At 60.5% G+C, this 55,832-nt stretch carries 52 protein-coding genes and 4 pseudogenes; 24 read left to right on the top strand and 32 right to left on the bottom strand.

Annotation, left to right across the window (positions count from 1 at the left end; genetic code table 11):
* Positions 1-32: 32 nt before the first annotated feature.
* The 5 genes and pseudogenes from LPJGGPFB_RS26020 to LPJGGPFB_RS26000 all read right to left on the bottom strand — a co-directional run bounded on the left by LPJGGPFB_RS26020 (position 33) and on the right by LPJGGPFB_RS26000 (position 4,650).
* Positions 33-302: a hypothetical protein gene (locus LPJGGPFB_RS26020; protein ID WP_234903089.1), complete on the bottom strand. Its 270-nt coding sequence runs from the start codon at positions 300-302 to the stop codon at positions 33-35.
* Positions 303-355: 53 nt separating this feature from the next.
* Positions 356-1,156, bottom strand: coding sequence for a DUF2092 domain-containing protein (locus LPJGGPFB_RS26015; protein ID WP_234903050.1), 801 nt, complete (start codon positions 1,154-1,156; stop codon positions 356-358).
* A 157-nt stretch (positions 1,157-1,313) separates the two neighbouring features.
* The gene (locus tag LPJGGPFB_RS26010) at positions 1,314-2,075 is read right to left on the bottom strand and encodes a TniQ family protein (RefSeq protein ID WP_234903049.1); all 762 of its coding nucleotides are present in this window, start codon (positions 2,073-2,075) and stop codon (positions 1,314-1,316) included.
* Between the two features lie 20 nt (positions 2,076-2,095).
* Positions 2,096-2,970, bottom strand: a pseudogene (locus LPJGGPFB_RS26005) (TniB family NTP-binding protein).
* A 6-nt stretch (positions 2,971-2,976) separates the two neighbouring features.
* Positions 2,977-4,650, bottom strand: a pseudogene (locus tag LPJGGPFB_RS26000) (transposase).
* A gap of 508 nt (positions 4,651-5,158) precedes the next feature.
* On the opposite strand from LPJGGPFB_RS26000, the gene LPJGGPFB_RS25995 reads away from it, so the two are divergent.
* The gene (locus LPJGGPFB_RS25995) at positions 5,159-5,686 is read left to right on the top strand and encodes an NUDIX hydrolase (RefSeq protein WP_173422796.1); all 528 of its coding nucleotides are present in this window, start codon (positions 5,159-5,161) and stop codon (positions 5,684-5,686) included.
* 757 nt (positions 5,687-6,443) lie between these two features.
* Here LPJGGPFB_RS25995 and LPJGGPFB_RS25990 read toward each other — a convergent pair.
* Together LPJGGPFB_RS25990 and LPJGGPFB_RS25985 are read right to left on the bottom strand one after the other, a co-directional pair.
* A complete protein-coding gene (locus LPJGGPFB_RS25990; RefSeq protein ID WP_173422795.1) occupies positions 6,444-7,802 on the bottom strand; it encodes an ISKra4 family transposase in 1,359 nt (452 codons plus the stop codon).
* A 160-nt stretch (positions 7,803-7,962) separates the two neighbouring features.
* Entirely contained in the window at positions 7,963-8,301 is a 339-nt protein-coding gene (locus tag LPJGGPFB_RS25985; RefSeq protein WP_173422794.1) for a helix-turn-helix domain-containing protein, read from the bottom strand.
* Positions 8,302-8,382: 81 nt separating this feature from the next.
* On the opposite strand from LPJGGPFB_RS25985, the pseudogene LPJGGPFB_RS33330 reads away from it, so the two are divergent.
* Both LPJGGPFB_RS33330 and LPJGGPFB_RS25980 read left to right on the top strand, forming a co-directional pair.
* Positions 8,383-8,472: pseudogene (locus LPJGGPFB_RS33330) on the top strand (LysR family transcriptional regulator); the annotation flags it as partial.
* Positions 8,473-8,914: 442 nt separating this feature from the next.
* Positions 8,915-10,588 (top strand): annotated as a pseudogene (locus LPJGGPFB_RS25980) (methyl-accepting chemotaxis protein); the annotation flags it as partial.
* A gap of 136 nt (positions 10,589-10,724) precedes the next feature.
* Here the strand turns inward: LPJGGPFB_RS25980 and LPJGGPFB_RS25975 are convergent.
* The 3 genes from LPJGGPFB_RS25975 to LPJGGPFB_RS25965 form a co-directional block, all read right to left on the bottom strand.
* Positions 10,725-11,741, bottom strand: coding sequence for an amidohydrolase family protein (locus LPJGGPFB_RS25975; RefSeq protein WP_173422792.1), 1,017 nt, complete (start codon positions 11,739-11,741; stop codon positions 10,725-10,727).
* Positions 11,742-11,773: 32 nt separating this feature from the next.
* Positions 11,774-12,466, bottom strand: coding sequence for a class II aldolase/adducin family protein (locus LPJGGPFB_RS25970; protein WP_173422791.1), 693 nt, complete (start codon positions 12,464-12,466; stop codon positions 11,774-11,776).
* Positions 12,467-12,560: 94 nt separating this feature from the next.
* A complete protein-coding gene (locus tag LPJGGPFB_RS25965) occupies positions 12,561-13,550 on the bottom strand; it encodes a substrate-binding domain-containing protein (protein ID WP_173422790.1) in 990 nt (329 codons plus the stop codon).
* A 211-nt stretch (positions 13,551-13,761) separates the two neighbouring features.
* Here LPJGGPFB_RS25965 and LPJGGPFB_RS25960 point away from each other — a divergent pair, with 211 nt between their 5' ends.
* The gene (locus tag LPJGGPFB_RS25960) at positions 13,762-15,375 is read left to right on the top strand and encodes an FAD-dependent monooxygenase (RefSeq protein WP_173422789.1); all 1,614 of its coding nucleotides are present in this window, start codon (positions 13,762-13,764) and stop codon (positions 15,373-15,375) included.
* Between the two features lie 49 nt (positions 15,376-15,424).
* Here LPJGGPFB_RS25960 and LPJGGPFB_RS25955 read toward each other — a convergent pair whose 3' ends face one another.
* From LPJGGPFB_RS25955 to LPJGGPFB_RS25935, 5 genes are all read right to left on the bottom strand, one after another.
* Positions 15,425-16,939, bottom strand: a complete 1,515-nt coding sequence (locus LPJGGPFB_RS25955; protein ID WP_173422788.1) for an ethanolamine ammonia-lyase reactivating factor EutA — start codon at positions 16,937-16,939, stop codon at positions 15,425-15,427.
* 3 nt (positions 16,940-16,942) lie between these two features.
* Positions 16,943-18,181 (bottom strand): cupin domain-containing protein, encoded by a 1,239-nt coding sequence (locus LPJGGPFB_RS25950; protein WP_173422787.1) that lies wholly within the window; start codon positions 18,179-18,181, stop codon positions 16,943-16,945.
* Positions 18,182-18,345: 164 nt separating this feature from the next.
* Positions 18,346-19,095 carry an IclR family transcriptional regulator gene (locus LPJGGPFB_RS25945; RefSeq protein ID WP_173422786.1) on the bottom strand — a complete coding sequence of 250 codons (750 nt, stop codon included), beginning with the start codon at positions 19,093-19,095 and terminating at the stop codon, positions 18,346-18,348.
* A 207-nt stretch (positions 19,096-19,302) separates the two neighbouring features.
* Entirely contained in the window at positions 19,303-20,064 is a 762-nt protein-coding gene (locus LPJGGPFB_RS25940; RefSeq protein WP_173422785.1) for a class II aldolase/adducin family protein, read from the bottom strand.
* 75 nt (positions 20,065-20,139) lie between these two features.
* A complete protein-coding gene (locus tag LPJGGPFB_RS25935; protein WP_173422784.1) occupies positions 20,140-20,457 on the bottom strand; it encodes a non-heme iron oxygenase ferredoxin subunit in 318 nt (105 codons plus the stop codon).
* 208 nt (positions 20,458-20,665) lie between these two features.
* Between LPJGGPFB_RS25935 and LPJGGPFB_RS25930 the strand changes: the two genes are divergently transcribed.
* From LPJGGPFB_RS25930 to LPJGGPFB_RS25900, 7 genes are all read left to right on the top strand, one after another.
* Complete coding sequence (locus LPJGGPFB_RS25930) at positions 20,666-21,952, top strand: aromatic ring-hydroxylating dioxygenase subunit alpha (protein WP_173422783.1); 1,287 nt, start codon at positions 20,666-20,668, stop codon at positions 21,950-21,952.
* Between the two features lie 81 nt (positions 21,953-22,033).
* Positions 22,034-22,555, top strand: coding sequence for a hypothetical protein (locus tag LPJGGPFB_RS25925; protein ID WP_173422782.1), 522 nt, complete (start codon positions 22,034-22,036; stop codon positions 22,553-22,555).
* Between the two features lie 51 nt (positions 22,556-22,606).
* Positions 22,607-23,455, top strand: coding sequence for an IclR family transcriptional regulator (locus LPJGGPFB_RS25920; protein ID WP_234903048.1), 849 nt, complete (start codon positions 22,607-22,609; stop codon positions 23,453-23,455).
* Positions 23,456-23,457: 2 nt separating this feature from the next.
* A complete protein-coding gene (locus tag LPJGGPFB_RS25915) occupies positions 23,458-24,456 on the top strand; it encodes a 2Fe-2S iron-sulfur cluster-binding protein (RefSeq protein WP_173422781.1) in 999 nt (332 codons plus the stop codon).
* A 7-nt stretch (positions 24,457-24,463) separates the two neighbouring features.
* Positions 24,464-25,429 carry a LysR family transcriptional regulator gene (locus tag LPJGGPFB_RS25910; protein WP_173422780.1) on the top strand — a complete coding sequence of 322 codons (966 nt, stop codon included), beginning with the start codon at positions 24,464-24,466 and terminating at the stop codon, positions 25,427-25,429.
* A gap of 222 nt (positions 25,430-25,651) precedes the next feature.
* Positions 25,652-26,593 carry a substrate-binding domain-containing protein gene (locus tag LPJGGPFB_RS25905; protein ID WP_210264602.1) on the top strand — a complete coding sequence of 314 codons (942 nt, stop codon included), beginning with the start codon at positions 25,652-25,654 and terminating at the stop codon, positions 26,591-26,593.
* Between the two features lie 179 nt (positions 26,594-26,772).
* Positions 26,773-26,973, top strand: a complete 201-nt coding sequence (locus LPJGGPFB_RS25900) for a hypothetical protein (RefSeq protein ID WP_173422779.1) — start codon at positions 26,773-26,775, stop codon at positions 26,971-26,973.
* A 105-nt stretch (positions 26,974-27,078) separates the two neighbouring features.
* Here the strand turns inward: LPJGGPFB_RS25900 and LPJGGPFB_RS25895 are convergent, their stop codons facing one another.
* Entirely contained in the window at positions 27,079-27,675 is a 597-nt protein-coding gene (locus tag LPJGGPFB_RS25895; protein ID WP_173422778.1) for a HupE/UreJ family protein, read from the bottom strand.
* Positions 27,676-27,842: 167 nt separating this feature from the next.
* Here LPJGGPFB_RS25895 and LPJGGPFB_RS25890 point away from each other — a divergent pair, with 167 nt between their 5' ends.
* Complete coding sequence (locus LPJGGPFB_RS25890) at positions 27,843-28,778, top strand: LysR family transcriptional regulator (protein WP_173422777.1); 936 nt, start codon at positions 27,843-27,845, stop codon at positions 28,776-28,778.
* A 21-nt stretch (positions 28,779-28,799) separates the two neighbouring features.
* Here LPJGGPFB_RS25890 and LPJGGPFB_RS25885 read toward each other — a convergent pair whose 3' ends face one another.
* The 3 genes from LPJGGPFB_RS25885 to LPJGGPFB_RS25875 all read right to left on the bottom strand — a co-directional run bounded on the left by LPJGGPFB_RS25885 (position 28,800) and on the right by LPJGGPFB_RS25875 (position 31,561).
* Entirely contained in the window at positions 28,800-29,660 is an 861-nt protein-coding gene (locus LPJGGPFB_RS25885) for an alpha/beta fold hydrolase (RefSeq protein WP_173422776.1), read from the bottom strand.
* Between the two features lie 96 nt (positions 29,661-29,756).
* Positions 29,757-30,434 (bottom strand): RraA family protein, encoded by a 678-nt coding sequence (locus tag LPJGGPFB_RS25880; RefSeq protein WP_173422775.1) that lies wholly within the window; start codon positions 30,432-30,434, stop codon positions 29,757-29,759.
* Positions 30,435-30,451: 17 nt separating this feature from the next.
* Positions 30,452-31,561: a zinc-dependent alcohol dehydrogenase gene (locus LPJGGPFB_RS25875; protein WP_173422774.1), complete on the bottom strand. Its 1,110-nt coding sequence runs from the start codon at positions 31,559-31,561 to the stop codon at positions 30,452-30,454.
* Positions 31,562-31,712: 151 nt separating this feature from the next.
* On the opposite strand from LPJGGPFB_RS25875, the gene LPJGGPFB_RS25870 reads away from it, so the two are divergent.
* The gene (locus LPJGGPFB_RS25870; protein ID WP_173422773.1) at positions 31,713-32,006 is read left to right on the top strand and encodes a hypothetical protein; all 294 of its coding nucleotides are present in this window, start codon (positions 31,713-31,715) and stop codon (positions 32,004-32,006) included.
* A gap of 11 nt (positions 32,007-32,017) precedes the next feature.
* On the opposite strand, the gene LPJGGPFB_RS25865 is transcribed toward LPJGGPFB_RS25870, so the two are convergent.
* The 4 genes from LPJGGPFB_RS25865 to LPJGGPFB_RS25850 all read right to left on the bottom strand — a co-directional run bounded on the left by LPJGGPFB_RS25865 (position 32,018) and on the right by LPJGGPFB_RS25850 (position 35,215).
* Positions 32,018-33,061 (bottom strand): amidohydrolase family protein, encoded by a 1,044-nt coding sequence (locus LPJGGPFB_RS25865; protein WP_173422772.1) that lies wholly within the window; start codon positions 33,059-33,061, stop codon positions 32,018-32,020.
* A 29-nt stretch (positions 33,062-33,090) separates the two neighbouring features.
* On the bottom strand, positions 33,091-33,960 hold the full coding sequence (locus LPJGGPFB_RS25860) for a substrate-binding domain-containing protein (protein WP_173422771.1): 870 nt from the start codon (positions 33,958-33,960) through the stop codon (positions 33,091-33,093).
* A gap of 135 nt (positions 33,961-34,095) precedes the next feature.
* Positions 34,096-34,635 carry a chromate transporter gene (locus LPJGGPFB_RS25855; protein ID WP_173422770.1) on the bottom strand — a complete coding sequence of 180 codons (540 nt, stop codon included), beginning with the start codon at positions 34,633-34,635 and terminating at the stop codon, positions 34,096-34,098.
* Entirely contained in the window at positions 34,628-35,215 is a 588-nt protein-coding gene (locus LPJGGPFB_RS25850; protein WP_173422769.1) for a chromate transporter, read from the bottom strand. Before LPJGGPFB_RS25850 ends, LPJGGPFB_RS25855 begins: the two co-directional genes overlap by 8 nt.
* 561 nt (positions 35,216-35,776) lie before the next feature.
* On the opposite strand from LPJGGPFB_RS25850, the gene LPJGGPFB_RS25845 reads away from it, so the two are divergent.
* From LPJGGPFB_RS25845 to LPJGGPFB_RS25800, 10 genes are all read left to right on the top strand, one after another.
* On the top strand, positions 35,777-37,288 hold the full coding sequence (locus LPJGGPFB_RS25845) for a tripartite tricarboxylate transporter permease (RefSeq protein WP_173422768.1): 1,512 nt from the start codon (positions 35,777-35,779) through the stop codon (positions 37,286-37,288).
* On the top strand, positions 37,285-37,815 hold the full coding sequence (locus LPJGGPFB_RS25840) for a tripartite tricarboxylate transporter TctB family protein (protein ID WP_173422767.1): 531 nt from the start codon (positions 37,285-37,287) through the stop codon (positions 37,813-37,815). The genes LPJGGPFB_RS25845 and LPJGGPFB_RS25840 overlap by 4 nt, the downstream gene beginning before the upstream one ends.
* Positions 37,816-37,984: 169 nt before the next feature.
* Entirely contained in the window at positions 37,985-38,983 is a 999-nt protein-coding gene (locus LPJGGPFB_RS25835; protein ID WP_173422766.1) for a Bug family tripartite tricarboxylate transporter substrate binding protein, read from the top strand.
* Between the two features lie 40 nt (positions 38,984-39,023).
* On the top strand, positions 39,024-40,031 hold the full coding sequence (locus tag LPJGGPFB_RS25830) for a Bug family tripartite tricarboxylate transporter substrate binding protein (protein ID WP_173422765.1): 1,008 nt from the start codon (positions 39,024-39,026) through the stop codon (positions 40,029-40,031).
* 127 nt (positions 40,032-40,158) lie between these two features.
* Positions 40,159-41,016: an NAD(P)-dependent oxidoreductase gene (locus LPJGGPFB_RS25825; RefSeq protein ID WP_173422764.1), complete on the top strand. Its 858-nt coding sequence runs from the start codon at positions 40,159-40,161 to the stop codon at positions 41,014-41,016.
* 143 nt (positions 41,017-41,159) lie between these two features.
* The gene (locus LPJGGPFB_RS25820; protein ID WP_209792949.1) at positions 41,160-42,380 is read left to right on the top strand and encodes a cupin domain-containing protein; all 1,221 of its coding nucleotides are present in this window, start codon (positions 41,160-41,162) and stop codon (positions 42,378-42,380) included.
* Between the two features lie 42 nt (positions 42,381-42,422).
* Positions 42,423-43,928 (top strand): ethanolamine ammonia-lyase reactivating factor EutA, encoded by a 1,506-nt coding sequence (locus tag LPJGGPFB_RS25815; protein ID WP_209792947.1) that lies wholly within the window; start codon positions 42,423-42,425, stop codon positions 43,926-43,928.
* Entirely contained in the window at positions 43,900-44,919 is a 1,020-nt protein-coding gene (locus tag LPJGGPFB_RS25810; RefSeq protein WP_173422763.1) for a LysR family transcriptional regulator, read from the top strand. Before LPJGGPFB_RS25815 ends, LPJGGPFB_RS25810 begins: the two co-directional genes overlap by 29 nt.
* A complete protein-coding gene (gene gpmI, locus LPJGGPFB_RS25805; protein ID WP_173422762.1) occupies positions 44,920-46,437 on the top strand; it encodes a 2,3-bisphosphoglycerate-independent phosphoglycerate mutase in 1,518 nt (505 codons plus the stop codon). It begins immediately after the preceding gene.
* Positions 46,438-46,465: 28 nt separating this feature from the next.
* On the top strand, positions 46,466-47,413 hold the full coding sequence (locus LPJGGPFB_RS25800) for a LysR substrate-binding domain-containing protein (protein WP_327795900.1): 948 nt from the start codon (positions 46,466-46,468) through the stop codon (positions 47,411-47,413).
* A 57-nt stretch (positions 47,414-47,470) separates the two neighbouring features.
* On the opposite strand, the gene LPJGGPFB_RS25795 is transcribed toward LPJGGPFB_RS25800, so the two are convergent.
* The 8 genes from LPJGGPFB_RS25795 to LPJGGPFB_RS25760 all read right to left on the bottom strand — a co-directional run bounded on the left by LPJGGPFB_RS25795 (position 47,471) and on the right by LPJGGPFB_RS25760 (position 53,840).
* Complete coding sequence (locus LPJGGPFB_RS25795) at positions 47,471-47,815, bottom strand: RidA family protein (RefSeq protein WP_173422761.1); 345 nt, start codon at positions 47,813-47,815, stop codon at positions 47,471-47,473.
* A 22-nt stretch (positions 47,816-47,837) separates the two neighbouring features.
* Positions 47,838-49,316: an FAD/NAD(P)-dependent oxidoreductase gene (locus LPJGGPFB_RS25790; RefSeq protein ID WP_173422760.1), complete on the bottom strand. Its 1,479-nt coding sequence runs from the start codon at positions 49,314-49,316 to the stop codon at positions 47,838-47,840.
* Positions 49,317-49,318: 2 nt separating this feature from the next.
* Complete coding sequence (locus LPJGGPFB_RS25785) at positions 49,319-49,618, bottom strand: (2Fe-2S)-binding protein (protein ID WP_173422759.1); 300 nt, start codon at positions 49,616-49,618, stop codon at positions 49,319-49,321.
* Entirely contained in the window at positions 49,602-50,723 is a 1,122-nt protein-coding gene (locus LPJGGPFB_RS25780; RefSeq protein WP_173422758.1) for an NAD(P)/FAD-dependent oxidoreductase, read from the bottom strand. The genes LPJGGPFB_RS25785 and LPJGGPFB_RS25780 overlap by 17 nt, the downstream gene beginning before the upstream one ends.
* 64 nt (positions 50,724-50,787) lie before the next feature.
* Positions 50,788-51,615, bottom strand: a complete 828-nt coding sequence (locus LPJGGPFB_RS25775) for a lysine/arginine/ornithine ABC transporter substrate-binding protein (RefSeq protein ID WP_173422757.1) — start codon at positions 51,613-51,615, stop codon at positions 50,788-50,790.
* A 34-nt stretch (positions 51,616-51,649) separates the two neighbouring features.
* Positions 51,650-52,432 (bottom strand): ABC transporter ATP-binding protein, encoded by a 783-nt coding sequence (locus LPJGGPFB_RS25770; protein ID WP_427858435.1) that lies wholly within the window; start codon positions 52,430-52,432, stop codon positions 51,650-51,652.
* Positions 52,429-53,148 carry an ABC transporter permease gene (locus LPJGGPFB_RS25765; protein WP_210264601.1) on the bottom strand — a complete coding sequence of 240 codons (720 nt, stop codon included), beginning with the start codon at positions 53,146-53,148 and terminating at the stop codon, positions 52,429-52,431. The genes LPJGGPFB_RS25770 and LPJGGPFB_RS25765 overlap by 4 nt, the downstream gene beginning before the upstream one ends.
* Positions 53,145-53,840 carry an ABC transporter permease gene (locus tag LPJGGPFB_RS25760; protein WP_173422933.1) on the bottom strand — a complete coding sequence of 232 codons (696 nt, stop codon included), beginning with the start codon at positions 53,838-53,840 and terminating at the stop codon, positions 53,145-53,147. The genes LPJGGPFB_RS25765 and LPJGGPFB_RS25760 overlap by 4 nt, the downstream gene beginning before the upstream one ends.
* A 162-nt stretch (positions 53,841-54,002) precedes the next feature.
* On the opposite strand from LPJGGPFB_RS25760, the gene LPJGGPFB_RS25755 reads away from it, so the two are divergent.
* Positions 54,003-54,929, top strand: coding sequence for a LysR family transcriptional regulator (locus LPJGGPFB_RS25755; protein ID WP_173422756.1), 927 nt, complete (start codon positions 54,003-54,005; stop codon positions 54,927-54,929).
* A 370-nt stretch (positions 54,930-55,299) separates the two neighbouring features.
* On the opposite strand, the gene LPJGGPFB_RS25750 is transcribed toward LPJGGPFB_RS25755, so the two are convergent.
* Complete coding sequence (locus tag LPJGGPFB_RS25750) at positions 55,300-55,458, bottom strand: hypothetical protein (RefSeq protein WP_173422755.1); 159 nt, start codon at positions 55,456-55,458, stop codon at positions 55,300-55,302.
* Between the last annotated feature and the right edge of the window lie 374 nt (positions 55,459-55,832).

Raw genomic sequence — 55,832 nt, 5'->3', positions numbered from 1 at the left:
GAAAAATCGAGTTGTCACGTAATGCTCTGAGTTCAGTCAATGTAAACGACGACGAAACGCCCGCCGTACGGCTGGTAGTAGACCCCGCCGCAGCGCCACACGACCGTGCCATTGACACTCGTGCTAACGCAGCCGGTGGGCAGTGCGGCAACATAAACGGTGGAGCGGCGGATCACTCGGCGCGTGGTGCGGCGAGCGACCCCGGCGACACTTCCAGGTGTCAACGGCCGTCCCACGACCGCATGTGCCTCGGATACGAACAAGCCGAACGGCCAAGGAGCGAGAGCGTCTACCGCGAGCATAACGAAACCGGCGATGGCGACTGAAAGGATCTTTGCGTGCAGCTTGCGCGTCCTCATTGCACTGCCTCCAGCGAAAGCTCGCCGGTGACATCGGCATGGACGTGTTCCAGCTTCTTGGCAGCTGGCGGCGGGGTGAACTTGAGCTGTGCCGCGTCGATGCCATCCGACTTCCAATTGCTGAGCCGCAGCGAATACTGCGGCGCGCCAGTGGTCCATTTGGTTGTGATGACGTATTTGAGCGGCAAAGGTCTACTGCCCCTGCTGATCCAGATTTGCCAGTCGACAATGTCGGTCCTGAACGCGAGATGGTCGCATTCCACCCCGTTGATAAAGGCCGATCCGACAACGGTTCCTTCCGTCACGCCGTCAGTGAGGACCGTATAGGGATCGCCTGCCAGAAAATCCGCTCCCGGAGCGTCAAGTCCGGTGGCGGCGCGAAGCTCCTCGGCCGCGTCTTGAACACTCGGACCGGGGCTCCGAAGCTGCGCGTAAACGTTCCGCACTTTGTCGTGCAGTGATATCGTGTCGCCATCAAATATCACCTCCGCCTGGGCAAAGGGACCCATGCGCTTCATTCGAAAACCTCGCTCGCGATCGACGGCGATGGAGCCGGAGGCGCTGTACTGGATTTTCTGACCTTGCAGATTAACGACTTCCTGATCGACGTCATAGTCGGCACTGAGGGTCGGCGCCGATTTGAGAGCTTCGCTCATTGCAGCCAGTATCCGATGCGCCTCCGGCTCTATTCCTTCTTGCGCCGATACTGGCCAGGCCACCATGCAACCAGCGGCCACCAACATTGCGGTCAACTGGCGCCGCCAAGCTGCGCCGGGTAATCTCAGTCCGTCATCCATTCTCTCTCACCCAGAAAGCTTGTTGAATTGTTTGCCGGCCGGATCTCGCAACTGGCTGCTGCGTAGATCTGGGTCGCAAAGGCATTCCAGCCTAGGGATTACTGCTGTATTAGCCGCGTGTGATCTTACCATTTTACGCCAAGTTACAACTTTAATGTTACATCCGACCGTGGGCGGAAATCCAGTCAAAGATCGAATGCCGGCGCGTCAGAGCCCAATTTTGACCCCCTCTGATGTAGATGAGCGCTTGGCCTGCCCGGCGCTGGCCGGGGTTGCCTCTGGTCAGAGATCCAGTGATCGCTTCCATGCGGCAGATATCATTGATGCAACGATCGAGCCGCCTTGCCGGAGCACGGACAACGATATTCGGCGCACGCCGCAAATCGAAGCCACAGCCAGCGCAGAAATGTTGCGGGACGAGCTCGACCTGATCGAAGGGTGCGATGCGACTGGCGCAGCAAGGGCATCGGTCACGCAATCCGCAGCCGTGGATCAGGCATGAAACCTGGGTCGCAAACCGCCAGCGCTGCCGAAAATACGGCTGTGCATCATCGGCAAGGCATCGCGGGCAGAACTGCAGCCAGGTCGAACTGCCCCGGCGGCCATCGTTGCGAAGCGGCAGCAGGAGCTGCTTCAGCGGCGACGATTTCATTGGCATCACCGAGAGCTTTCGCAGAGAAAGGCCAGTACGTGCGTGGAGCAGGCGGGCGACGTAGACGGGTAGCCGGGGGTCGAGGGTTGCGGACCACATCCCTGGGCTTAAACCGAGCACACGGGCGAAAGCACGAGGCGCAACACCGTTGGCATACGCCAGCCGGTGTACCCAGCTCGACAGCAACTCGTCGTGCTGCGGGGCGACGACGCTGGGCCACCGATCCGAGACAACGTCGCGGTACCGCTCGCCAATCCCGATCGCCAAGCCAGGCCCGTCGCATATCGTCATAGCAGGCTCTCGCGCAGCGCCGAATTTCGCCGGTGCGAGATCGGAACGTAGTGCAACTCGTCGATGCCCGCCCTCGTGATCTGCTCCGCACCGGAGCTGATGGCGGCGATCGCCGCCTTGGTGACGATGGTGACGATCTCGCCGATCAATCCCTCCGAGAGGCTGAATATCCGCCGCGCCAGCCGTTCGTCCGACAGATCCGAGATGCGAGCCAGCGGCAATGCTGCCTCGAGGCTGTCGAGCAGCGTGAGATAATCCTCGTCATAATGCCACCGCGGAACTGCGAGCAGATCGAACCGGCTCGCCATCTCGCTGGTGGCGTTGAGAAAGTCGTAGACGGCCACCTCTCCGATCAGCACCGATGCCACATCGTACTGGCGGCCGATCCGTCGCGGAAACGCAAAGATCGCCTCGATGTCGCGGGTCCGGCCGCGTAGCGCGTTGTGGAACTCATCGAAGATCAGCACCTTCGGTTTGAGGCTGGCCAGCAAGTGATCGACTTGCTCACCTTTCGAGCCACGCTGCGGTCGCCGATCGGCGCCCGTAATGCTTGAAGAATGCTTGCATAGAAATGACCGAGGCCGGCGCCTTCACGGGGCTGAACGATCCATGCCTTCTGTTTCGACGCGGTTCGCAGATGTTCGACTGCAAAGCGCTCGGCGATCATCGTCTTGCCGTTGGCATAGGGCCCAACCAGCATCAGGCCCTGCGTCCGCAACGACGCTGGTCGCGACAGCAAATCCGCCAGCCGGCGATGGGCGTCCTTCGCAACTTGGTGCGCGATCCATCGCGGGGCGCGGACATATGCAATTCGCTCGGCGGGATCTCGGTCGAGATACGACCGGACATGATCAAGCAAATGATCCGACATGCGGAGCTACCAATCCTCCACCGGCAACCGGCGCTTCTGGCGCACGGGGTGTTGCGTGGGACCAGACACTGGTGGCTGCATTGCCTGATAGGGCTTTGCCGCTGCGGTGGCGAGCGCGCTGCGCACGGCATCGCGCAATTGGCGCTTTGACGGTTTCGCCGCTTCGACAATGGCTGCAATCTCACGGCGAGCGCCACTTTCTCTTTGCTTGAGCGGTGATTTGCGGCACGCCGGCCGGCGCGGTTGGCCTCGTGCTCCCATAACGTCAGTGACGTCAACTGGCCATCGCGCCGCTCGACGGGACAAAACTGTCGGGCTTCCGGGTCGTGGACGTAGACATGGCTGATGTCCCGCGGATCGTTTCGCACCTCCAGCTTTCCGAGCCGGTCGCGCTGCGGAATGAGACTACCAAGCCACGGCGCATAGTAGTGCAACGCAAACATGCTGATCCCTTGCGGCGACAATTGCCGCTCAGTTCCCGGCAGAAACGACAACAGGACGTGTTGCGGATCGTCATCGAAGCGGGGCACAGCAGCGCTGTTGCGCTGCCATTCCGTGATCGGCACCTTCAGCGTCTTGGCGTTTTCCTGAAGATTGTGATCGATGACCGCAAGTGCGAGGCATCGCTCCAAGTCCGCGAAACGCAGGCGCGCGCGCCGCTCGGACGGATATTCGTCGCGGTCTGCCACCGAGCGCCCCGAAGAACCGGGATATGCGGCGAGAATAGCGTTGAGCTTGCCCAGCAGGGGCTCGACCACACCGCCCTGATGCACGCGGCCACGATCGCGATAGCGGATACGAATGCCATAGTCATCGCAGCCGCGTTGGAACGCATACCCCTTGAATTCCTTCGCCGAGTCCGTAACGAGCAGTTTTGGCCGGCCGAATACCGGCCAGGCATGGTCGAGGTTGCGGGCCGCAAGCCAAGGCTCTTTCGGGCACAGGGCCTGGGCAAGGCAAAGTGCGACAGACAGGACCGAAGGTTTTTCCAGTGCGAGGCAGACGCCGAGAATGGACCGAGTCGCAACCTCGGTGACGATCGTTAGGTAAGGACGGCCAACGAACAGTCCGCCTCCGTCGACAACCTCGACGAAATTGATATCGGCGTATGGTCGATTTGACAGACGTCGAGCGAGTGCGGCGCATGGATATAGCCTGGTCGCGGCTTCAGCCGCAGCAGGTGCTTTGGATTGGCCGACCGCTTTCTGGCGATCTCTTCGGGTGAAAATAGTGCGGGGATGCGCCGGGCGACGGTGACATAGGACGGCAGGGCAAGGCCGGCTACTTCACAGCGCGCACGGATTTCGGCGACAACGGGTGCGAGTGGAGGCGCCTCGAGCGTAAGCCATTGCTCGCGCAGCGTCGCGCTGATGATTGCCTCGATCCCGTCCGGCAGACGCTTGCGCCGGGTTTCGGCAGCAAAGCAGTGACCGTCCGGTCGCTGCGGTATCGAGCAAGTAGATTGTAAACTTGCCGCACGGACAGCCGTAGCTCGGCCGCAGCCCGGTCAGCGGCAGCTTGTATCGGACCGGTGCCATCGACAATCTTGTCCAGTTCACGGGCTACACGACTCGCCGTCGACCATTGCTCGTCCGAAATCGCGCGAGCCGCCGTCGAGGTTCGGTTGTGCAATCGCTTGCAGAGTTTCACTGAAATCGTTAGTGGAAAAAAAGACCGCATCTACCGGCTAAAGCTAACGGGCATATGACATTTTGCGGTTTGAATCGACAAAGTTAAATCCACAAATTTGGTGGCCATGCCACTTTTGATGGGCGAAGCGCGTCGCGATGCGGATCATACCATGGGCTGAGGAAGTACCAGTACCTGATCGTAGGGGAGGGACGCCTAGGCTCTTGCTGCGCCAGGGCAGCCAGCGGCGGAATAGCCGGCCTTCGAGACCAATGCGGTCGCCGAGATACTGCCAGAACGACAGACCGAGCTTCCGACAGGTCTCAAGCATGGTGTCGCGTGCGAGGCACGCACCGTCCGCGGACGTCGCGGCGCACGCCAGCACGAGTCCTATCTTATTTTTTGGCTGAGGAACGGGTGTTTGAGGCAAAAGCATGAATAGCTTGGCGGTTGATCGCCCATTATACGCTCTCCCTGTGCGTGGATGATTGTCATAGAACTGTCATAAAACAACATGGCCGATTGAGATAGAAAGGGAAATTTGAGACCTTCAATTCTCATGAAGTCAGAGAAGCCACGCAGTCAGCCCACGGCGGGCAATCCAGAGATGCTACTCCAACAGCTTGCTCGAAACCCGGACAAGCTGTTCGGTACAACATTTCGCCAGCAATGCGGTGCTCTGTGCTTCCGCTACAAGGAGGGTGGTTCCGAGATTGAGGTCCTGGTCATCACCTCGCGTGAAAGTCGGCGATGGATCATCCCCAAAGGATGGCCGATGAAGGGCAAGAAGCCCTATGAAGCGGCGGCTATCGAAGCATGGGAAGAAGCCGGCGTGCGCGGTAAGGTGAAAAAGAAGTCCGTGGGCAGTTATACCTACCTGAAAGAACTCGATGATGGCAATGTTGCCCCCTGCATCGTGGAGATGTTTCAGATTGAGGTGACAGAGATCAGCACCGATTTCAAAGAACGAGGGCAACGCGTTTTCGACTGGGTGAGCCCGAGCGAAGCAGCCGGGCGCGTTCGCGAAATTGAGCTGAAATCTCTGCTGGTGAACTTCAATCCGAATGCTAGCAAAGCCCGCGGCTGACACCAAACTAACGTAGTTTCAGATCAGAAGCCCATTCAACGAATTGGGCTCCCGCAATCATGCAAGCGGGTGAACCCGCGCTTAAAGCGCAGGGCGGCGCGGCTTTTCATGTTCAGCTTGCGAATGAAGCGCGCATTCTGGTCCTTCGTATTACGCCGCGAGATTCGGGCGCAAAGGGAGGACCGGGGCTGGCGCTGCCCCTTGACCCTTTCAAGCACCAGACGCCCCTCTTCCTCCACTCCACTGACGTTTCGTTGCGTGCAGCCGGTTCCTCGCTCGTCTGTCGGATGCGGCGAGCCTAGGCAGAGGTATGAACTCGCGCGGAAGTGAGAAAGGACCGGGATTGGGGATGTCACCCGCGGAGAGAATAGGCCCCGGAGAGTTTCGGTTATCCCTTCAAACCAATGTCGCCGATCTATGAGCGAGGTGAAATGTTCCATTGCTGCATGGGGCGAGAGGGCAAGCTTACCACGAAGCAAATGTGCTCGCGCCTGCGCCGGGGCACTCACGCTTCGTTGATGAAAATTGTCCTGGCTGGTCGGTGGGCGGCGGCACTGAAAAAGCTTGAAAGCGAGGGGCCAGTCGGGCATTGTGGATGCAGAGCGGAACAACCAGTGGTATAATGTCGTTTGGCACTTGAAAGTAAGAATGCGGCCGTTCCTTTCTTGGTTGGCATTTAATTTGAGATTCTGTGGGCTGAGAATCTCAGATTAAGTGCAATTGCGAAGACCTCCGGGGAGCGGGAAAAAGCTGGGGGTTAGGCTGCGAGATTGAGCCTTGCCTGTTTGAGACGGCCGTCCGCGACGGCGGCTCGGACTTGAAGAACCCGATGAGCGCCGATCGGTGTCCAACGCATTTGCCGTTTCTTATTCATACGGGCATTGACGAGGCTGTTGGCGGCACTTTCGGCCGGCGAACTGGATATCGGCTGACCGGACCAGTATCGCCGACAGTAGTTGACGATCGAAGCTGCGTTCTGCCCCAGGTAAGTGCCGAGATTGTTTATCAGCTCGTATAGGCGCCTGATTTTGCCGGGGGCGTCGCGAAAACCGCGATGCTGATCCAATTGGGCGAGCATCTGCTTTACGGCTTCGCTTGCCTCTCGGACATATCCGCTCCAGAGGAGATGCCGAAGCCTGGGGACATGGACCGCGACGTTTTGCAGATAGACATCCAGATTTTGCAGATGCCTGATGCCCTCCCAGGCCTGTTCAATATGCCGCAGCCGCATCGATAGATGAAACCAGTCGAGAATATGCGTGATGGGCTGGCGTGTTGCGCTGAGGACGATACTCTGCAGCCCGACCTCACCATCGCTAAAGACAGTGACGTCTCGGCCAGGCAGCCATCCTTGTGCGCGCATCGCTGCGCGAACGATATCGTGTTTGCCGGTAGCTACATTCGGCGCAGCCGCGAATTGACGCGGTGGCCGACCCTGTGAAACAACGCGTCCCATCGCGATCTCGAAATGCCGGCTTTGATATCCGGGAACTGCGCGAATGTAGGCACCATCAATGAAAACGGAAACGGCGGATTCGCTGGCTCGGCTGATGCGATAGGGGCTGGCGACGTCCCACTTTTCGATCTGATCGGCGACCTTGGCGAGCCGGTTGCTGACGGTCCGATGATTATGTGGTCGCGCGGCCGGCACAAAGAGATCAAGCACACGGGCGGCTTCTCGAAACGACAGCCGGGAGCCGAGTTCGGCCTGGATCCGCTCCAACTCCGGGGTAGCTCGGCCATTCAACAGGGTCTCGACGCTTCCCGTGCCCAACCTCGCGGTCGATCCGCATGCACAGCTGCGCCACCGCGGCACACGCACGTGGCAAGATCCAAAGAGCGAATAGATCGTACGGTACCTATTATCATGCACTGAGCGACGGCGGTTACAGTCTTGGCACTTCCGATCTCGCTGGGCGGCTTGATCCGTCTGAAACTGCGTCAGTTCCTGTTGTAGGCGCCGCTGTATCTTCTTGGCTTCTTCGAGGGAGAGGCCAAAATCGTTGAGACGGGCCCCGTCGAGAGACCGGTCGACCTTGGCAATTTCGCAACGCTGCGACAAGCCGTCAATGCCAACAAGGTCGACCAAGATGATCATCTTTAATTGCGACGCCAACGATTGCCCCTTCAGAAAAGGCACCTGCTTACGCGAAACTTCTTACCCCCACCTTTTTCCCGCTCCCCTTATTGAAATCGTTGCGACGCGAGTCTCAGGTTTAAGTGCAAAACGACAGGCTTGTTGCGCGGATAGGCGAAGTGGAAAACTTCCTCGAAGGTCAGGCGCTTGGGAGCGATGATGCTAGTGCTTCGATCATCAGGACAAGTCGCTGAGGGTCTTCGCTTTTCAAAGCCTTGAGCGCGACAGCGATGCGGTATTGGAATTGCTCTTCGACAGTGCGGACCTTGCTTTCGGTAGTATTCACGCCCAGCAGCTCGTCGACGCTGATACCCAGGACTTCGTCTATACGGACCAATCTGGAAAGGTCCGGTTCGCGGACTCCGCTGACGTAGTTTCCATAGCGCCGATCGCTCAACCCGGAGCGTCGAGCGACCTCGGCGTTTGAAATCCCGAGTTGTTCAGCGCGGCGCTTCAGGTTCAGGGCAAAAGTATCCATGCCCTCATTTTGTTCATGGCAAACCACACGGGTCTATGTGCGATGCGTGGTGTTCGATGACAACAAAATGTGGTGGAGACCCTGGAGCTACGCCAAATTTCGCAAGTCATTGCGGTCGCCGAAGAGCTGCACTTCAATCGAGCGGCGGCTCGGATATGCATTGTCCAGCCTGTCCCCGCGGAGAGGTAACCGGCAGAGATGCCGGCCTATGTCGCCGCTTCAATCTGTTTCTGCGGGTCGAAACCGTGCGCTGCCACAGCAGATTTTCGCGCGCTCGGTCGGATTCGAAATGCAAGCGAAAATTGCGCTTGCTGCCCTCAAATAATCGTTTCGCACTCGGCCCATTCGATTAAGGCGCTGTTTACGGGCCATATCTAGCAATCTTCCCGGGCAGCAGGCACTTGCCTGGGTTGTGGCAGATCTGACTGCTGCATGGCACTGGGGGATGCGGATGATGGGGATGAGGGATTTGAAGACTGCACGCAAACTGGGGTTGGCATTTGCCCTTCTGGTCGTTGCAGCCGGATGCATCGGGGCGGTGGTCCATCAGCAGGTGGTAACCGTAGAAAAAGCCGGCCGGGCAAGCGAGGTTCATGGGCGCATCGTCGCGGCGGCGACCGATATCCGACTTTCTATGGCACGCCTTGAAAGCTCGGTTCGTGGCCTTTTGGTCAGCAGGGACAAGCGCTACATCGACAGCATCGAGAAGCACTATGCAAGCCTGCTGAAGAACGTCGACATCACCAGGAAGACAGCTGAGAGCGACAGCGAAGTTGCAGCGAAGATGAAGATCATGCTCGACCACGTCGGCACGTGGCGGCTGAAGGTCCTTGAGCCGGTCATGGGCAAAGCGCTCAAGGAAAAAACCTTTGCGCAGGCCGTGGACATCGCGATGTCGGATACGGCCGACAGCTACATAGACCCTGCGCAGACGATCATCGAGGAGCTGCGTGCGGCTGAACACACGGCAATGGACAACGCTGCCGACGAGGTGGCCAAGGCGAACTTCGCGACCAAAGTCACACTTGGTGCTGGTATAGGTTTCCTGATCTTTGCCTCGGTGCTATTGGGCTGGCTATTGAACAGGCTGATCGGCAAACCGATCTTAGCGATGACCAATTTGATGCTGAAGCTTGCCGGCGGCGACACCGATATCGCGCTCGATCGCTACAACCGGAGCGACGAGATCGGCGCCATGGCACGGGCCGTCGGGGTCTTTCGCGATGCAGTCGACGAAAACCGCCGCTTGGAAGCCGATGCGGTATCGGCGCGGCGCGTGCAGGAAGAGCAACGTACACGCCAGCTCGCCGTCGACAATGTTCGGCAACAGGGCCTGCGCGGCTTCGTCGATGCGGTCCAGTTTTGCTTTACCGAACTGTCGAATGGCGATCTCACCATCCGCATGAAAGAACACGTGGCGCCGGAGTTCGAGACCATTCGCGACAAATTCAACGATACTGTCGCTGCAATGGAGCAGGCGATCGGTTCGGTCGTGGCCTCGGTCGGCACGATCCGTGCTGGGCTAGCCCAGATCTCCGATGCATCGAACGATCTTGCAAAGCGTACGGAGGAGCAGGCAGCGAACCTGGAAGAGACAGTGGCGGCCCTATCAGACGCCTCCCGTGGGGTTGACGATGCGGCCATCGGCGCGGGTCGTGCGCAGGAGTTTGCGACCACCGCACAGGAGAACGCCCGCAGGGGTGGTGAGATCGTCACTATGGCCGTCGAGGCGATGACGGCGATCGAATCCTCTTCCAACCAGATCGGGATGATCATTGGCGTTATTGATGAAATTGCCTTTCAAACCAACCTTCTGGCGCTGAATGCCGGTGTCGAAGCGGCGCGTGCGGGCGATGCCGGGCGCGGATTTGCCGTGGTCGCACAGGAAGTTCGCGGTCTTGCTCAGAGGTCGGCCGAAGCGGCCAAGGAGATCAAGGATCTGATCTCGACTTCGAGCCGACAGGTCGACGAGGGCGTCAAGCTGGTAAGGGCTTCGGGCACGTCGTTGTGCGAGATCGTGGTGCAGGTTTCCGATGTGAACGGCGTTGTCTCGCAGATTGCCCGCACGTCACGGGAACAGGCGACGAGCCTCAAGGAGGTCTCCGTCGCCGCCGATCTTATGGACAAGGTGACCCAGCAGAATGCTGCGATGGTTGAGGAAACCACGGCGGCCGCCCGATCGCTGGCGCGGGAGACCGATGACCTGGCGCGGCAGGTCCAGCGGTTCCGCACCGGATCAACAGCTTCGCCTGGCGAGATGGCTCAGGAAATGAGGCGGGTTGCCTGAAGCAATGCGGAGCGCGTAGTCCAATGACGATCTAAACGCTCCGAGTTTGATTGAGCCGCAAATCGACATCAGAACGCCCGGCAATCTCAAGAGTTGTCGGGCTACCAAGGCGCTAGCGTATTATTTGTGTGCGATTTTACTTCGTCTTCAGACCAAAGAGGCGTTCTGCGTTCCTGAAGCAGATCTTTTCCATGTCCTCATTCGGCAGGTCCAGGCTGTTCAGAATCTTCAGGGTGTCCCGGATGTAACCTGGGCCCTTTTCGGGGTCGAAAGGCGAGTCGGAAGCAAAGAGAATGCGGTCGCTACCGTAGAACTCCAGTCCGCAAAGCGTGGCTGCGCGGGACCCGAAGACCGCGGTGTCGGCATAGAAATCCTTGAAGTAATCGAGCGGGCGTTTTTTTAGTCGTTTCAGTACGAGAGTGAGATCTTCATCTGTCGTGCGCTTGCCGAGTTGATCCCACCCGGGGCCGACGCGCCCTTCAAAATAGGGCACCATCGCGCCCATGTGGTGGGCGAGAACGCGAAGGTCCGGCAGCCGGTCCATAATGCCCGAGAACACGAGGCGGGCCATGGCGGCACTGGTCTCATAAGGCCAGCCGAAGGTCCACCAGATCTCATACTTCGATTTGTCCTCGGTCGCGTAGTCCGGCATCGAGGCGCCGCGCGAGGGATGTAGGAGAACCGGTTTGCCGTGGCGCGCGGCGACTTCGAAGATCGGAAAGAAACGCTCCTCGTCAAGCGGTGCGCCGTTGACGTTGGTGTGGATCTGCAGGCCGTTGGCGCCAAGCTCGGTGAAAGCGCGTTCGGCTTCCCTGGCGGCATTTTCCGGCGCGTTCATCGGCAGGGCAGCGACGAAGCCTGCGAACCGTTCGGGATGTTTCTCCACCAGTTCGGCGAGTCCCTCATTGGCGATGCGGGCAAACTCTGTCGAAAGCTCCGGGCCGCCCATCGCCTCCAGCGGCGGCATGCCGAGCGACAGGATCTGGGTATAGTCGCGGAATTCGTCCATAACGCGGAAGCGGACATCGAGATCGTAAATGCAGGGAACGCCCTGCATGCGCCGGCCGATATCCTTGCCTGCGCCCTCCAGCTTCTGGATGCGATCCCAAAGGGCCTTCGGGAAAAAGTGGTTGAATGCATCGACATAGTGCATGCGGTCTCCTCCATAGCTTTGCGATGATGCGATCAGCCGCGCTTCAGGCGGCGCACGAGATAGGCGAAGGTCGCCTTGAACATTTCTTCGCGAAACATGTGCTTGCGCTTGGCCCTGATGTCCTCGGGATTGCCGAGCGCCTTGGCGCCGCCGGCGGCCTCCACCCAGAGCTGCATCATGCAGGCGGTTTCAAGCGACAAAGCCAAATAGATCGCCTGCTCGATCGTGGCGGCGGCGGTAACAAGGCCGTGGTTTTGCAGTAGCATGGCGTCGTGCGTGCCGAGCGTCGCGGCAACCGCGCGCCCACGCTCGGCGGTGGTGATCAGTTGGGTCGTTTCCGAAAACACCGGAAGCCCTTCGGCGAAGATCGAGCCTGGGTGGCCGACGGCCTGCAACGGCTTGCCGAGTGCGGAAAAGCTCACGGCATAGGGTGCGTGGGTGTGGACGACCGCATTGACGTCGGGGCGGACGCGCAGCACTTCGGAATGAATGTAGACTTCGTTGTGGCGGCCGTGGTCGCCTGCAATCTTTTCGCCATCGAGGCCGACAGTGATGATGTTGTCGAGGGTGATTTCCTCAAGTCCGATCTTCGATGCCTTCATGTAGAAGCGGTCCGCGCAATCGGGAACGCGAACGGAGATGTGACCGCGGGTCCAGTCGCCCTGGCCTGCCTGTTCAAGGATGCGGCCCGCCTCGATCATGCGCTGTTTCAGGTCTTCATGCATGGCTGTTGCCTCTGATTGGTCCGGCTGCATGTTACAATCCGCCGCCTGCCAGGCAGGCTTGAAGCGATTGACCCCAGCGGGCGTGCCGCAGGCGCTACACACGGTGTTTGTCACCGCGTTTGCGGCCCTGCGAGAGGTCGAGGAAGAGATCTGAAAGGTCGAGCTTGCGATCGATCAGGCCCTGTTGGTGGGCGTAGTCGACGGCCGTTTCCAGCGTCTTACGGTTTTGCTCACCAAGGCCATAGGCCCAGGGGTCGTCGCCGAGGATTGCCTGTTGTTCCTCCCAGGCTTCGCGATACCAGGCGAGCGGCACGATGCGCGGGTTCTCCATGCGTTCCATGGCGATGCGCTTGGCCTCGGTGAAAGCCTGATAAAGGTTGATCGGTACCCAGGGGTGGCGCTCGACGATCTCAGGGCGGATGCCGAGCACATGCATGATCGGGAAGATGCCGGTGCGCTCGAAGTAGCCGATTTCATCGCGTTTGTAGTCGGGAAACAAGCGACCCACACGGGGGTCCTTTCGCAGGACGGGTTCGATCAGGTCGGGGTGGAGAAGGGCGTCGATCTCGCCATCGACCAGCATTTGCTCGACTGATTTATCGTCTGCAAGGCGATGGAGCCGCAAACCGGTGGGGGGGATAAAATCGACGTCCTCGTCCAGCTCCGCATACCAATCCATCGAGGTGTGGGGTACGCCATACTCGCTCTCCAAGAGGCCGCGCTGCCAGAGAGTTGCGGTGACGAGGTAGTTCTTTACGCCGACTTTGCGACCGATCAGATCCGTCGGTTCGCGAATGCCGCTTGCCGTGTTGGTGAAGATGAAGCCGTGGCGAAAGCGCCGGTGCAGGAAGACCGGGATCGCCGCGAAAGGGAGGTTGCGCCCCTTGGCGGCGATGTAGGAGGAGAGCGATACCTCCGCCACGTCGAATTCCCGGTTGCGTAGAAAACGCCAGTGCCGGGTGGTGGAATCCATCTCCGTCAGGATAGTGAGGTCGATACCATCAGGACTGATCTCGCCCTCCTTGAGGGCGCGGACGATTTCGTAATCGCCGCAAGCCAGCGTTATTTGCACCTTTTTCGTCATGCTTCCTCCTGCGTTGTGCCTCCTCGGGGCCGTGTCAGCACCATGCTTCACGTGCTTTTGCTTGTCTAGTAAATTTTACATAATCCTATAATTTGAGATTTTTGCATAGTCACGATTGACGAAGATTTCAGTCGATGACTACTATGTGCACAAAGGTTTGCCGCATTAACTCCGGTCGACAACGATCGCCATAGCTTCATGGAATCCCACAATGAATGAAACTGATGTCATTATCGTTGGAGCAGGTCCTGTCGGGCTGACACTTGCGATCGACCTGGGGCAGAGAGGGGTACGTTGCACCCTGATCGAGAAGAAGGAAGGCCCTGAGTTCTTGCCGAAGATGGAGCGTTGCAACGCACGCACCATGGAAATCTTCCGCCGCATGGGCCTGTCGAAGAAGATACGAGCGGCAGGGCTCAATGCATCGGTGCCGATGGATGTTTATGTGGTGCTGGCGATGAACGAGCCACCACTGCTTCGCCTGCATTACGCCTCCGTGTCGCAGGCGCTTGAGGAGATTGCCTGCAGCGAGGATGCGTCGCTTCCGCTCGAAGCCTACCAGTTGATCTCGCAGTACACGCTCGAGCCGCTGCTGAAGTCGGTTGCCGAGGCGCTGCCCTCGGTTGCGGTGCGCTATGGCTGCGAGTTCCTGTCTTTGGAACAGGACCCGGGCGGCGTGACGACCAGGGTTCTGGATGGCAAGGGCAACAGGAGCGCGATCCGGGCGAAATATCTCGTCGGCTGCGATGGTGGTGCGAGCGCGGTGCGCAAGCAACTCGGCATCAAGCTGCGTGGCGAGGGCAACCTCCTGCATCTGCGTCAGGCGCTCTACCACAGCGACACGCTCTACGACCGCATTCCGCTCGGGGACGGTCCCGGCAAGGGGCGGCACTACCATGTGGCAGATGGGCAGGCGACCTTCCTCATCATGCAGGATTCGACGAAACACTGGACGCTTCATGCTGTGGTCGAACGTGACGAGGACATGGCTGCCCAGTTCGAAAAGGCTGTGGGTGCGCCGGTCGACTACTCGATGCTCTATGTCGGACAGTGGAAGCAGAACCTCCTGCTTGCCGATCAGTATGGCTTGGGTCGGGTGTTTCTTGCCGGCGACGCCGCCCATCTGGTCATACCGACCGGTGGGCTCGGCATGAACACAGGCGTCGGCGATGCGGTTGACCTCGGCTGGAAGCTTGCGGCGGTGCTGCAGGGCTGGGGTGGCCCCAAACTTCTCGGCTCTTACGGGATAGAGCGAAGGCAGGTGGGCGACAGGAACGTCGGGGCGTCGCGTTATGCCTCGCTCGGACGGCGCAGATGGCGCTCGCAATATCGCCCCGATATTCGGGATTCGACACCTGAAGGGCAGGCGACCCGAGACAATCTCGCGCGGATAGCCGACGTCGAGCAGCGCAAGACCAATGAGATGATCGGCGCGGAACTGGGTTACCGCTATGTCGGTTCGCCCGTCATTACCGACGAGCCGGGCGGCCCGGAGCATCTTTTTCGCGAATACCACCCGACGACCTGGCCGGGAGCGCGTCTGCCGCATCTCTGGCTGGAAAACGACATGGCAGTGCAGGACCTGATTGGGTCGGGCTATACCCTGCTGCGGATTGGTGGAACTGGCGCGGACGACGGCAAGCTCGCGGAGGCTTTTCGCGCGCGGGGTGTTCCATTTGCAACGCTCGATATCGCCGGGCAGAAGGCGCGAGACATCTATGGCTTCGACCTGATCCTGCTGCGGCCTGACATGCATGTCGTTTGGCGTGGTCAAAGGGCGCCGGAGGATGCTGCAGCGCTCGCTGCCATGGCCACGGGCCATTGACGGCAAAGGGCCGCGAACTCCTGTCGGGATCGCGGCCCGCGGCGAAGCGCTATTGTTTCTCGAGGGCTTCATGGCCGAGACCAAGGCTCGGAAAGACCAGCGACTTGATCACCACCGGCACGGCGCCGGAGGTTTCGAGGATGGCGCCGATATCGATGAAGTCGAACTCATCAAGCTTGATGCCGTCGATCGAAATGACCTTCGCTACGCCCGTGTCCTGCTGGCAATGCATGCCGATAAGGCCGCCGATATCGCCTTCGCCGACGAGGATCAGCGGATGACCCTTGGCAAGGATCGGCGAAAGCCCCTCGGCGATCCCCCGGCAGAAGCCATCGAGGCGTCCGTAGCTGGCAGAACCCTCCCATTCGTAGCAGAGGCCGACCGGGCTTTCTGCGTTGGCGAGATCGAGGCGGGAAAGCGCATCGCGGACTGTCGCGGCAACGGCTTCGGCGTCGATGTCTTCAGAAAAGACGATCTGCGGCTTGATCACAGGCACGTTGCGGACCGGAAGCAGTCCGAGTGGCTCAACGAAGATCGTGCTGCCGCTGACCTGGACCGTGTATTGCGAGGCCCCGACAACGGTGGCGCGGATGCCCTGCTGCGGCACTTCCAGCGCAGGCGGCCAGCCCGCGAGCTTTTCGCGCAATGCTACGGCAAGCAGAGGGCCAAGATCGCTGAAGCTTTGCTCGTCCTTGGCATAGAAGAATTCCGAGACGCCGCCGGAGATGGTGACGATATCGGGAGGCGAGCCATTCGGCAATGGTGGCAGGCGGTGCAAGGCGACCGTCTGCGGCAGCATCTTCCCACCCTGCATGGCCTCGAACAGGCAATCGATCATGATCTCAGCGATTTTGCGCGCATCGGTCTCGCTGAGGGGCTCTCCGAACGCGATCGGCACCCCTGCGCGGCCGGCGAAGTGATGGCCAGCTTCCTCGATGCGGGTGATGCGGCGGCTTTCATCGAAGGCGATGATGCGTGCGCCGATGTCGATGGCGCTGATGTGGCGGATAGTGCCGCTTTCGCAAAGGGCAAGTTTGGACGTGCCGCCGCCGATATCGACGTTGAGGACCCGGATGTCGTCCTTGGCCGAGCGCGCGACGGCGCCCGAGCCGAAGGCGGCAAGCGTGGTTTCCAGTCCGTCGCCGGCGCTGACGACCACGAACTTTCCGGTCTGGGCCGAAAAGATGTCGCCGATGGCACGGGCATTTTTTCGGCGCACCGCGACGCCTGTCAGGATGAGCGCACCGGTGTCGATGGCTTCGGGCTTCAGATTGGCCGCGGCATATTGCTGGGCGATGAAAGCGCCCAGTGCCTCAGCATCGATCTCATTGTCGCCGCTATAGGGGGTGAGCAACACGTCTGACTGGTGCAGCAGCGTGCGTTCAACCACCATATAGCGGGTGTCGAGCCGCTCCAGCACGATGCGCGAGAAGGCGAGATGGGAGGTGGAGGAACCGATATCGATGCCAACGCTCGTCAGCACGATCTCGTCCTCCAGCTCCATGCTGCGGCCGATGTTTGAAAAGAATATGCGGCCGCCCTGCTGTTCCTCGTCGTCGGCCATGGATCAGACGACGTCGGACATCTTGGTGGAGGTGTCGGCCGGCTTTTCATACCATTCCGGCTTCATGCGCACTTCCACGCCATTTTTCTTCAACAGCGCCTCGTATTCCTGCCGGATATGGGGGTCTTCCATCCAGTAAGGAATGGCGGTGCCGCCCTCGTTCACATTGATGGCGGTGTAGTCCGTGTGCTTTTCGCCCGGCGCGCCCGGATCGCGGCCCGGATTGTGGGGCCCGAACCAGGCGAGGAGCCTGAAGGGTTCCTTCGAGACGCTGAAATGCTGGTGGTACCAGCGCGCGCCGCCAGGAGCGGCCGTCACCATGCCGAACTGGCCGTAATCGAGCCGGCGCACGCGGTGCGCATGGCCGTCCCGCCAAGGGTTGACGCCGCACTCTTCCGGCCAGGTGTAAGTGTAGCCCGAACCGCTCAGGCAGATCAGGATCGCGGCCGATGTATGGGCATGCGCCTTGGAATAGCGACCGTTCTCGTGCTGGCCGATCCAGAAATAGAACTGGTTGTTGGTCATGAACGGTTCGACGCGGCGGTAACCGGGCGAACGGCGGTTGTCGAGTGGCAGGTCGCAATTGACTGCATCCGGCAGAAAGTTGGTGCGGCGCATGGCAAGGCCGCGCACCGGATCGGGCTCGATCTCTTCGCGGTATTTGTAGAAGTCGTCGGCGCCGGAGAAGCGGTCGCGGAAGATGAAGGGGTTGTTGAACACCGCCTCGACATTGTTGATCTGGTTCAGCACGTTCGGCGCGGTGTTGCCGCCCATCAAAAGGGCAGGCTTGTTCGTGGCGTTGACGATACGGTGCATGGCGTTCATCGGGATCGAGAACATCGAGCCCTGTTGCCATTCGAAGACATGCTTCTTGCCTTCGCCTTCCAGCCACACTTCGGTCGAGCCGCGGCCTTCGACCACGATGTAGATTTCCTCATACATATGCTTTTCAGGATTGAGTGCGCCACCAGCGGGCACCTCCACGACATGGTGACCCCACTTGGTCTCGGTGCCGTAAAGCTGGATGTAGGAGCCACGGCCGCCGGTGCGTTTCCAGGGGGCGAGCGGTATGTCGCGGACGTTCGGAATTCCGAGGTCCCGGAAGATCGGAATGCCCTCGTCGACCATGAACTGGTCATAGGGGGTGGGTTGCTTCTTGAACTCCCCCAAACCAGCCTTCTTGTTGCCGGCTGGCTCATGCCAGTGCGTGCCGGTGCCGCCGCCGAGTGGGTCCTGGTGCATCGCTCGTCTCCTCTCAAATCCATCCTGTGCGGGAGTGCATTCGACGCTGCCGGCACGGCCGCGCACCCTCTCTCCCTGTTGGAAAAGACGCTAACAGATGCCCAAAGCGGCGGTAGTGCGATTTCGGAAAGGGCTTGTTTCTGACCGGACGCGACCAGAACGCGTCAGCTGAGCGCGATGGTTTTCGAGATCACCCCGGCGCAAAACGCGACACGTTCGGCGATATCCTCCAGCGATTTCGCCTGCAGTTGCCCGTCGGGTATGGTCAGGCTGAGGCTGCCAAGGATTTCCGAGCGCCCATCCAGGACGGGGGCGGCAATGCCGGTCACGCCGGGGGTGACGTCGCCTGCGGTGCTGACCCAGCCACGCTGGCGTTGCTCGCGAAGGATCGCCTTGGCATCCTTCAAGGTCTCACCGAAACCGGCCGCGGCAAACTGGGCCGCAGCTTCGCCGTGGAATTTGCGAAGCTGGTGATCGGGCAGGTAGGCAAGGATCGAAAGCGAAGCAGCTCCGTGCAGTAGCGAACGGCGACGGCCGCGCTCATAGCCGGAACGGATCGCATCCGTACCGCTTTCCTGATGGACGCAGAGCACCTCGAAGCGATAGCGGCGGCAAAGAAGCGTAATGCCGCGAAACTGTGCGGCCAGCTCTTCCATGACCGGGCGAGCGGCGCGGATCAGCACATCACCGGTGCGGATCTTGTAATCGAGTTCGACGATACGGGGGCCCAACATATAGCCGACCGATGGAAGCGAGGTGAGCAGGCCCGCATCGGTCAGCGTCTTCAGGTATCGATAGAGGGTCGAACGGGTATAACCCAGCCGTTCGTGCATCTCGTCGATGGTGACGGCGACCGCATTCTCCTCGCCGTCGAACAGGTCGAGAAGGCCGAGCATTTTTTCATGGCTGTTCAAGCGGCATGCCTCCTGAAGGCGGAGGATGTTGTGTGAAAGGTCTCGGTGGAACCAGAAAGGGAATAGTCTTGCGGCAACATATGTCTCGGCTCGGATCTGCAAGCGGCGAGAACCGCCGCTGCTTCAGCCATCGGGGGCGAAAGCAGCGGCCATTGTGTGTCAGCAACGCACGGCCATCAAGCGGTTTTGAATGATGGCCGCGCAGTCTCAGGCAGCCCAGGCCTCGGGGAAGACGCCTTCGCGGATCGCACCGAGCGTGTAGTAGCTCCAGAGCTTGCGGATATGATGACCACGGCGGAAGCTGTGTGAGAAGGATTCGATCTCGTCCGCGGTCAGCGGCTTGGCCATTCCAAGCGCGCAGGCACGATAGGCAGCTTCCGCATTCTCGACGAGATGGACAGAATCGATGAACACGCCCCTTACCGTCTCGGCCGTAACGATCTGGCCATGGGCGCGGATCTGCATCGCATGATGCGGTCCGAGCGTGCTTACGATCGCCCGGCCGCGTTCGGCGTCGTCGACGTGGGCCGGATCGGGATGCACCGGAATGCCGCTTTTCCAGCGGATGGCATGGTTCTTGAACGGGAGCAGCGGCACGCCCTCGACGAGGGTAAAGACATTCGTCACGTCGTGATGGAAATGTGCGATCGAATGGATGTCCGTGCGGGCGCGATAAATCTCACAATGGAGGAATATTTCAGACGGTGGCTTCACGCCGGGCGTGCCCGCTACCACCGTGCCGTCGAGGTCGCAAACCAGCAGGTCTTCGGGGCTGACTTCGGCGCGACTTTTGTTCTGGGGCTGGACCAGGAACGTATTCCCTCCCGACAGACGGGCCGAGACATGGCCGCTATACTCCAGGATTTTCATACTGTTGAGCAGCCGTGTGCTCATGGATACGTCGAGCCTTAGCGCTTCTTCAGAAGGGATTGCTTCCGCTTGATGATCCGCGTGTCTATGCAGTGCCATTCCATCCTCCACTTTGAATAAATCCCACATTATACGAATTGTTAAGAGTAGCAAGCGGATCGCCTCTTGGCGGGACTAGACCTCGATCAGCACGTCATTGTTTTCGAGGACAACCCTGTAGGTCTTCACGGGGAGCATGCAGGGTGGGGTAACGACTTCACCGGTGCGCACGTCAAACGCGCCGTTGTGGAAGTCGCATTCGATCGTGTGGCCGTCGAGATAACCTTCCGAGAGCGAGCCGGGCCCGTGCGTGCACAGGTCATCGGTCACGTAGAACGCGCCGTTGACGTTGAACACGGCGAGGATGAGGTCGCCCTCCTCAATGCGGATCGCACTGTCCCAATCCACGTCGTCAGTCGAACACAGCCTGATCCTGGTCATTGCCTCAGCCATTTCCCGGTTCCTCCTTCGAGATTGATGCGGCGCTTGACGGCGCCTCCTTCAGCGAGTACGTTCCTTAAGAAGAAACGATGTTCCGTATAAAGGAACAACAAGAGAATACCCGATCATTCGAGAACGTCAACCCCTGCCCATCGCGGCAGCAGAGACGGCAAGGCAAACGGGAATGCTGCGCAGGCAGCCCCGATCTGGAGGAAAGAGAATGCTGAGGAAGGACCAGAACGATCTATTGACGCAGACAGGCCCCGGCACGCCGATGGGCGAGATGTTTCGCTGTTACTGGATCCCGGCGCTGCTGGCGGAGGAGCTGCCGGACAACGACTGTGCCCCGGTGCGCGTCAAGTTGCTCGGAGAGCGCTTGCTCGCCTTCCGTGATAGCGAAGGGCGCTATGGTCTGATCGATGAGTTTTGCGCCCATCGCGGCGTTTCGCTTTGGTTCGGCCGCAATGAGCAGGGCGGTTTGCGCTGCCCCTATCACGGCTGGAAATACGACCGGACGGGTCAATGCGTCGAAGTTCCGTCCGAGCCGAAAGAAAGCGGCTATTGCGGCAAGATCAAGCTGAAGTCCTATCCGCTGATCAAGATCGGCGACATCCTCTGGACCTACATGGGGCCTGCGGAGAAGGAGCCACCGCACCCGGAATGGGAATTTTCGCTGGTGCCTTCCGAGCAGACCTTCACGTCCAAGCGTTGGCAGGAGTGCAACTGGCTGCAGGCCATGGAGGGCGGCATCGATTCCAGCCACGTTTCCTGGCTGCACAGCGGCAGCCTGAACAGCGACCCGCTCTTCAAAGGTGCGCGTGGCAACAAGTACAATATGTCCGATGCCCGTCCGTTCTTTGAAGTGACCGACAGCGAGGGCGGCCTTTACATCGGCGCGCGCCGCAATGCCGAGGAAGGCCACTACTACTGGCGCGTCACTCCCTGGGTCATGCCCTCCTTCACCATGGTTCCGCCCCGCGGCAACCATCCGGTCCATGGCCACTTCTGGATCCCGATCGATGACGAGAACTGCTGGGCGTGGAGCTTCGATTATCGTCCGGAACGAGCGCTCACGAAGGAAGAGCGTCAGGCGATGATTGATGGTAAGGGCATCCACGTCGCCTATGTGCCCGGTACCTACCGGCCGCTTGCCAACAAGGACAACGATTACCTGATGGACCGAGAGGCCCAACGCAAGGGGACGACTTACTCCGGCGTCGAGGGCATAGCCATGCAGGACGCTTCGCTGCAGGAAAGCATGGGACCGATCGTCGATCGCTCCAAGGAAAACCTCGTCTCGACCGACAACGGCATCATCATGGCCCGGCATCGGCTGATGAAGGCGGCACGTGCGCTGCGCGACAAGGGCACCATGCCTCCCGGGGTCGACCCGGCCCATCACCGCGTCCGCTCGGCTGCGATCGTGCTGCCAGTCGACAAGTCCTATGTCGATGTCGCCGAAGAGGCGCTGGTCGTTATTGAAGGCAAGGCGCCGACGAGCGTCTGACGAAAAGCGATGCCGGCCCTCCTTCCAAAGGGCCGGCCGCTGCGGCGAAAGACAATCGCTTTGATCGGAGGAGATCATCCCATGCAGCTTGGAATGAGTGAAAGCGCCCGTTTCAGTTCCGCGGAGGAAGCTCGCTTCCGCGTCGGCTACCCCAATTCGCGCCCACGTAAATCGCGGATCATCGCGCTCGATGCTGCAAGCTTCGAGGTGTTGGTCGAGTTGGCCGGCCGCGAATGGAGCGACGCGCATTTCCTTGGATTTGTTGAAACCAAACCTGCGAGCGAGACGCTGCATATGTTGCCGGTCGATGCCGTTCTTAAGGGCCTGGATGGCAGCCATGTCAATCTCGCGGACGAAGTCGCAGATGCTGATGTGATCGTTATGGTGGCGACCGCGGGTGCAACGGCCGAGGTGGCTGAAGTTATCGGCAATGCCTGTTTCGTGCGCAACAAGCTGCCGACCGGGCTGGTGCTCAGCGCGCCGGAAGTTTCCTACGAGATGCTCTCGCGCACGCTGATCAACATGCGGCCCTTTGCGGCCATGCTCGTGATCTCGAATGGTGTCGAATATGTCAGCGAAATGCTGAGTGCGCTGAGGGTCTGAGGTCGATCGGGGCGTTGTGGGAAACTGGCGCAACTATGTTAAGGACGAGCCATGAGCCTACTAACGGATGACCCGATCATGAACGCACCGAACAAGCAGCAGGAAAAAGACCGCGCAACGCGCAACCGCCTCTCGTCCGTGGCGACCGCCATTCATCTCCTCAAGGCCTTTACCGAGAGCGAAGTGGAGATCGGCGTCAGCGCGCTGGCAAAGAGGCTCAAGGTGGCAAAGAGCACGGTGCACCGGCTCGCCCAAACGCTGGTGGCGGAAGGACTGCTGGAGCAGAACCCCCAGACGGAGCGCTACCGCCTCGGCGTCGGCCTTTTTGCGCTGGGTACGCTGGTTCGCCGGCGCATGGATCTGCCGAACGAGGCGCGACCGCATCTGTTCGATCTGCGCAAGCTTACGGGCGAGACGATCATCCTCGGCATCCCCTCGGACGGCGAGGTCATGCACATCTACGATCTCGAAAGTCCGCAGGCCTTGGCGATGAAATCGGAGCTCGGTGCACGCAAGCCGGCCTATTGCAGCGCGGTAGGCCGAGCGATTTTTGCTTTCGCGCCACCGTCGGTGGTGGACGACATCCTTTCGGGGCCACTGAAGCGGCGCACGCCAAAATCGGTCACCGACCCCGAGCGGCTGAGAGCGATCTTTGCCGAGGTGCGCGAGCGCGGTTTTGCCTTTGAGGACGAGGAGAATGAACCCGGCATTCGCGGCATTGCCGCGCCGGTGCGCGACTCCACCGGAGCCGTGATCGGCGCGGTCGGTATCGCGGGGCCACTCCAGAGGCTGACGATGGAGACGCTTGAGAGCTTTTCGCAGCCGCTGCTGGCGGCCGTTGCAACCATATCATCCCGCCTTGGATACACGGCGGCCTACCATCATGACCTAGGGAGCTGAAGATGCCGACGATTGCAGTCAAGGGAAGCGACATCCGGTGGCAATGCGCAGATGACGATACGATCATGCGATCAGCGCTTAGGGCCGGACTGGGTTTTCCCTATGAATGCAACGTCGGCTCGTGCGGCAATTGCCGCTTCGATCTTCTGGAAGGCGAAATCGAGGAATTGCGCGCCAATGCGCCGGGTTTGAGCGATCGTGATCGGGAGAGGGGACGCCGTCTCGGCTGTCAGGCCCGGCCGCTTGCAGACTGCACGGTCAAGCTCCGGTTCATGCCGCAATATGAGAGCCATGTGTCGCCGGTTCGCCAGTCGGGCGTTCTTGTCGCGGTGCGCGACATCACCCACGACATTCGCGAATTCCGCTTCAGGCTCGATCGTCCCCAACCATTCCTTGCCGGCCAGTACGCGCTTCTCGATCTGCCGCGCGTTGAGGGCAGCCGCGCCTATTCGATGGCAAACACCGATGCCGACGAATGGCATTTCCAGATCCGGCGCGTACCGAACGGTGCCGCGACGGGCAAGTTGTTTGGCGCGCTTTCGGTCGGCGACCGGATCAAGATCGACGGGCCATACGGGATGGCTTATTTCCGCGAGGATGCGGAGCGCGATATCATCTGTCTTGCCGGTGGTTCGGGTCTCTCGCCGATGATCTCGGTCACGCGGGCTGCTGCAGCCTCGCCGCTTTTTGCCGGGCGCACTGTCGATTTCGTTTATGGCGGGCGCTCGGCCCAGGATATCTGCGGCGAAGATATGCTCGCCGAACTGCCGCGATTTGGCACCCATATACGCTACCACCCGGCGATATCGGCCGGCGGCGACGACGGCTGGGCCGGGCACCGCGGCTTCGTGCACGAGGTGGCCGAGCGCCTGTTTTCCGAACGGTTGCGCGATTGCGAAATCTACTTTGCGGGCCCGCCGCTGATGGGGCAGGCCATCCAGAAGATGCTGGTTGACCTTGGCGTACCATCGGCCCAGGTTCATTTCGATCAGTTCTACTGAGGACCACATGCTGGGACATGCCATGAAGCTGCGGCAGCTCGCCTATTTCGTCAAAGTCGTTGAAGTCGGCAACATCACTCGAGCGGCCGAACAGCTCAACCTGGCCCAGACGGCGCTCGGCATCCAGATCCGCAATCTCGAGGACAGCCTGCAGATCCCGCTTCTCGACCGCCATTCACGGGGGGTCAGCGCGACACCGGCTGGCATGCTGCTCTACGAGCGGGCGATCGAGATCCTGCAGCGCATAGAGGAGACACGCCGCGATCTCATCACGCTCGGCGGCGAGAAGGTTCGCATCCGCTTCGGCGCGACGCCGAGCATTTTGAAGCTGATCGGGACCGAATTGCTCGTGGCGGCGAATGCCCAGTTGCCAAATATCGCATTGGAAGTGGTCGAGGAGCTGAGCTTCGTGCTGACAGATGCGCTCGAGCGGGGCGAACTCGATTATGTGCTTGCCTACGACATCGAGGACAATCCTGGCATCCGCCGCATTGCGTTGCTTGAGGAGGATCTTCTGCACGTCTCCGCACCGAACGGCAGCCAGCAGGAGGGGGATATTTCCTTCCGCCAGGCGGTAGTCGGAGACCTTGCGCTCGTCTCCAATCGCGACATCATCTGGAAACGTGTCCAGGAGACGGCGTCGCGGCTTTCCGTTGACGTCAAGATCACCTACCAGGTGCAGTCCAACGAGGCGATAAAGGCGCTTGTACTGCATGGTGTTGCCCAGAGCATCATGCCCTACGGCATCGTCGCGGAGGAGGTGAAGAAGGGCAAGCTCGTGGCCCGGCGCATCGCACGGCCTGCGGTCAAAAGAACGCTTTTCCTCGCCCATCCGAGCCATCGAGGGTTTGCCGATGAGAAGCCGTTTCTCCGCTTTATCGACCGAATGGTCGATCGGTTGACCACGGAAGTTGGCCCTTATGCGCACACGATCGACCGCCTGCTTCCGACCGAGCAAGCTGATTTAGTTTGAGCAAGCCTATAGGCTTTATCTTGGACATTCCCCCTCCAGCGTCGGATGATCGCGCATATCGAAACGGGAGGACGGAACAGGAAGGCCGCGAGGAACCGTGCATGTGGTGTCCCGGAAGGGGATGACGCCGCCGGATTGGCCGCTCCGTTCTCGGAAAATGCCAGGGAGATTACTCTGAGTTCGCTGCTACGTTTGTCGTTCGGTTGTTGGGATTACGACCGGATGCGCCCCCTTATGGACAAGACGATCACTCCTGATGGCATAGACCTCGTCTTTCTCAACATGCCGGTGGAGGAAACGTTCTTCCGCATGTTGCGCCACCGGGAGTTTGACATCGCCGAGATGTCGCTGTCCTCCTATGTGATGTCGTGCTTTTCCGAGGCGCGGCCGTTCGTCGCGATCCCGGTGTTTCCTTCGCGCTATTTCCGGCACTCCTCGATCTATGTGAATGGCGGTGCCGGCATCAACGAGCCACGCGACCTCATCGGCAAGCGCGTCGGAACGCCGGAGTACCAGATGACGGCTCCGGTATGGATCAGGGGCATCCTGTCGGACGAATACGGCGTAAAGGTCGACGACGTGACCTATTATGCGGGCGGTGAGGAGCAGCCGAACCGGCCGGAAAAACTGCCGCTTAACCTGCCCAGCCATATCCGACTCAACCGGCTCGGACCGGATAAGACCCTGTCGGCCATGCTGCGCAATGGTGACATCGATGCGCTCTATACGGCGCGCAAGCCTTCGTCCTACGATGGCAAGCAGGTACGGCGGCTGTTTGAAAGCTTCGTCGAGGTGGAGCGGGCCTATTTCCGCAAAACCAATATCTTTCCCATCATGCACACGATTGTCATCCGCCGCGAGATCTACGAGTCACACCGCTGGATCGCGCAATCACTCTACAAGGCCTTTGCCGATGCACAACGTCGCGTCTATCGCGAGCTGCAGGAAACGGCGGCGCTGAAGGTGATGCTGCCTTGGCTCAGCGCCCATGTGGAAGAGGCGCAACGGCTGATGGGAGATGACTACTGGAGCTACGGCTTCAAGCAAAACAGGCAAACGCTTGATACCTTCCTGCGCTACTCCTTCGAACAGGGTTTGTCGAAGCGCCAGCTGTGCGCCGAAGACATCTTCGCCCCGGAAACCATGGAAAGTTTCGTTATCTGACGCCGCAATATCGAGCGTCGTGACGCTCATCGATGTCGTTTGATAACCGCCGCTTGAGGTCTTTCGAGCTGCCTTGCAACCTGCCATGCGGTGCCTGCATGGCAGGTCTGTTTGCGTTGCCCTTTTCTTCGTTGCACTGCAGCATTATATGCAGGGCATATAAAACGGAGAGATGAGAGATGACGACGCTGGTGGCACGCTACGCAAATACGACCTGGATCAACAGCATGTTCGGTGGCTTCAAGGATGGCATGAGCCTGCTCAGCGCCGCTCAGGAATGCGCTGCTGCGACCCGCGACCGCCGCACTCCCTCCATAAGCGCTCTTCAGACCCTCGGCATCGACGAAAATGCGTTCCGCCGCGCGACCAAGCGTCGCTAAGCTCCCTGGTCTTCTCGGGAAGGCTCGGCAAGCTAGGTATGACAAAAAGGCCGCCCTCGGGCGGCCTTTTGCTGTTTTGTGATCATGCGAAGAAGGTGAACCTTCTCAGATGTAGCCGGTCAGAAGGCCGACGCCGGCGAGTGCCATGGCGCCGCCGCCAAAGCGCATGGCGGCCGTGGAGTTGGCACTGATCCGGCCGATGACGACGCCGAGGCCAACGCCGGCGATATGCAGGAGGGCGGTCGCCGCCATGAAGCCGATGGCATATTGCAGCCCGGAGGCATCGAGCGGCATTTCAGCGCCGTGTGCGTGTCCGTGAAAGATCGCAAAGAGGCTGACGACGCCCATGGCGGCAGCCGTCGGCGGGTTCCAGCGCAGCGCGACGGCAAGGCCAAGCACGACGACGGATGCCGCGATGCCGATCTCGACGAACGGGACGCTTACACCTTGCATACCGAGGACGCCGCCAACGGCCATCATGACGACAAAGCTTGTCGGCACCAGCCAGAGCGCACGGCCGCCGAGGATGGAGGCGAACACGCCAACTGCAACCATGGCCAGGACGTGGTCAAGGCCGCCGATCGGATGCATGAAGCCGTGAACAAGACCGCCTGTATCGCCGACGCCAGTATGGGCGTGGGCGACGGCCGGAATACCGATGGCGGCCAGGGCCAGCAGACCGCTCTTGATTGCTGCTTTCATTTCTCGATTCCCTTGAATGTTTCGAACGATTCTGCAGATGCCGAGCGCTTGATACGGGCGCGGATTGTCTGTGGGGCTAACCTGCTGACAATGAAAATCGACCATCGCAGCCGGAAAGTAAATTTTAATCTCTTTACCTCCGCATTAAGTTTTCTTAAGTTCTGCTCATGAAAAACATCACTTTTCGCCAGCTGAAATCCATCCTCGCGATTGAGAAGCACGCAAAGATCGTCGGCGCAGCAAAAGTGCTCGGACTGACGGCTCCGGCGGTAACGCTGCAGCTGAAGCAGATCGAGGCAGAGGCTGGCGTATCGCTGTTTGACCGAATGGCGCATGGCATGTTTCCGACCGAGGCCGGCCACGCCGTTCTGTCCGCTGCACGTGACATTGAGCAGCGGCTCGCCCAACTCGAAGAAGAGCTCGACGCTTTCAAAGGCGTGAAGCGTGGGCGCATTGCTGTCGGTGCTGTCTCGACGGTGAAGTACTTTGCCCAGCCGATGCTAGCCGCGTTCGCAGCCCTCTACCCGAACATCGACCTGGAGCTCTTTATCGAGCGGCGCGCCGAAACGGTCGAGCGCTTGCGTAACCGCACGATCGATGTCGCCCTGCTCGGTCGGCCCCCGCGCGAGTTTTCGGTTCGCGCGGCCATCTTCGGTGAACACTCACTCATCGCCGTCTGCGCCAGGCACCATCCGCTCGTTGGTCGCCATTCGATCTCCAAGAGCGAAATCGCCCGCGAGCACTTTTACTTGCGCAGCCCCGATTCGGGCACGCGTGTCTTCTTCGATCGGTTCATGAGTGACATTCCCGGGCGGGCAGAGGGGCCGAACACCGAAATGGAATCCATCGAGGACATAAAGCGGGCCATTTTGTCGGACAACGGCATCGCTTTTCTCGCTGCCCATAGCGTAGCGGCAGAGGTACAGGCTGGAAAGCTTGCTATCCTTGATGTCGTTGGCCTGCCGATCCGGCGGCAATGGTTTGCAGTCAGCCGCACGGACCGGGCGATGACGCCACTGATCTCCGCCTTTGAGAATTTTCTTGTTACGGAGGGAAAGAAGTTCCTGCCGGATTTCATCGGCCCGGACGACGCATCCGCCTGAGGCGGATGCGTCCTTTCAAGCTCAGGCGGTACCAGCGACCTTGCTCAGGAACTCGATCACGCGGGCGTTCGTGTCCGCCGAATTCTGGGCAGGGACCGGGACATCCCAATATTGCGAGCCGGGGATGCACTCCTGGAAATAACGTGCCGCCGAGGTGGCATGCGAGGCATCCGCACCGGGAATGATCAGGGTCGGACTTGAAAGCCGCAACAGGTCTTCGGGCTCGGCGCCCGGAGCGGTGTCGCGATCGAGCAGCGTGCGCGGCATGCCGGCGATGATCGCCTTGTAATGATCGACATTCTGGCGCGCATAACGATCGGCAAATTCCTTGTCGTGGCGCAGCACCGAGACCCAGGGTCCCCCGCGCGGATCGGCACCAAAGGGCTTGTTGCTTTCGCCAGCAAGCCTGACCACGGCTTCGAGCCCATTCTGGTGGACGAAAGCCAGATGTTCGGCAAAACGCTGGTGGCCTGTCATCCGGTAGCGCGCACCACCAACCGGCCAGAACAGCACGTTGCCCAAAGTCGTTTCCGGCTGCTCCACGGCAAAGGCGGCAACGACGCTGCAGCCCATGCAACCGCCCATAAGAAAGGCCTTGCCGAAACCCAGATGATCCAGCAGGCCTTTACCCTGGCGCACATAGTCCGACCAGGTCACCCGCTCGACGCGGCCGCCGGATTGCCCGGTCTCGCGCCTGTCGAAAGTGATGCATGTAAAATGCTTCGGCAACTGGTCGAGAAACTGGATTTCGGCGTAGATGCCCTGTGTTCGCCATTTCTCCAGGGCGGCGTCGAAGCCGCCCGGCGAATACATCAGCAGCGGTGGTCCCGAGCCCAGCACCTCGTAGCGCGTCGCAATACCGTCGATCTTCGTCGTTGCCATCCAAACCTCCCATTCCATTGTGCGACCGCCCCGGCCGCGACTATGCCCGTCCGACCCTTGCCGGGCAGGGCGCTTTTCGAGCTCCTCGCCTGAGTGTCACACGCCTTCGCAGCCCAGCTTGCGAAGCGTCTCGTCGACCCAAAGCTTCGGGTCGAGCCTGCCTGCGAGCGTATTTTCGTAGGTCTTCGCCTCGGAAGCGTTCTTGGCCCTGGCGAGTGCATGGATATGGTCCGACTGCTCGAAGGGCACACAAACCAGTCCGTCCTCGTCGCCGAGCAGGAGATCGCCAGGCTCGATGATCATGCCGCCGAGCGAGATCGGCACGTTGATCTCGCCGGGGCCATCCTTGTAAGGGCCGCGATGGGTGACGCCGGCTGCAAAGACCGGGAAGGTATTGCTGCTGATCCAGCCGTAATCCCGCACCGCGCCGTTGATGACGACGCCGTGCGTGCCGATAGCGCGGGCATGGGAGAGCATAAGTTCTCCCATCAGCGCGTTGGTGAGATCGCCTCCGGCATCGACGACGATCACGTCCCCCGGGCCTGCCATCAGCAAAGCCTTGTGGATCATGAGATTGTCGCCTGGCCGCGTCTTGACCGTGAAGGCTGCACCCGCGAGCACTCCGGAAGCATGCAGCGGCCGGAGCGCAGGACCAGCCGCAACCATGCGGGACATGACATCGCTGACATTGGCGACGGGGATCTCGCGAAATTTCTCGATCGTCTCAGCGCTCACCTTGCGCTGCCGTTCGAGGATTCTGAAACCGAGGGTCATAACCAGTCCTCTCCTCCTTACATCCAGGGCATCAGCGATGCGTGGATCACGTCCGGCACGCCCTGGCCGCCGACGGAGCGGATGGCGAGGTCGGCATCCGCAAGGCCGAAGCGGTGGGTGGTGATCTTTTCCAGCGGGAAGCGGTTGGAGGCGATTTGCTCGAGTGCCAGCTCGCAGGCGAGGTAACTGTGGCCCCGGGCACTCTTGATGGTGATAGCCTTGGTGGTGACCCTTTCCAGCGGGAAGTTCGGGAATTCCTTCATCTCACCCTGCACGAGAATGGTGCCGGCCTTGCGCTTCAGCGCTTCCACGCCGAGAAGGATCGGGATGGTGCCCGCGCCCGCGGTGCAGTCGAGCGAGATATCGACGCCCTTGCCGCCGGTGATTTCCATGATCCGGGCGAGCGGGTCTTCCTGCTGTACGTCGATTACATAGTCGGCGCCGAGTTGCTTTGCCACTTCAAGCCGGGCGGCGTCCTTGGTCGTGCCGGTCACGATGATGAGCGCAGCACCGGCCTGCTTGCAGACAACTGTCTGCGACAGGCCCTGCTGGCCTGGCCCCTGGATCAACACAGTGGAGTTATAGCCGACGCCTGCATCAAACAGCGACCATTCCACGCCATTCGCCATGGGGGTGACGAGGCCGGCAAGCTCCGGCGACACACCCTTCGGCACGCGGTGGACAACCGCATTCCATGGCAGGTAGACATATTGCGCGAAGCCGCCCCACAAATGCGGCGCCCGCTCAGCCGAAGTGTAGCCGTAGCGGATGCCTTCTGGATTGTTGCGCCAGTCTGTGTTTTCGCAATGGCGGTACTGGCCCTGGTGACACCATTGGCACTTGCCACACATGACATAGTGCTCGACGAAGACGAGATCGCCTTCCTTGAAGCCTTTTCGGCGCGTGAATTCACGGCCGGCCTTGGCGATGTAGCCGATGTTCTCGTGGCCCATGATTGTCGGGGCATTGTTCGGCGGGTTCTTGAACAGCTTGACGTCTGTGCCGCAGATGCCGGCGACTTCCATCTTCAAGAGGGCTGCGTCCTCGGGAATGTCGGGCATCGGGAACTCCCGCATTTCCATCTTGCCCGGGCCGGTGCGGACTGCCGCGAGTACCGATTGGCTCATCTCATTATCCTTTCAAGTGGTGAAGCGCCGGTGCCGGCATGCCGTTTTCGCCCGGTCGGTTTTTCCGAATTGGTTTTTGACAGGGCAGACGCCCGGCCTTTAATTGTTGGTGTGCTGCCGGCCGCGCTGCCCGCAGGTCAGGATCGAAAACATGCTCAAGTCCCCCTCCGCCCGTTCCGAAGCTCTCGTCGCCATCCGCCGCGTGAAGGCTTTTACGCGCGCTCGTTTTTCGTTGGACGAGGACGTTGCGGTCATGGTGTCGGAGATCGCTTGCGGCCTGCCCGGATGCCCGCCGCTGGAAACCGTCGTCGCCTTCTGGACCGCCCCCGATCGCCGCCATCAGTTCAAGGTGTTCAAGCGCGTCGCCGACGTCGTGGAGGACGACCTGCCACCCTACTGGATGAAGGACGCAATCGTGTCGGACGGCGATATCTCCTGCTGCTGAGGCGGGCATGATCAATGACCTGTCCGGCCGGGACGGCCGCGCTTGGCAAGCTGCGCATCGAGACGTGGATAGACGCGCCGGGCATTGCCCTCGAACACCTTGTATCGGCTGCCCTCGTCGAGTGTCGTCAGTTGGTCGATGTAGCGCTTGGTGTCGTCGTAGTGATGGCCGGTTTCCGGATCGATGCCCTTGACCGCACCGAGCATCTCCGAGGCAAACAGGATGTTGTCGACCGGGATCACCTTGGCCATCAGCTCGATACCGGGATAGTGGTAGACGCAGGTATCGAAGAAGACGTTGTTGAGCAGGTGCTCGCTCAGCAGTGGCTTCTTCATTTCCTGTGCGAGCCCCCGGTAGCGGCCCCAATGAAAGGGCACCGCGCCGCCGCCGTGCGGGATGACGAATTTCAGCGTCGGGAAATCCTTGAACAGATCACCCTGGATCAGCTGCATGAAGGCGGTGGTGTCGCCGTTGATGTAGTGCGCGCCCGTGTGGTGGAAGCAGGGATTGCACGACGAGGTGACGTGGATCATCGCGGGCACGTCAAGCTCGCAGAGCTTTTCGTAGAGCGGATACCATTGCCGGTCGGTGAGCGGCGGATCGGTCCAGTAGCCGCCGGACGGATCAGGATTGAGGTTGACGCCGACGAAGCCGAGTTCGTTGACGATGCGCTCGAGCTCGGGAATGCAGTTCTTCGGCGGAGCGCCCGGATGCTGCGGCAATTGCCCGACGGCGGCAAAATTGTCCGGCAGCAGGGTGCAGATGCGGTGGATCAGGTCGTTGGACATCCTCGCCCACTGCATGCCGACGGCTTCCGTACCGACATGGTGGGCCATGCCGGCGGCACGCGGCGAGAAGATGGTGAGGTCGCTGCCGCGCTCCTTCTGGAAGGCAAGCTGCGGCTCGACGGATTTCAGCAGCATCTCGTCGGTGATGCCGAGATCGGTGGTGAGCGGCCGGCGCATGGGATCGGCGAGGCCGGCAAGCTGCTTGTCGCGGAACTGGTGCAGCGCCTGCGGCTCGGTGGTGTAATGTCCGTGAATGTCGATGATCATGGTCTTATCCTCGAAGGCCGGCGGCGGCTTCAGATCGCGGGGTAGAGTTCGTTGGCGTCGTAGACGGCAGGCGTGATGCGCTGCTCGGCCGAATAGGCGAAGGCGAGCTGCAGCGAGGCGAGATTGGCTTTCAACCCATACGCAGGAGGCGGCGTCGCTCCGTCCTCCTCGATGGCGATGCGGCGGGCCTCCTCGAACATCTCCATGAGTTCGCCTGAAAGCCAGGGATGGTCCTCGATCAACGCAGTCCTGACGGTGAGCGTGTGATTGATCGGCACGATGCCCGTTCGGGCGATCCAGGCTTCTGCCGTTGCCTGAGCATCGGAGATGACAGTGCGGATACCCGCAGGATCAACTTCGCGCTCGCCCATGATCGCCGACAGCGCCCCCGACATCATCAAGGGCCGGAGCGCCAGTTCGCCCGTATTGCGCTCGGTATTGGCGGGGTCCTGGTACTTGCTGAGATGGGCGTCTTCCATGGTGACCCACGTGATGCCGTCGAGATCAAGGCCGTATTCATGCTGAAGGAAGCCGCGCACCCAGACGCCCGAGGTCTGGGCATAGGCGCGTACGCCAACCCGCGTTCCCGCGAGATCGCGCGGCCCCCTGACCGGAGAATCGACCGGGCAGACGAGGTTGGTGTGGGGAAGGCGGCTCCAGAGCGGAATGGCAAGACCGGTGATCGGCTTGCGGTAGTGATGAGCCAAAAGATGGGTGACGATCGCCATCTCCGAGATATCGAGATCGCCGCCGCGAACCATGGCGCGAAACGCCTTGGGCAAGGGTTCGAATTCTTCGAACCTCAGCTCCAACCGACTTGAGTGGACACGGCCGTCCTTCAGCGGCTTGACGTGGTCGTGCTTTCCGAGCGCCGTCCTCAGCACCAAGGGGTGGGCCATGTCGTTTTCCTCCGGGATAGAAGTTGTTCCTTTATACGGAACGATGTTCTTCTTTAAGTATCATACTGTGAATCGGCATGCGGTCAATCAGGCCGCGTCAATTTTGTCCGATGTCGTCGAAAGGAGGGCGGTCGCTCAGACCTGCCCGGTGATGCTCAAGGCGTAAAAAAGCATGCCCGCCGCCGCCAGCAGCGGATAGGGGCCGAGCTTGGTACGCAGTAGGATGGTCCCGGCGACAAGAGTGGTCGCGAGTTCGATCGGCGAAAACTGGGCGGAGCGGCCGACGGCAAAGACGCCGGCGAAAATCAGTCCGACCGCCACTGGCGCCAGCCCCTTCTCTGCCGCCATCGCCCAGGGCTGACCGCGATGGCGGTGCCAGTAGCTGCCGACGGCGCAGATGAGAATGGAGGAGGGCACGAAGATGGCCAGCGTCGCCAGCACCGCGCCGAGAAGGCCGCTCACCTCCCAGCCGATGAGCGAGACGATCATCGTTCCGGGGCCGGGAGCGGCACGCGAGATGGCATAGAGATCGGTGAAGCGAGCACCCGACAGCATATGCTGGATATCGACGGTTTGGTGCTGCAGGCTGGCGATGATCGTCTGGCCGCCACCAAAGGAGACGAGCGACAGCGGAATGCACATCGTGATCAGGTTGAGGAGTTTTCCTTCATCCACGGGTCTTCTTCCTTTCAAGCCAGAAGGTGGCAGCGACGCTGAGCGGTATGGCCCCGATGACCACCGCCACGAGCGGCCAGCGCAACACGCCGACCGTGAGGAACACCAGGGCAGCGATTCCGATCGGCACCACATGCGCTTTCAGCCTCCGCGCGGTCTTGATGCCCATTGTGAGGCTGGAAGCGATGCCGACGCACGCAAGGCCGCGCAGCACTGCCTGCGCCTCCGGATAGGAGCGAAGCTGCTGGTAGGTGAAGCTGAGTGCGAGGATGGCGAGGAAAGCAGGCAGGATCATGCCGAACAGCGCCAGCGCTGCGCCGCGAAAACCCGATAGCTTGAGCCCGATATAGACAGCGAGATTGACAGGATTTGCGCCAGGCATGATCTGCGCGATCGTCAGGGTCTGCAGGAATTCGCTGTCCGTCAGCCAGCGTCGGCGCTCGACGATCTCCCGGTGCGTCCAGCCAGTCATGCCGCCTCCAAACGAAGAAGCTCCGAGCCGCAGGAAGGACGCCAGCAGGTCCAGCGCCGGGACCTGTCGGATCTCGGCGGTTTCGTTCTTGTTTATGGGGCTGTCCATCTCTCCTCCGAGTGGCGCACGGCTTTCTGCCGCGGCCGGATGGCGAAAGCGGCGCGAACGTGGCCGGAAATACGCGAGCATCCTGTGCGCCGCGCAATTGGCGAGATGCTAGGGGGCGGGCAGGGACGAAGTCCACGCCATTTCGGCTTACCCCCGAAGTAAGAAAAACTTAATGCGAGATCGCCGGTGCTCAGGAGTTCGAATCAGAACGAGGTTCGATCAGGCCGGGAATGGCCAACAAAGCCGATATAATCCACTCATGCATATCGGCCGGCGGACTCCCATGAATAATAGAAAATTCAAAAAGATGGATGACGCGAGCGGGTAAGCATTGAGTGCCCTGAAGGGTCTGTCCGCGCAAAAACTGCTGGACTAAGCATAGTTTTTTGCTTTGGACAAAGACCGGGCTGGTGGCACTAATTGAGACAAGCGAAAGGCAGGGAGCCGACGCAGAGTATTGGCAATCGCCCAGCTTGCGGGAGGAGATCGCAAGTGATTGCCCGATGGGTGGTGCCGCACCGACGGCGCCTTCCCCGTCTTACGGGAGGATTGGAACCAGAAATGATCGAGACTATGTTCGGGGCGCTCTTCAATCTTGTGAGCACGCCCCACATCATGGGTCTAATGCTGATAGCGGTCGTGTGCGGCTTGCTTGTCGGCGTGATGCCCGGCATCGGTGGGAAGCTCTCCATCGCCATGGCAATCCCGTTCGTCTACGGTATGGACATGGTGGCTGGTGCGGTATTTCTGCTGACCCTGCACGCCGTCAACGGCACCAGTGGCCAGATATCCAGCATCATGTTCGGCATTCCCGGCGACGGCGATGACGCCGCGACGACGCTCGACGGATATCCTCTTGCCAAGCAAGGACAGGCAGCCCGGGCGCTCGGCGCCAGCATCACGGCATCGGGCGTCGGTGGCATCATCGGTGCCGTCGTCTTCGCCATCATGATCCCTGTGCTTGAGCCGGTCATCCTGATGTTCAGCCCGGCCGAATTCTTTCTGATCGCCCTGCTCGGCATCAGCTTCATCGCCTTCCTCGCCAGCGGCAGCAAGATCGTGAAGGGTCTCATCGTCGGCTTCTACGGCCTGATACTGTCGACCATCGGCATGGACCCGATCACCGGTACGCCCCGTTATGCAGGCGACATGCTGTTCCTCTGGGATGGCGTCAGCCTCGTGACCGCGGTGCTGGCCATGTTCGCTGTGCCGGAAATGCTGTCGCTCGCCACCAAGGGCGGCTCGATCTCCGCCGTATCGATGGACAAGGCTTTCTCCTATCGCCAGCTACTGTCGGGTGTCATGGAAGTGCCGCGCCACTGGTGGCTGGTTATCCGCACCTCGGTTATCGGCGCCATCATCGGCATGATCCCCGGCCTCGGCGGCTCGACGGCGGCCTGGCTCTGCTACGGTCACGCCGTCCAGAGTTCGAAGACCCCGGAACGCTTCGGCAAGGGCGCGATCGAAGGTGTCATTGCACCTGAAACCGCCAGCAACGGCAAGGAAGGCGGTTCGCTGCTTCCGACCCTGTTTTTTGGCATTCCCGGCAGCTCCGGCATGGCGGTTCTGCTCGGCGCCTTCCTCATCCTCGGCATCCAGCCGGGCGCGACGATGGTGACCAAGCATCTCGACCTCGTCTGGACCTTGATCTGGGCTCTCGTGGTCGGCAACCTGATCGCCGTCGGCATTCTGCTGGTTTCCTGTCGCTGGATCGCGGTGCTGACGTTCGTGAACGGCCGTGTCCTTGTTCCGTTCATTCTGATCTTCGTGACAATCGGCTGCTTCGTCAGCGACGTGCAGTGGCAGAACCTGGTCGTCCTCGTGCTCTTCAGCATCCTCGGCTATGGCTTCCAGCGCGCCGGCTGGCCCCGCTCGCCCTTCGTCATCGGTCTCGTGCTCGGCGGACAGGCGGAAGCTTCGCTTCATCAGGCGCTGCAGCTTTGGGGGTATTCCTTCTTCCTGCGGCCGCTGTCGCTTGTCCTGATCAGCATGATCGTCGGCCTGATGGCCTATGCCTTCTACCGCAATTTCCGGCCGGGCAAGTCCCATGCCAGCGTGGAGCTCAACACATGAGACACTATTCCTTCAGCACCTGGCTCACCATCGTCATGCTCGTCTTCTTCTGCGTGATGGTCGGACTGGCGATGGAATTTCCGGCAAAGGCGCGTTTCATGCCGCTCGTAGTCGGCATCCCCGGCATTGGCCTCTGTCTCGTTCAGCTGGCAATCGATCTCTTCCATTCGCCAAAGAGTGCCTTCCACGGGGCGCCGCGCGCAGGCATCGCCCATGAAGTGCCAGGTCTGGAGCCGGAACTGCCGGAATTCGGTCCCCATACGGTGCGCCAGGAAATCACTATGTGGATCTACTTCGTGGCCTTCGTGGCCGCCATACTGGCTTTCGGCTTCTACGTGAGCATCCCGTTCATGCTCGCGACCTTCCTGCGCCGGCAGGCTGAAAGCTCGTGGAGGATGAGCCTCTCGCTTGCGGTCGGTGCAACCGTCGTCCTCTATCTGCTGTTCGGCGCACTGCTGCACATCCAGTTGTTCCCCGGTTTCGTAACGCCGTGGCTCCTGAGGACGGTCGGCATCGGCGTGGTCTGAAGCTGATCTTTAAAAAAAGAGCGTCCCGAAAAACCGGGACGCCACAGAATAAGCAAAGGCAAGCATGGCGGCACAGGCTGGTTCGGCCAGCGGTGAAGTGTGCCTCTTGTCCGGAAAACCGGGATTGCCGCCCATTCGGACGGCCGAGCAAATTGGGAGGAGAATGAATATGAAGGGACGGGTTTCGGCACTGTCGCTTTCCGCCGTGTTTCTGATGGCGGGATCGGCGGTCCTCCGGGCGGAGGATGGAAAGGCCTTTTTTGACGGCAAGACCGTCACCTATATCGTCGCGACTTCGCCGGGTGGCGTTTACGACACCAATGGCCGGCTTGTGGCCCAGTACATGCAGAAGCATCTGCCCGGCTCGACGTTCGTCGTCCAGAACATGCCGGGCGCCGGCCACCTGATCGGAACCAACTACATTTATGCGTCCGATCCGGACGGACTGACCTTTGGCACCTTCAACACCGGCTTGATCTACGGCCAGTTGAGTGGCGATCAGAACATCAAGTTCGACCTGACGAAGATGTCCTGGATTGGCAAGGTCGCGTCCGACCCGCGGGTCCTCATCGTGACCAAGGAATCGGGCATTGAAAGCTTCGAGCAGCTCCGGTCGCTGCAGCAACCGATCAAGTTCGCCACGGCCGGCAAAGGCAGCGCTTCGATGATCGAGGCGATGATGTTCGTGAAGGCGCTGAAACTGCCGATCCAAGTCGTATCGGGCTATAATGGCAATGAAGACCAACTCGCCATGATGCGTGGCGAGGTGCAGGGCGTGATCGGCTCGCGCTCGGAATTCCAGCAATTCATCGATGAGGGCAAGGGCCGAATCCTCGCCCAGGTCGGTGGTAGCGATACGGATGTGCCGCAGTTGTCGTCGATGATCGACGGAGACACAGCCCGGCAAGTCGTGGCGCTGATCGAATCCCAGAGCGGGATTTCACGGCTCACGGCCGGCCCGGCAGGTATATCGGAGGATCGCCTGAAGGCGCTCCGCGACGCCTATGTCGCCGCCACATCCGACCCGGAATTCATCGAAAAGGCCCGCACTCTGGGCCTGCCGGTCGATCCGCTCGTCGGCAACGATGTCAGCGCGCTTGTCGAGAAAGCCCTCGACCAGAAGCCTGACGTTATCGAAGCACTGAAAGAAGCTTTGAGCGAAGGCTGAGCCTCGCTCTTCACCGAAACTACAACAGGGAGGGAACCCAATGAACATGCACTCCATCCGCAAGGCTGTCGCCGGCGCAGCGACATTCGCCGCGATCGCGGCAACTCCGGCAATGGCGCAGGAGGGCGCCGATTTCTTCAACGGCAAGACGGTCAACTATATCGTCGCGACGGCGCCCGGCGGCGGCTATGACACCAATGCCCGTCTCGTGGCCGAGTTCATGCAGAAATACTTGCCCGGCTCGACCTTCGTCGTCCAGAACATGCCGGGCGCCGGCCACTTGATCGGGGCCAACTACGTGTACGCCTCCGAGCCGGATGGCCTGACCTTCGGCACTTTCAACACCGGTCTCATTTATGGCCAGCTGGCCGGCGATCCCGCCATCAAGTTCGACCTCGGCAACATGTCCTGGATCGGCAAGGTCGCGTCCGACCCACGCGTGATGGTCGTTACAAAGGATTCGGGCATCGACAGTTTCGAACAACTTGCCGCCAGCAAGGAACCGGTGAAGTTCGCATCCGCCGGTGTCGGCAGTGCCTCCACGATCGAGACGACCATGCTCGTCAAGGCGCTCAACCTGCCGGTCGAAATCATCTCCGGTTACAACGGTGGTGACGACCAGCTCGCCATGCGTCGCGGCGAAGTGCAGGGTATCATCGCCTCGCGTTCCTCGTTCCAGGACTTCGTGAATGAAGGCAACGCAAAGATCATTGCCCAGATCGGCGGCTCGGAAACCGACGTGCCGCAGCTTTCGGCGCTCGTCGGTGACAAGCCGGATGCCCAGAAAGTCATCGCACTCGTTGCCTCGCAGAGCAACATCTCGCGCCTGACGGCCGGGCCGGCAGGCATTCCTGAAGATCGCCTCAAGGCCCTGCGTGACGCCTATGCCAAGGCGACCACTGATCCGGAATTCCTGAAGAAAGCGGAGTCGCTCGGCTTGCCGGTCGACCCGAAGGTCGGCGACGATGTCGCCACGGTGGTCAAGGCTGCCCTCGACCAAACCCCGGAGATTGTCAGCGTTCTCCAGGAGACGCTGAAGAAGGACTGATTTTTCGTTCATGACAGCGGCGGCTTCTTGCGAGGCCGCCGCTTCTTTATCGATCTGCTTTTGGAAGTTGCCGGTCAGGCTGCATCAAACACTGCGCCCGGCTAGGCCGCGAGGTTTCGAGGTGAATATGAGGATTGCTATCATCGGTGCGGGCGAGATGGGGCTCGCCATGGGGGGGCACATCAGGAGGAAGGGCGGGTTCGAGGTTTCTGCCTTCGATATCAACCAGGAACGTCTGCAACAGGCGTTCGAGCAAGGCCTCCTGCCGAAGGAAAGTCTCGATGATGCCGCGAGTTCCGCCGACGCGTTCCTGCTTGTCGTCGCCAACGACCAGCAGGTAATCGACGTCTGCGACGGGCTTTCGAAGGCTGCCGGTGCGACGATCGTGGTGGCTGCAACGATCAGTCCCGAGACCATGTTGGCACTCAAACCGCGCATCGAAGCGCGTGGGCAGCATCTGGTCGATGCGCCCGTGGTTTACGGCGCATCGGGCGCACGTGAAGCGACACTGCTCTCGCTCTGCGGCGGTGCCAGCGAGGACGTGGAGCGCGTGCGCCCGGTTCTTTCCTGCTACAGCCGGGACGTGGTGCACGTTGGTCCGCTCGGCGCGGGTCAGATCGCCAAATCCTGCAACAATCTCCTGCACTGGATCCACTGCGTCGCGAATTTCGAAGCGCTTTTGATCGCCAAGCGCTACGGGCTCGATACCCAGCGCATGCGCGAAATCCTGCTTGCTTGCCCCGGCACCAACGGCACGCTCGCGCGCTGGGACACGACGCGGTTCACCTGGCAGGAAAAGGACATGGACGTGACCATGGACCTCGCCCAGAAGGCGGGGCTGATGCTGCCCCTGTCCGGTCAGGTGGACCAGATCATCAAGACCTTGAAGGCGGCCGACGTGAAGGAATTGCTCTATGGCGCGGAAGCGACCTATCTCGGCCGCACGGTGCGGCCGCTTGCGGCAAGCGAAGGCGGTCTAGCCTAAGGGACCTTGCTCCGGCGGAGTTCTCTCCGGGAAAATGTCTTTTCCGAAAACGGGCTACCGATACCCCGCCCGAAATTCCATAGTCCTATCGCCTAACAAACCAAAAGATCGCGGCGCCGAACAACATAGCGAAAGTGAACGAGATGACCAGCATCCCCAGCACATCACCTCTCGAACCGACGGTGACGCCTGATCCGGAGAACCGAAAGTTCCTGGTCGATCCCTACAAGGACTGGTCGAATGACGAGGGCATTCCGATCCATCTCGATCTCGGGCACGACTTGTTGGCGCTCGAAACCGCCGAATGGGATCGCTACGAGGCGCGCGGATGCTTCGCCCACACCCACGGCATGGGCGATTTCATGGCAAATTATGTCATCGAGATTCTTCCCGGCAAGAAGACCCGACCGGTCAAGCATCTCTATGAAGCCTTCTTCTATGTTCTGTCCGGCTACGGCTCGACAACGGTGTGGCTGCCGAGCGGTGAGACCCGCACGTTCGAGTGGGGGCCGAAGGCGCTGTTTGCCATCCCGCTCAACTGCAAATATCAGTTCAACAACGGATCGGGCATCGACACGGTGCGGCTTTCCTGCACCAACAACGCGCCGCTCACCATCAATCTCTATCACAACCTCGACTTCGTCTTTGCCAACGACTTCGTCTTCCAGGACCGTGTCGGCGGAACCAAGCACTTCGATGGTGACGGCTCGCTCTATTCCTACGGTCTGGAATCCGCCCGCAAGGTGCAAAACATCTGGGAAACGAATTTCGTCCATGACCTCACAAGCTTCAAGCTTTATGAGTTCGAAGGGCGCGGCAAGGGATCGCTCAACGTCAACTTCGTGCTCGCCGACGGCACAATGCACTCTCACGTGTCGCAAATGCCGGTCGGTCGCTACAAGAAGGCCCATCGCCACGCCGCCGGTACCCACGTTCATGCCGTCGATGGCGAGGGTTACTCGCTGATGTGGTACGAGGGTGACTCCGAGTTCAAGGAAATCCCCTGGCGACATGGCTTCATGTATACGCCGCCATTTTGGATGTATCATCAGCATTTCAACACCTGCGACCAGCCTGCGCGCTATGTAGCTTGCAGCCTGGGTAGTCGGCGCTACCCGTTCATTTCTCTGAGGCGCAAGAGCGCTGAAGGCGGTGGGGCGACGTCGGTCAAGGACGGTGGTCGCCAGATTGAATATGAGGATCAGGATCCGCGCGTTCATCGCAAGTTCCTGGAGGAATTGAAGAAGACCGGTGTTCCTTCTGCCATGGGGGATCTTTTCGACGAGGAGGCGGTGATGGCGCTGCCGCCGGAAAGCTTGACTGGTGTCATCAAGACGCCAGTCCTTGCAGGCCCCGCGAGCTGAACGACGCGTTGGGCCGGGGATATCAAGGGAGGTGAGGGGTCTGTGCACGATCTCGATTTTGAACACGAACACGAAGATATTTCTGAAAGCGAACGTCAGGAAATCGCTGACTGGCTGTGGAAGCAGGAGTCGGTCGAGCTTCTGACAGTCGGCATCGATATTGGCAGCTCCACATCCCACCTGCTCTTTGCGCGGGTGGTAATGCGACGCGAGACCGAGGATCTCTCCAGCAGCTTTGTGGTCATCAATCGCCAGGTCGTCTGGCGTTCGCCCATCCTGTTGACCCCCTTCCTACCGGACGGAACAATTGACGCGCGCGAGTTGCGCCATTTCTTCCAGCATTGCTACGAGGATGCTGGCTATCGTCGCAGCCATATCGATACCGGCGCCGTCATCCTGACCGGTGAGGCGATCAAGAAGACGAACGCGCGCGCAATCGACGAGATTTTTGCAAATGAGTCCGGTCGTTTCGTCTGCGCCACAGCTGGGCACAAACTGGAATGCATGCTGGCGGCCCATGGTTCCGGTGCCACGGCCCTTTCGAAGAAGCGTGGCGCCTGCGGCTTGCATGTCGACATTGGAGGCGGCACGACCAAGCTTGCGCTGATCGACAATGGTGAAATTGTCAGCGTGGCCGCTTTCGCAGTTGGCGGCCGCCTCGTTGCCAAGGACACGCAGGGCGTCTGGTCGCGGCTCGACGATTCCGCGCGCCTGACTGCGCAAGAACTGGGGATCTCGACCAATCCAACCGCGATGGCGGACCCAACCAACCGCGCAGCGATTGCCAAGCGCCTTGCAAGCCTTGCCGTTGACGAAATTCTGGGCGGGCCGCTCGACGATCTCGGTCGCCGCTTCCTTTTGACCGAACCTCTCGAGCGATCTGTCGAGCCGAGCTACATCACCTTCTCCGGTGGCGTTTCGGAGTACATTTTCGGCTACGAAGAGAGCGACCATGGCGATATCGCCCGACTGCTGGCAGACGAGATCATCAGCCAGCTGACGCCGCACATCAGCATCCCCATCGTCGACGCCGGGCAGCGCATCCGCGCAACAGTCATCGGTGCCTCACAGTTCACTGTACAGGTGAGCGGCAAGACACTCTACATGAACGGTGCTAACGTGCTGCCGAAGCACAATATCCCGGTGGTCCATCTCGGCCGGGAACTGCCTGAAGTCGTCGACGCGGAAGAGATCGCCGCGGCCTTCCGCCAGAGCGCCGATCGGCAGGATCGCGACACAATGGCGATGATTGCATTCGCCTTCACCTGGACAGGAGAACCGGAGTATCAGCGGCTTCTTGCTGTGGCGCAGGGGATCAAGGCGGTGGCAGCACCGGATGGAACGCGCGAGGAACCGCTTGTCCTGATGATCGATGGAGATGTAGGTCAGACCATCGGGCGCATTCTGGATCGGGAGCTTGGCATCCACACGCATCTGATCTCCGTGGATGGTGTTCGCTTGAAAGACCTCGATTTCGTCGATCTGGGAGAGTTCATGAACCCGCCGGGCGTTATCCCCGTTGTCATCAAATCTCTTCTCTTCTCCTGAATTGCCGGAGGAGCCGGCTTATGCCAATACGTTGGCGATGGTCAGTTCCTCCGATGCAACGCGATCGAGTTTTGACGGGCTCGATCTGAACGATATCGTCATCTTCTCCCGCGTGGTGCAGCACGGCAGCTTCACCACGGCGGCCAAGCTGTTTGGCAAGTCTCCATCCTATATGAGCAAGCACGTCACCCAGCTCGAAAATGCTTTGAAGCTGACCCTGCTCAACCGTTCGACGCACAATGTGTTCCTGACCGATGCTGGCACCGTCTTCTTCGATCATTGTGTGCGCATTCTATCGGAGATCGAGGCGGCAAAGGCCGATGCGAGCGGGCTCGGCAGCGAGCTGATTGGAACCTTGCGGGTTCATTCCACGCCCGGAGTAGGCCAAGCGCTGGTCGCGCCGGCGATCATCGATTTCAATGCGCTCTACCCGGCTGTGAAGGTTGAGCTGACGGTCTCGGCAAGTTCAGTCAATCTGATGGAGCGCGGCGTCGACGTGGTCATCGGCAGTCGCGATTTCGATGACGATGATTCCTTCCACACAGGTCTGTTCGAGCGCAAGCTTGGACCTGCACCATACGTGATCTGCGTTGCGCCCGCCTACCTGCAACAGCATCCACGCCCCTCGCAGCCGGTGGACCTGCAACATCACAACTGCCTGATTCATACCACGCAGAAGCCGGATCCCAGACTTTGGAGCGCGCGTCTTGGCGACGAGGAGGTGACGGTGCAGGTGGATGGTATTTTCCATTCCAATTTCGAAAGCGCAATCGTGCTTGCTGCCGTGCAAGGGGCTGGGGTCGCGCGGTTGCCGCTCTACAGCGTTGCGCAGGAGATCCGCTCTGGCGAACTCGTCTCGCTCTTCGAAAGTCAGATCATTTCGCGGCGGGTGATCAAGGCATTCTATCCGAAGAGCCGGTTTGTCCCGAAGAAGCTTCGTGCCTTCCTTGCAATCCTTGAAGCGCGTCTGAAGGAAACGGTGCCAGAATAGATGACCGGCAGGAAACCGACAGTTCTCATGATTTTGGATGGGTGGGGTTGGCGCGAGGAGTCCCATGGAAATGCCGTCCTCCTGGCCTCGACGCCCAACTTTGATCGCTTGTGGTCTTCTTGTCCGCATGCGTTCCTGACGACACACGGCCCGTCGGTTGGCCTGCCTGAAGGGCAAATGGGCAATTCCGAGGTGGGTCACCTCAACATTGGCGCGGGCCGCATTGTGATGCAGGACCTTCCGCGCATCGATGCCGCGGTCTCGGACGGCAGTCTGGTCGAGCACCTTGCCGAAAGTGGCGTTGCCGAACGGCTACAGCGATCCGGTGGTGCCTGCCACATCATGGGGCTTGTTTCTCCAGGCGGTGTGCATGCCCATCAGGGCCACATCGCAGCACTTGCGCACGCACTCTCCAGCCTGGGCGTACGGTCGATCATTCACGCATTCACTGACGGTCGCGATACGCAGCCTGGAACGGCTGGAGAATATCTCAAGCTGCTCACTGCGCAGCTGCCGGCCGACGCCATGATCGCAACCGTTAGCGGGCGCTTCTATGCCATGGACCGTGACACGCGGTGGGATCGCGTTGAGCGTGCGTATCACGCAATCGTACATGGCCGCGGCAATGTGGCTTTATCCGTGCAGATGGCCGTTCGCGATGCTGCCGAACGTGGCGAGACAGATGAGTTCATAGTGCCAACCGTCGTTGACGGCTACGAGGGCCTCAAGGACGGGGATGCCATTCTAAGCGCCAACTTCCGCTCCGACCGCGTCCGCGAGATTTTAAGCGCGCTTCTGCTTCCGGGAGCCGTGGGATTTCAGAGACAATCCATGCCTCAGCTTACAAGCGCTGTCGGCATGGTGTCGTACGGTGGGGATCTCGATGCGGTTATGCATACCCTGTTCCCACCGCAGACGCTGGCGGATGGCCTCAGCGAAACCGTGTCCAGGGCCGGTCGTACGCAGATTCATATGGCGGAGACTGAAAAGTACCCGCATGTCACGTATTTTCTGAACGGCGGTCGCGAAGCGCCCTTTGCGTCCGAGGCCCGGCTCATCGTGCCTTCGCCGAAGGTCGCGACCTACGATCTGCAGCCCTCGATGTCGGCGCCCGAGCTGACGGGAAAGGTCGTGGCGGCGATCGAAAGCGGTGCCTACGACCTCGTGGTTGTTAATTTCGCCAATCCCGACATGGTTGGGCATACCGGCAGCTTGAAAGCCGCAATTGAAGCGGTTGAAACGGTGGACACGGCCTTGGGTGAAATCGTTAGGAGCGTTCATGGCAGCGGTGGCTGCTTGTTGGCTATTGCCGACCACGGAAACTGCGAGCTGATGATCGACCCTGTCAGCAATGAGCCGCACACGGCACATACGCTCAATCCGGTACCGGCCTTCCTCTTTGGTCGCGACGGCGTGGCCGCGCTGCGCAACGGGATACTTGCGGATGTTGCTCCGACCATCCTTAAGCTCATGGGCATCGAACAACCGGCCCTCATGACCGGTGAGCCGCTATTTTGAACCAGCTGCTGGGAGCAAGCGCCAACGGGTGTTCGAGCCTTTCAACCACCTTGAATACGCCGAATTCCCGCTTCTTTGGTTTTCGGAATTCCACAACACCGTCGAGACCGGATCCGTCACACTTGCCGCCGAGCGCATGCGGATCTCTCAGCCGGCGGTCAGCAAGCTCCTGCGCAGCTTTTCCGAAGCCTGCGGTTTCCAGCTTTTCGTTCGCGCCGGCGGCCGGCTCACACCAACGCTCGAAGGCCGCTTGCTTGCGGTCGAGGTCGCAAAGATGTTCTCGGGGACCGCGCGCGTGGCACGGCTCGCCGATGCCGTCCGCAATCAGGAATGGGGGGAGATTACCGTTGTTGCCCCGCCCGCGTTGACCACGCGTTTTCTCGCCCAAGCGCTTTCGCCCCTGCTTGCCGAACAGCCCGATATTCACTTCACGATGCGAAGCCTGCCTTCGCCGCGCATCATCGATCTCGTCGCGGCACAACAGGTGGATATCGGCCTCAGCGTGCTGCCGTTCGAGCATCCCAACGTCGATGCCGAGCGTCTTATGCGTTTCGAAATGGTCTGCGTGCTTCCCGCGCACCATCCGCTGGCGGACAAATCCGTCATCGATCTCGAAGATCTCGGCGGTGATCCCTTCATTTCGCTGGCGCGTGACGATTGCTCGCTGATGACGATTGACCGTGCCTTCCAGATCAAGGGCGTGCAGAAGAGAAACCGGATCGAGGTTCCGCTCTCGGAGACTGCCTGTTGTTTCGTTGCCAACGGCGTCGGCGTCTCCATCGTGCCTTCGTTCGTCGGGCTCGATTTTGGCAGCGACGTTCTCGTGCGGCGCAGTATCGTTCCGGACACGACGATCGATCTGTGGCTGCTTACACCGAGGAACCATCCACGATCGCTCGCAGCCAGCAAGCTCATAGATTTTCTGCGACAGGCGGTCGCCCCGTTCGACAAGCTTCAGTCCCGTCCGAGCGCCTGAATGATTGCGCCGGATCATGCGAGACTGGGTCGTCTCGCATGATCCGGTCAGCGACGGCTACTTGTAGGCCGAGACGACCACTTCGATCAGCGTGTCGCCACCGAGATCGGCGACGCCCACGGTCGCGCGGGTCGGCAGCTCTTCCGGGCCAACCCAGGCCTTCCAGACGGCATCCATGTCCGGCTTCTTGGCAAGGTCGGTCACGAAGATCGTGGCCGTCAGGAGCCTGGTCTTGTCGGTGCCAGCTTCCGCCAGATAACGATCGATCTTCGCCAGGATTTCCCGGGTCTGGCCGGCCATGTCGAGGCTTTCGTCGTCACAGGTCGTGCCGCCGACATAGACGATGCCGTTGTGTTCAACGACGCGGTGCATGATGGGTGTGCGGAGATGACGTTCTGCCATTTTTGTTTCCTTTGTTGAGGGGTCAGCTTCTGTCGGAGTGGTCACCGGTAACGGCCTGAACGGCATCCGGCGTGAGCGGGAGCGAGGCGAACTCGCGCAAGGGGACGGGCTTTATCGGTGTGCGAAGCCTGTAGGTGCCGATTTCGGCGGGGGACCGCTGTTGCACGTCAGCCAGAATTTCGGTGATGGTCGCCGTGCACATGCGCCCCTGGCACGGCCCCATGCCACAACGCAGCATCGTTTTGAGCTGGTTGGGGCCGACCACGTTGCGCGCGGCGGCATCACGGATGGCACCGACCGTCACTTCTTCGCAGCGGCATGCGATCGTCTCCAGATCGGTCGGCGCGCGAAACGCCACGGCGGGCTGATAGAGCGTGTCGATGAAGGTGCGCCCGCGCGACAAGACCCTGCGCCGCTTTTCGTGCTTCGCCAGGAGCGGTCCGATCCGGCGCGTCTTCTCCGGAAAGAGATCGAGACAGGCGGCCAGCGCCGCTATCCGCCCGCCGACCTCCGCGACAAGCGCGCCGCCTATGCCGCCGCCGTCACCGGCGACGTAGATCGCCGGCAGCGAGGATCTACCGCATGTGTCAAGTTCTGGCTGAAAACACTTCTGACGGTCATTCCAGGCAAGAAGACATCCGGTCGCGTTGGCTAGGCTGTTGTTCGGGACGACTCCCTGATGCAGGAAGGCGCTGTCGATGCCGATTTCCTCCGTCCGGCCCTTGGCCTGGAAGCGGATTGCGGTGGCCCGGTCCTGACCGATGACCTCGATCGTCCCGACGCCGGTGAAAACCGGCACCGAGCGCCGGACCTTGGCAAACAGCGCCAGGCCCTTCAGCAGATAGGGCGAAACCAGAAACGGGGGCAGGAAAGGCAGCGCCTTCGCCCAGTTCGAACGCGGCGTGGTGTCGAGTACTGCGACGAGGTTGCCACCTGCCTGCAGCAATTGGTCGGCAAAGAGATAAAGCAGGGGGCCGCTGCCTGCCAAGACAACGCGGCCGTCGGGCACAAGCCCTGAAGATTTGAGTGCGATTTGAGCCGCGCCGATCGTCATCACGCCGGGAAGCGTCCACCCCCTTACGGGCATCGGCCGTTCCATCGCGCCGGTGGCGAAGACGACCCGACGTGCATGGACGATGCTGCTTTTGCCACCGGCCGAAACGCGCAGTTCGACAGCTGCCTTTCCATCGGTCTCGCCTTGCTCGACACTCCAGACAAGTGCTTGGGGTAGGTAGGCGGCGTCGCACTGAAGAAACGCCTTAAGGACGCCCTTTCCCTTCCAGTAATCGTTGCCGAGGAAGGAGCGTCTTGCTGGCGAATTCCTTTCGATCGACCGGTAGATCTGGCCGCCGGGAGCGGGGTTTTCATCAAGGAGGATCGTTCGCGCGCCAGCGGCGGCCGCTTGCGCCGCAGCGGCCATCCCCGCCGGCCCTGCACCGATGATCGCGAGATCGTATTCGCGGTCGAGAAGGTGAAGATCGTCGATTATCCGGAGCGCCATCGTCAGCACCCTTCGTCCAGAGAGCGGGCACCGCTTTGCGATGAGATCGCCATCCCGTCCCGCACGACGGTCATGCAAGCCTGCCGGTTTTGAATGCCGTCGATGGTGACAAGGCATTCGAAGCAGACACCCATCAGGCAGTAGGGCGCACGTGGGCGATCACCGACGACGCTCCTGCGCAACGTGCTGATACCTTGGCTAAGGAGTGCTGCGGCCACCGTCTGTTCGGTGTCGACGCGCATCGGGATACCGTCGAACGTGATGGCGACGGTATCCGCTGCTTTATCAATTCTGCGAAACATGAAATCTCCGGCCGGGGAATGTGTTGCCGGCAAGTACGGCCTGCTGGGTGGCGATCTCACCGGCGACGACGAGCGCGTGGATTGCGGCAAGCGTCACGCCGGAATGGCACATCGCCACATAGGCACCGGGATGGGCGGTCGACTGCTCGTAAATGGGAAAACCGTCGGGCGTCTTGACGCGGAAGCCGGTCCAGGTGCGAAGGACGTTGACGCCACTCAGGCAGGGAAATGTCCGGATGGCGCGATCGGCCAGAACCGCGCTGATGTCCTGGTTGGTCGCAATCGAGTCCGTGTGGGTTTCCTGGCTGTCGCCGATCATCACGCCGCCTTCGTCGGCTTGCCTGAGCGTGGCCGAGGTGTAGGGGAAAAATGGACGGCATTTTTCGGTAACGAGGATCTGCCCCTTGCTGCGCACGGAGGGCGCGTGAATACCGACCATCGCGGCAAGCCGGCTGTTGCCGACGCCAGCCGTCAGGACGATGCGTTTGGCGAAAACCTCGCCCCAGGAGCCCTTCAATTGGAACCCGCCCGATCGGGGGGTGATCTCGTCGATCTCACAATGCGGCTCATAAGCAGCGCCTAGATTTATCATGCCGGTATGAAGCGCCCGAAGCAGGCGGAGCGAGTTCACGTCGCCATCCATTGGCGAATAGACGGAGCCGACGACATCCCGTCCGATCGCCGGCACCAGTTTCGCCGTCTCTGCGTGGTCGAGCAGGGTATGTTCGGTGGCATCATCGCCAAGTTCGCGTGCAACCGTCACGACGTCTTCGTGCGTCCGTTCCAGCTCGGCTTCGCTCAGCGCAAAAGTGAAGCCCCCATTTTGCTTCAGAGCAACATCGACGCCGGAAGTCTCTTTTAAGGCTGCCGCGAATTCCGGCCAGAGGCGGGTCGAGCGCATTGTCCAGCGTGCATAATGGGGAGCGCCGACCCCCTTGCCCTGAACCCAGATCAACGCAAAGTTGGCGCGAGATGCGCGCAGCGACAGATCGTCTCCGTCCAGAAGCAGCGGCCGCTCACCCGCGCGCGCAAGGCCCCAGGCGAGGGCGCCGCCCACAAGGCCTGCTCCAATGATGACGATGTTTTGATCTGGTAGTCTGCGCATGCTTTTCGGTCCGTATGCCGGTGGCGTGGCCCGCCCGAAACTCGGACGGGCCAGTTGTCGAGGCTTATTCCTGCGGGCTCACGTCCACCTTGAACCACTTCTCGGAGAGCTTCTTCACAGTGCCGTCGGCGACGGCAGCCTTGATGACGTCATCGAAACGCGCCTTCAGTGCGGTGTCTTCCTTGCGGAGGCCAACGCCGATCATGCCGAACACCTTGCCCGAGAAGAGCGGGCCGGTGAGTTTCGCACCCTTCATGTCGTCCTTCTCGAGTGCTGCTGCGAGAACGGTCGCATTGGCCACGACTGCGTCGAGGCGTGCGCTCGCCAGATCGAAGTTGTGCTCTTCGGTGGTCTTGTATTCGCGAACGTCGGCGCCACCTTGAAAGTACTGTTCCATGAACGCGGAAGCCGTGGTGGAGCCCTGTACGCCGACAGCTTTGCCCTGGATCTTCTTGGCAATTTCCTCAAGCACGGGCTTGGCGGCCTCGGAATCGACCGAAAGCGGCTTGCCGGTTTCCGGCAGGTTGGCGAGACCGCTGTCTTCCATTGCCGCAAAGGAATTGATCGCTGCGGCGTAGGGGGCGGAGAAGGCCATTACTTCCTCACGCTTTGGCGTGATGCTCATGGCCGCCATGATGGCGTCGTATTTGCCGGCCGTCAGCGAAGGGATGATGCCATCCCAGTTCTGCGCGACGATTTCGCACTTGGCTTTCATGCGCTCGCAAAGGTCGTTCGCCAGGTCGATTTCGAAGCCTTCCAGCACGTTGTTGGGGCCGGAAAAGTTCCACGGCGCATAAGCGCCTTCCGTGGCAATGCGGATCACGTCCTCCGCTTGCGCGACATGGGCTGTTGCCAGCAGGCCGATGGCAGACAAGATAATCTTCAGTTTCATGCGTTCTCCTCTCTTCGTTTTTTCAAAGTTGGTTTCAGGCGTTGTGCTTGGAAATAAACTGGCGGAAGCGCTCGCTCTTCGGGTTCGAGAAGACCTGTTCCGGGCGGCCGTCCTCTTCGACCAGCCCCTTGTGCAGGAACAGAACGCGGCTCGAGACGTCGCGGGCAAAGTCCATCTCATGGGTAACGACGAGCATGGTGCGGCCCTCGGCTGCGAGATCGCGCATGACCTTCAGCACTTCGGCGACCAGCTCCGGATCGAGCGCCGAAGTCGGCTCATCGAACAGCATGATCTTGGGCCGCATGGCGAGTGCCCGGGCAATCGCCGCACGTTGCTGCTGGCCGCCGGAAAGATGCGCCGGATAGAAGTTGCGCTTGTCGGCAATGCCCACCCGCTCGAGGAGGGCTTCAGCCTCCGCGACACATTCGGCGCGGTTGCGCTTTTGCACATGGACCGGCGCTTCGATCAGATTTTCCAGGATCGTCAGGTGTGACCACAGATTGAAGGACTGGAACACCATCGTCGCCTGGGAACGAAGCCGCAGCAGTTGCTTCGGATCGGCGGCGCGCGGGGCAAAGCCCGAACGCTGCGTAAGCCTGTAGCTCTCACCGTGAATGGAGATTTCGCCCGCATCCGGCACTTCCAGCATGTTGATGCAGCGAAGCAGCGTGGACTTGCCGGATCCCGAGGCCCCGAGGATCGAGACGACTTCACCCTTGTTGGCACTGAACGAGATGGAGTGCAGCACCTTGTAGGCACCGTAGCTCTTCTCGAGCCCGGTGATCTTCACGGCCGGTGCGAGGGCTGCGTTCATCATGCATTTTCTCCTGCGGCACGTCGGTAGATGGGTTGGCGCTGCGCGGCTGAGAGCCGGTACTCGAACAGCTTGAACAGCCGGCTGACGATGAAATTGAGCAGCAGATAAATCGCGCCGGCGGCGATGAAGATCTCCACGGGGCGGTAGGTCGCCGAGATGAGTTTTGCCGCCAGCCCTGTGACTTCCATCATGGTTATGGTCGAGGCCAGCGCCGTCGATTTCGCCATCAGGATCACTTCGTTGGAGTAGCCAGGCAGCATCTGCCGCAGCGCCTGTGGCGCGATGATGCGGCGAATGAGAGTAAGGCCACTCATCCCATAGGCACGCGCGGCTTCGATCTGCCCGGCAGGCACTGAGAGCACGCCGCCGCGGATGATTTCGGCACTGTAGGCTGCTGTGTTGAGCGCGAGCGCGAGCGCTGCGCACCAATAGGCCTCCCGCAGGAACGGCCATAGGAAGGTCTTGCGCAGTTCGGGAAACTGGCTGAGGCCGTAGTAGATGAGATAGAGCTGCACCAGAAGCGGCGTGCCGCGAAAGATGAAGATGTAAATCCGCGCCAGGAGGTCGAGCGGTGGCCAGGACGACAGTCTCATCGCTGCAAGAGCAATTGCCAGAACGGCGCCGGATGCGACGGACACCGCCATCAGTTGCAGCGTCAGCGGGATGCCGCTGCAAAGCTGCACGAAGGCGTCGTAGATGAAGGGAAGATCGATCATAGTGCCCGCCTGATCCCGCGCATGGCGCGCTTCTCTGCAATCCGGAACAGGACGCCCGACACGAAGCTGATCAGCAGGTAAAGCACCGCAGCCGTCAGGAAGAACGTGAAGGGTTTGCGGGTCGAGCCCGCGCCGATCTGGGCCTGTCGCATCAGTTCGATCAGCCCTACCACCGAGATGAGCGCTGATTCCTTCAGCACCAGTTGCCAGACATTGCCGACACCTGGGATTGCGAACCGCGTCGCTTGGGGCAGGATGATGCGGCGAAACAGAAGGTGGTTCGGCATGCCATAGGCTCTTGCCGCTTCAATTTCGCCCTTGGAGAGCGCGAGCACCGCACCGCGATAGACCTCAGCCTGATAGGCGCCTGAAACCACCCCGATCGCCAGAGCGCCGGTCAGGAAGACGGGCGCGCTGATGAAGCCCTCGGAGCCGAACAGAGCACCGAGTCGGCTTAAAACCGCGCTGCTGCCGAAATAGAAGAGATAGATGACGAGCAGGTCGGGAATACCGCGCAGGATGGTGGTGTAACCATCGGCTAACGCCCTCAGAGCACGCAGCGACGAGAACGACGCCGCCGCGGAGAGACAGCCAAAAACCGCCCCGGCGGCAAAGCCGCTGAGGGCAACGCAAAGGGTAACGCCTGTCGCCTTGAGCATATCCATGCCCCAGGCTCCCTCGGCGAACCCCATCAGATCGAGATACGCGCTCAAAGCACCCACCAGTTTGTTCCCTTGGTGCGGCGCCGGTTCGAGCCAGGCGCCACGGTTTGTTTCCAGTGGGTTTGACAGCTTGCTTCAATACCGTCAAATTCGTAATCTGGCCGCGAGCATAACCAAATATTATGGTGATCCATGAACCTGCGTCAGGTGGAAGCGTTCCGTACCGTCATGTTGACCGGAAAAATGACGGCGGCGGCGGAGCTGATGTCCATCACTCAACCGGCGGTGAGCCGGTTGATCCGTGACTTTGAAATCGATACGAAGCTGAAGCTGTTTGACCGCAGGGGAAACCAGCTAACGCCCACTCGGGAGGCCCTGACGTTGCTCCAGGAGGTGGAGCGGGCCTATGTCGGCCTATCGCGCATCAAGGCGTTTGCCGAAGAGATCAGCAGGCAGAATGCCGGGATGCTCCGCATTGCCGCCATGCCAGCACTGGCAAACGGGATCATGCCGCGTTTTCTTGCGTGGTTCCTGCGCGACCGTCCAAACGTTCATGCGTCGCTGAACGGTATTCCGTCGTCTCTGGTGATCGAGGCGGTCGCATCGGGGCAGGTGGACCTTGGTTTTGCCGATGGTCCGCTCGACCGTCCCGGGTTTCTGATCGAGACCCGTCCGATACCTGCGGTCGTCGCGGTTCCCACTGGTCACAGGCTTGCCGGCCGGGAAGACATCATGCCGGCCGATCTCGCCAATGAGCGCATGATCACACTGGAGCCTGGCACGCTGTTTGCCATGCGCGTGGAAGTGGCGCTGGCCGGCATTCCTCGGTCATCGACGTTGGAAACGCGCCTTTCCCATACCGCGCTGACGCTGGTCTCCGAAGGGGCGGGCATTGCGATTATCGACCCATCGTCCGCGACCGAATTCCGTGGGCGCGGCGTTGTCGTCAGGCCTTTCGCCATCTTCGTCGATGCAGGCTTCCTCGCGATCCGGCGCAGCCAAGGTTCCGACAGCGTGCTTGCCGAACGGTTTGTGAGCGAGTTCTGGAGCTACCATGAAGCGCTGCTTGCGGGAGATTCGACTTCGACAACGACTATCGGGGCCACTATGATCGCATAACGTGTCGACGGGAACGGACCATGCGGGTTGGGTCGGGTGTGATGCCACTGCTCCGATCATCAGGACCAGTCGCTGAAGGTCTTCGCTTTCAACACCTGGAGTGCGACAACGATGCGGTCTTGGAATTGCTATTCGACCGAACGATCCGCGGGTAGCTCAGGTCTGAGACTGGCGTAGAAAACGTTACGTCGCAGCACGTTCTACTACGAAACGACTTCTTAGGTGCGGACAACGCCTCGATGCCGACGACGGCCCCGCTGGCTGTGGTCACAACCGACGCTTCTGGGCACCGCCTCGGAGCGTCGGTCGCTCGATCGACCCGCTTATAGGGTCTGACTTTTGCCGCCGGACCACGGGCCATCTCTTCCGTTCAGGCAAGCCCGGTTTCGACAGATGCGTTGCGTTCCCGCGGGTCGTAGGGATAGGCGTAGCAAGTGTACCAGATGCTCCCTTGACCGAGCAAAACAAGCACTTGTTCGAGAAGCGTCATCCGGTATTCGCTTTTGCGCGTCGGTACAGTCGTAGGCATGTTCTGGCATCCTCCCAATGCTCATGAGATGAGGTTGGACGCAAGGCTCCCATTCTCCTAGGGCCGCGACGAACTACTCAACCAAGATCGATCCTATGCTGGATCAGGCGCAAAAATCACGCACTGAATGCCGAAGAGAGCTTTCAGGATTTTCGATGAAACAAAGCCGCCGAAATCCTAAATGCTAACGGCAGCACCGTGCGTCGCCCTGTCACGGGTGGGCCGGAGGTGTGTTTCGGAAGCTCCAGGAGATCGTCGAGGAACAATGCTCTCTCACTTAAAGGACCCGTCACTGTTTCGCCAGGCTGCCCTGATTGGTGGCGAATGGATTGAAGCGGATGCCGCCAATGCGATCGAAGTGACCAACCCGGCGA

Source organism: Ensifer adhaerens (genome assembly GCF_013283195.1).
In the GTDB taxonomy this organism is placed as follows: Bacteria; Pseudomonadota; Alphaproteobacteria; order Rhizobiales; family Rhizobiaceae; genus Ensifer; species Ensifer adhaerens_G.
Note: the sequence above shows the minus strand (reverse complement) of the source record. Positions and strands in the feature narration are given on the sequence as shown.

Excerpts from the sequence above, each read along its gene's own strand:
- LPJGGPFB_RS25935 (WP_173422784.1), bottom strand. The coding sequence starts at position 20,457 with ATGGCTGAGGCAATGACCAGGATCAGGCTGTGTTCGACTGACGACGTG.
- LPJGGPFB_RS25830 (WP_173422765.1), top strand. The coding sequence starts at position 39,024 with ATGAACATGCACTCCATCCGCAAGGCTGTCGCCGGCGCAGCGACATTC.
- LPJGGPFB_RS25870 (WP_173422773.1), top strand. The coding sequence starts at position 31,713 with ATGCTCAAGTCCCCCTCCGCCCGTTCCGAAGCTCTCGTCGCCATCCGC.
- gpmI (WP_173422762.1), top strand. The coding sequence starts at position 44,920 with ATGACCGGCAGGAAACCGACAGTTCTCATGATTTTGGATGGGTGGGGT.
- LPJGGPFB_RS25965 (WP_173422790.1), bottom strand. The coding sequence starts at position 13,550 with ATGACGAAAAAGGTGCAAATAACGCTGGCTTGCGGCGATTACGAAATC.
- LPJGGPFB_RS26015 (WP_234903050.1), bottom strand. The coding sequence starts at position 1,156 with ATGGATGACGGACTGAGATTACCCGGCGCAGCTTGGCGGCGCCAGTTG.
- LPJGGPFB_RS25760 (WP_173422933.1), bottom strand. The coding sequence starts at position 53,840 with ATGGGGTTCGCCGAGGGAGCCTGGGGCATGGATATGCTCAAGGCGACA.
- LPJGGPFB_RS25875 (WP_173422774.1), bottom strand. The coding sequence starts at position 31,561 with ATGAGCCAATCGGTACTCGCGGCAGTCCGCACCGGCCCGGGCAAGATG.
- LPJGGPFB_RS26020 (WP_234903089.1), bottom strand. The coding sequence starts at position 302 with ATGCTCGCGGTAGACGCTCTCGCTCCTTGGCCGTTCGGCTTGTTCGTA.
- LPJGGPFB_RS25775 (WP_173422757.1), bottom strand. The coding sequence starts at position 51,615 with ATGAAACTGAAGATTATCTTGTCTGCCATCGGCCTGCTGGCAACAGCC.
- LPJGGPFB_RS25790 (WP_173422760.1), bottom strand. The coding sequence starts at position 49,316 with ATGGCGCTCCGGATAATCGACGATCTTCACCTTCTCGACCGCGAATAC.
- LPJGGPFB_RS25985 (WP_173422794.1), bottom strand. The coding sequence starts at position 8,301 with ATGGATACTTTTGCCCTGAACCTGAAGCGCCGCGCTGAACAACTCGGG.
- LPJGGPFB_RS25970 (WP_173422791.1), bottom strand. The coding sequence starts at position 12,466 with ATGCATGAAGACCTGAAACAGCGCATGATCGAGGCGGGCCGCATCCTT.
- LPJGGPFB_RS25845 (WP_173422768.1), top strand. The coding sequence starts at position 35,777 with ATGATCGAGACTATGTTCGGGGCGCTCTTCAATCTTGTGAGCACGCCC.
- LPJGGPFB_RS25905 (WP_210264602.1), top strand. The coding sequence starts at position 25,652 with ATGCGCCCCCTTATGGACAAGACGATCACTCCTGATGGCATAGACCTC.
- LPJGGPFB_RS25925 (WP_173422782.1), top strand. The coding sequence starts at position 22,034 with ATGCAGCTTGGAATGAGTGAAAGCGCCCGTTTCAGTTCCGCGGAGGAA.
- LPJGGPFB_RS25895 (WP_173422778.1), bottom strand. The coding sequence starts at position 27,675 with ATGAAAGCAGCAATCAAGAGCGGTCTGCTGGCCCTGGCCGCCATCGGT.
- LPJGGPFB_RS25900 (WP_173422779.1), top strand. The coding sequence starts at position 26,773 with ATGACGACGCTGGTGGCACGCTACGCAAATACGACCTGGATCAACAGC.
- LPJGGPFB_RS25785 (WP_173422759.1), bottom strand. The coding sequence starts at position 49,618 with ATGTTTCGCAGAATTGATAAAGCAGCGGATACCGTCGCCATCACGTTC.
- LPJGGPFB_RS25820 (WP_209792949.1), top strand. The coding sequence starts at position 41,160 with ATGACCAGCATCCCCAGCACATCACCTCTCGAACCGACGGTGACGCCT.
- LPJGGPFB_RS25890 (WP_173422777.1), top strand. The coding sequence starts at position 27,843 with ATGAAAAACATCACTTTTCGCCAGCTGAAATCCATCCTCGCGATTGAG.
- LPJGGPFB_RS25955 (WP_173422788.1), bottom strand. The coding sequence starts at position 16,939 with ATGGCCGACGACGAGGAACAGCAGGGCGGCCGCATATTCTTTTCAAAC.
- LPJGGPFB_RS25975 (WP_173422792.1), bottom strand. The coding sequence starts at position 11,741 with ATGCACTATGTCGATGCATTCAACCACTTTTTCCCGAAGGCCCTTTGG.
- LPJGGPFB_RS25940 (WP_173422785.1), bottom strand. The coding sequence starts at position 20,064 with ATGGCACTGCATAGACACGCGGATCATCAAGCGGAAGCAATCCCTTCT.
- LPJGGPFB_RS25755 (WP_173422756.1), top strand. The coding sequence starts at position 54,003 with ATGAACCTGCGTCAGGTGGAAGCGTTCCGTACCGTCATGTTGACCGGA.
- LPJGGPFB_RS25770 (WP_427858435.1), bottom strand. The coding sequence starts at position 52,432 with ATGATGAACGCAGCCCTCGCACCGGCCGTGAAGATCACCGGGCTCGAG.
- LPJGGPFB_RS25865 (WP_173422772.1), bottom strand. The coding sequence starts at position 33,061 with ATGATCATCGACATTCACGGACATTACACCACCGAGCCGCAGGCGCTG.
- LPJGGPFB_RS25910 (WP_173422780.1), top strand. The coding sequence starts at position 24,464 with ATGCTGGGACATGCCATGAAGCTGCGGCAGCTCGCCTATTTCGTCAAA.
- LPJGGPFB_RS25930 (WP_173422783.1), top strand. The coding sequence starts at position 20,666 with ATGCTGAGGAAGGACCAGAACGATCTATTGACGCAGACAGGCCCCGGC.
- LPJGGPFB_RS25880 (WP_173422775.1), bottom strand. The coding sequence starts at position 30,434 with ATGACCCTCGGTTTCAGAATCCTCGAACGGCAGCGCAAGGTGAGCGCT.
- LPJGGPFB_RS25750 (WP_173422755.1), bottom strand. The coding sequence starts at position 55,458 with ATGCCTACGACTGTACCGACGCGCAAAAGCGAATACCGGATGACGCTT.
- LPJGGPFB_RS25795 (WP_173422761.1), bottom strand. The coding sequence starts at position 47,815 with ATGGCAGAACGTCATCTCCGCACACCCATCATGCACCGCGTCGTTGAA.
- LPJGGPFB_RS25915 (WP_173422781.1), top strand. The coding sequence starts at position 23,458 with ATGCCGACGATTGCAGTCAAGGGAAGCGACATCCGGTGGCAATGCGCA.
- LPJGGPFB_RS25840 (WP_173422767.1), top strand. The coding sequence starts at position 37,285 with ATGAGACACTATTCCTTCAGCACCTGGCTCACCATCGTCATGCTCGTC.
- LPJGGPFB_RS25960 (WP_173422789.1), top strand. The coding sequence starts at position 13,762 with ATGAATGAAACTGATGTCATTATCGTTGGAGCAGGTCCTGTCGGGCTG.
- LPJGGPFB_RS25995 (WP_173422796.1), top strand. The coding sequence starts at position 5,159 with ATGAAGTCAGAGAAGCCACGCAGTCAGCCCACGGCGGGCAATCCAGAG.
- LPJGGPFB_RS25950 (WP_173422787.1), bottom strand. The coding sequence starts at position 18,181 with ATGCACCAGGACCCACTCGGCGGCGGCACCGGCACGCACTGGCATGAG.
- LPJGGPFB_RS25860 (WP_173422771.1), bottom strand. The coding sequence starts at position 33,960 with ATGGCCCACCCCTTGGTGCTGAGGACGGCGCTCGGAAAGCACGACCAC.
- LPJGGPFB_RS25850 (WP_173422769.1), bottom strand. The coding sequence starts at position 35,215 with ATGGACAGCCCCATAAACAAGAACGAAACCGCCGAGATCCGACAGGTC.
- LPJGGPFB_RS25765 (WP_210264601.1), bottom strand. The coding sequence starts at position 53,148 with ATGATCGATCTTCCCTTCATCTACGACGCCTTCGTGCAGCTTTGCAGC.
- LPJGGPFB_RS25825 (WP_173422764.1), top strand. The coding sequence starts at position 40,159 with ATGAGGATTGCTATCATCGGTGCGGGCGAGATGGGGCTCGCCATGGGG.
- LPJGGPFB_RS25885 (WP_173422776.1), bottom strand. The coding sequence starts at position 29,660 with ATGGCAACGACGAAGATCGACGGTATTGCGACGCGCTACGAGGTGCTG.
- LPJGGPFB_RS25920 (WP_234903048.1), top strand. The coding sequence starts at position 22,607 with ATGAGCCTACTAACGGATGACCCGATCATGAACGCACCGAACAAGCAG.
- LPJGGPFB_RS25780 (WP_173422758.1), bottom strand. The coding sequence starts at position 50,723 with ATGCGCAGACTACCAGATCAAAACATCGTCATCATTGGAGCAGGCCTT.
- LPJGGPFB_RS25835 (WP_173422766.1), top strand. The coding sequence starts at position 37,985 with ATGAAGGGACGGGTTTCGGCACTGTCGCTTTCCGCCGTGTTTCTGATG.